Source organism: Paenibacillus dokdonensis, assembly GCF_004916975.1.
Lineage (GTDB): Bacteria > Bacillota > Bacilli > Paenibacillales > Paenibacillaceae > Paenibacillus_AQ > Paenibacillus_AQ dokdonensis.
Genome location: NZ_STGQ01000003.1, coordinates 452501 through 510171 on the forward strand (window position 1 = coordinate 452501; position 57671 = coordinate 510171).

At 49.3% G+C, this 57671-nt stretch carries 44 protein-coding genes (2 of these 44 running past the window's edge); 14 read left to right on the forward strand and 30 right to left on the reverse strand.

Going from position 1 to position 57671, the window contains the following annotated elements; all coding sequences use genetic code 11:
- On the forward strand, positions 1–372 hold the 3' portion of the coding sequence (locus E6W40_RS26475) for an Rrf2 family transcriptional regulator (protein ID WP_136608585.1). The gene continues 63 nt to the left of window position 1, outside the view; 372 of the gene's 435 nt are visible here — the last part of the coding sequence; its start codon lies off the left edge, out of view; its stop codon occupies positions 370–372.
- A gap of 61 nt (positions 373–433) precedes the next feature.
- Here E6W40_RS26475 and dhaS read toward each other — a convergent pair whose 3' ends face one another.
- Complete coding sequence (gene dhaS / locus E6W40_RS26480; RefSeq protein ID WP_136608586.1) at positions 434–1021, reverse strand: dihydroxyacetone kinase transcriptional activator DhaS; 588 nt, start codon at positions 1019–1021, stop codon at positions 434–436.
- Positions 1022–1217: 196 nt separating this feature from the next.
- Between dhaS and E6W40_RS26485 the strand changes: the two genes are divergently transcribed.
- Positions 1218–2813, forward strand: a complete 1596-nt coding sequence (locus E6W40_RS26485; protein ID WP_136608587.1) for an oleate hydratase — start codon at positions 1218–1220, stop codon at positions 2811–2813.
- Between the two features lie 158 nt (positions 2814–2971).
- Here the strand turns inward: E6W40_RS26485 and E6W40_RS26490 are convergent, their stop codons facing one another.
- Entirely contained in the window at positions 2972–3799 is an 828-nt protein-coding gene (locus E6W40_RS26490; protein ID WP_246073204.1) for an AraC family transcriptional regulator, read from the reverse strand.
- A gap of 160 nt (positions 3800–3959) precedes the next feature.
- Here E6W40_RS26490 and E6W40_RS26495 point away from each other — a divergent pair, with 160 nt between their 5' ends.
- The 4 genes from E6W40_RS26495 to E6W40_RS26510 are packed head-to-tail and all read left to right on the forward strand — an operon-like array spanning position 3960 to position 8150.
- Positions 3960–5123 (forward strand): Gfo/Idh/MocA family protein, encoded by a 1164-nt coding sequence (locus E6W40_RS26495; RefSeq protein WP_136608588.1) that lies wholly within the window; start codon positions 3960–3962, stop codon positions 5121–5123.
- A gap of 20 nt (positions 5124–5143) precedes the next feature.
- Positions 5144–6001, forward strand: a complete 858-nt coding sequence (locus tag E6W40_RS26500) for a sugar phosphate isomerase/epimerase family protein (RefSeq protein WP_136608589.1) — start codon at positions 5144–5146, stop codon at positions 5999–6001.
- Complete coding sequence (locus tag E6W40_RS26505) at positions 5998–7077, forward strand: Gfo/Idh/MocA family protein (RefSeq protein ID WP_136608590.1); 1080 nt, start codon at positions 5998–6000, stop codon at positions 7075–7077. The genes E6W40_RS26500 and E6W40_RS26505 overlap by 4 nt, the downstream gene beginning before the upstream one ends.
- Positions 7078–7127: 50 nt before the next feature.
- Positions 7128–8150, forward strand: coding sequence for a Gfo/Idh/MocA family protein (locus E6W40_RS26510; protein WP_136608591.1), 1023 nt, complete (start codon positions 7128–7130; stop codon positions 8148–8150).
- 146 nt (positions 8151–8296) lie between these two features.
- On the opposite strand, the gene E6W40_RS26515 is transcribed toward E6W40_RS26510, so the two are convergent.
- Complete coding sequence (locus E6W40_RS26515; protein ID WP_136608592.1) at positions 8297–8566, reverse strand: NifU N-terminal domain-containing protein; 270 nt, start codon at positions 8564–8566, stop codon at positions 8297–8299.
- Between the two features lie 390 nt (positions 8567–8956).
- Between E6W40_RS26515 and E6W40_RS26520 the strand changes: the two genes are divergently transcribed.
- Positions 8957–9724: an SGNH/GDSL hydrolase family protein gene (locus E6W40_RS26520; RefSeq protein ID WP_136608593.1), complete on the forward strand. Its 768-nt coding sequence runs from the start codon at positions 8957–8959 to the stop codon at positions 9722–9724.
- Between the two features lie 74 nt (positions 9725–9798).
- On the opposite strand, the gene E6W40_RS26525 is transcribed toward E6W40_RS26520, so the two are convergent.
- The 25 genes from E6W40_RS26525 to E6W40_RS26645 all read right to left on the reverse strand — a co-directional run bounded on the left by E6W40_RS26525 (position 9799) and on the right by E6W40_RS26645 (position 47032).
- Entirely contained in the window at positions 9799–12240 is a 2442-nt protein-coding gene (locus E6W40_RS26525; RefSeq protein WP_136608594.1) for a glycogen/starch/alpha-glucan phosphorylase, read from the reverse strand.
- Between the two features lie 26 nt (positions 12241–12266).
- Positions 12267–13370 (reverse strand): glucose-1-phosphate adenylyltransferase subunit GlgD, encoded by a 1104-nt coding sequence (gene glgD / locus E6W40_RS26530; RefSeq protein ID WP_136608595.1) that lies wholly within the window; start codon positions 13368–13370, stop codon positions 12267–12269.
- A gap of 21 nt (positions 13371–13391) precedes the next feature.
- The gene (locus tag E6W40_RS26535; RefSeq protein ID WP_136608596.1) at positions 13392–14567 is read right to left on the reverse strand and encodes a glucose-1-phosphate adenylyltransferase; all 1176 of its coding nucleotides are present in this window, start codon (positions 14565–14567) and stop codon (positions 13392–13394) included.
- 562 nt (positions 14568–15129) lie between these two features.
- Positions 15130–16707 (reverse strand): aminomethyl-transferring glycine dehydrogenase subunit GcvPB, encoded by a 1578-nt coding sequence (gene gcvPB / locus E6W40_RS26540; protein WP_136608597.1) that lies wholly within the window; start codon positions 16705–16707, stop codon positions 15130–15132.
- Positions 16708–16725: 18 nt separating this feature from the next.
- Complete coding sequence (gene gcvPA, locus E6W40_RS26545; protein ID WP_136608598.1) at positions 16726–18135, reverse strand: aminomethyl-transferring glycine dehydrogenase subunit GcvPA; 1410 nt, start codon at positions 18133–18135, stop codon at positions 16726–16728.
- A 47-nt stretch (positions 18136–18182) separates the two neighbouring features.
- Positions 18183–18965 carry an SDR family NAD(P)-dependent oxidoreductase gene (locus E6W40_RS26550; protein WP_136608599.1) on the reverse strand — a complete coding sequence of 261 codons (783 nt, stop codon included), beginning with the start codon at positions 18963–18965 and terminating at the stop codon, positions 18183–18185.
- Positions 18958–22083 carry a beta-galactosidase, LacZ type gene (gene lacZ / locus E6W40_RS26555; RefSeq protein ID WP_246073205.1) on the reverse strand — a complete coding sequence of 1042 codons (3126 nt, stop codon included), beginning with the start codon at positions 22081–22083 and terminating at the stop codon, positions 18958–18960. The genes E6W40_RS26550 and lacZ overlap by 8 nt, the downstream gene beginning before the upstream one ends.
- A gap of 23 nt (positions 22084–22106) precedes the next feature.
- Complete coding sequence (locus tag E6W40_RS26560; protein ID WP_136608600.1) at positions 22107–22919, reverse strand: carbohydrate ABC transporter permease; 813 nt, start codon at positions 22917–22919, stop codon at positions 22107–22109.
- Positions 22916–23905, reverse strand: a complete 990-nt coding sequence (locus tag E6W40_RS26565; protein ID WP_136608601.1) for a carbohydrate ABC transporter permease — start codon at positions 23903–23905, stop codon at positions 22916–22918. Before E6W40_RS26565 ends, E6W40_RS26560 begins: the two co-directional genes overlap by 4 nt.
- A 25-nt stretch (positions 23906–23930) precedes the next feature.
- On the reverse strand, positions 23931–25199 hold the full coding sequence (locus E6W40_RS26570) for an ABC transporter substrate-binding protein (protein WP_136608602.1): 1269 nt from the start codon (positions 25197–25199) through the stop codon (positions 23931–23933).
- Positions 25200–25329: 130 nt separating this feature from the next.
- Complete coding sequence (locus E6W40_RS26575; RefSeq protein ID WP_136608603.1) at positions 25330–26514, reverse strand: response regulator transcription factor; 1185 nt, start codon at positions 26512–26514, stop codon at positions 25330–25332.
- Positions 26492–28228 carry a sensor histidine kinase gene (locus E6W40_RS26580; RefSeq protein ID WP_136608604.1) on the reverse strand — a complete coding sequence of 579 codons (1737 nt, stop codon included), beginning with the start codon at positions 28226–28228 and terminating at the stop codon, positions 26492–26494. Before E6W40_RS26580 ends, E6W40_RS26575 begins: the two co-directional genes overlap by 23 nt.
- A 208-nt stretch (positions 28229–28436) precedes the next feature.
- The gene (locus E6W40_RS26585; RefSeq protein WP_136608605.1) at positions 28437–30143 is read right to left on the reverse strand and encodes an amylo-alpha-1,6-glucosidase; all 1707 of its coding nucleotides are present in this window, start codon (positions 30141–30143) and stop codon (positions 28437–28439) included.
- Between the two features lie 182 nt (positions 30144–30325).
- Positions 30326–31222 carry a phytanoyl-CoA dioxygenase family protein gene (locus tag E6W40_RS26590; protein WP_136608606.1) on the reverse strand — a complete coding sequence of 299 codons (897 nt, stop codon included), beginning with the start codon at positions 31220–31222 and terminating at the stop codon, positions 30326–30328.
- A 123-nt stretch (positions 31223–31345) separates the two neighbouring features.
- Entirely contained in the window at positions 31346–32128 is a 783-nt protein-coding gene (locus E6W40_RS26595) for an AraC family transcriptional regulator (protein ID WP_246073206.1), read from the reverse strand.
- A 191-nt stretch (positions 32129–32319) separates the two neighbouring features.
- On the reverse strand, positions 32320–33465 hold the full coding sequence (locus E6W40_RS26600; protein WP_168929064.1) for an SEC-C metal-binding domain-containing protein: 1146 nt from the start codon (positions 33463–33465) through the stop codon (positions 32320–32322).
- A 179-nt stretch (positions 33466–33644) separates the two neighbouring features.
- Positions 33645–35525 (reverse strand): molecular chaperone HtpG, encoded by a 1881-nt coding sequence (htpG, locus tag E6W40_RS26605; RefSeq protein WP_136608608.1) that lies wholly within the window; start codon positions 35523–35525, stop codon positions 33645–33647.
- Positions 35526–35850: 325 nt separating this feature from the next.
- Entirely contained in the window at positions 35851–37251 is a 1401-nt protein-coding gene (locus tag E6W40_RS26610) for a sulfatase family protein (RefSeq protein WP_136608609.1), read from the reverse strand.
- A 36-nt stretch (positions 37252–37287) separates the two neighbouring features.
- Entirely contained in the window at positions 37288–38802 is a 1515-nt protein-coding gene (locus E6W40_RS26615; RefSeq protein WP_136608610.1) for an extracellular solute-binding protein, read from the reverse strand.
- A gap of 41 nt (positions 38803–38843) precedes the next feature.
- The gene (locus tag E6W40_RS26620; RefSeq protein ID WP_211147090.1) at positions 38844–39710 is read right to left on the reverse strand and encodes a carbohydrate ABC transporter permease; all 867 of its coding nucleotides are present in this window, start codon (positions 39708–39710) and stop codon (positions 38844–38846) included.
- A 14-nt stretch (positions 39711–39724) separates the two neighbouring features.
- Positions 39725–40678 carry an ABC transporter permease gene (locus E6W40_RS26625; RefSeq protein ID WP_136608612.1) on the reverse strand — a complete coding sequence of 318 codons (954 nt, stop codon included), beginning with the start codon at positions 40676–40678 and terminating at the stop codon, positions 39725–39727.
- A gap of 118 nt (positions 40679–40796) precedes the next feature.
- A complete protein-coding gene (locus E6W40_RS26630) occupies positions 40797–43145 on the reverse strand; it encodes a helix-turn-helix domain-containing protein (RefSeq protein WP_168929065.1) in 2349 nt (782 codons plus the stop codon).
- A 322-nt stretch (positions 43146–43467) separates the two neighbouring features.
- Positions 43468–45099 carry an extracellular solute-binding protein gene (locus E6W40_RS26635; protein WP_246073237.1) on the reverse strand — a complete coding sequence of 544 codons (1632 nt, stop codon included), beginning with the start codon at positions 45097–45099 and terminating at the stop codon, positions 43468–43470.
- 66 nt (positions 45100–45165) lie between these two features.
- On the reverse strand, positions 45166–46062 hold the full coding sequence (locus E6W40_RS26640; RefSeq protein WP_211147091.1) for a carbohydrate ABC transporter permease: 897 nt from the start codon (positions 46060–46062) through the stop codon (positions 45166–45168).
- 22 nt (positions 46063–46084) lie between these two features.
- Positions 46085–47032, reverse strand: coding sequence for an ABC transporter permease (locus E6W40_RS26645; RefSeq protein WP_136608615.1), 948 nt, complete (start codon positions 47030–47032; stop codon positions 46085–46087).
- 379 nt (positions 47033–47411) lie between these two features.
- Between E6W40_RS26645 and E6W40_RS26650 the strand changes: the two genes are divergently transcribed.
- The 7 genes from E6W40_RS26650 (at position 47412) to E6W40_RS26680 (ending at position 55664) form a co-directional block, all read left to right on the forward strand.
- Positions 47412–48845, forward strand: coding sequence for a response regulator transcription factor (locus E6W40_RS26650; RefSeq protein ID WP_168929066.1), 1434 nt, complete (start codon positions 47412–47414; stop codon positions 48843–48845).
- Positions 48842–50671, forward strand: a complete 1830-nt coding sequence (locus E6W40_RS26655) for a cache domain-containing sensor histidine kinase (RefSeq protein ID WP_136608617.1) — start codon at positions 48842–48844, stop codon at positions 50669–50671. The genes E6W40_RS26650 and E6W40_RS26655 overlap by 4 nt, the downstream gene beginning before the upstream one ends.
- Positions 50672–50721: 50 nt before the next feature.
- Positions 50722–51426, forward strand: a complete 705-nt coding sequence (locus E6W40_RS26660) for a response regulator transcription factor (protein WP_136608618.1) — start codon at positions 50722–50724, stop codon at positions 51424–51426.
- Positions 51423–52439, forward strand: a complete 1017-nt coding sequence (locus E6W40_RS26665; RefSeq protein ID WP_136608619.1) for a sensor histidine kinase — start codon at positions 51423–51425, stop codon at positions 52437–52439. The genes E6W40_RS26660 and E6W40_RS26665 overlap by 4 nt, the downstream gene beginning before the upstream one ends.
- Before the next feature lie 258 nt (positions 52440–52697).
- Complete coding sequence (locus E6W40_RS26670) at positions 52698–53468, forward strand: ABC transporter ATP-binding protein (RefSeq protein ID WP_136608620.1); 771 nt, start codon at positions 52698–52700, stop codon at positions 53466–53468.
- Positions 53443–55374, forward strand: a complete 1932-nt coding sequence (locus E6W40_RS26675) for an FtsX-like permease family protein (RefSeq protein WP_136608621.1) — start codon at positions 53443–53445, stop codon at positions 55372–55374. The genes E6W40_RS26670 and E6W40_RS26675 overlap by 26 nt, the downstream gene beginning before the upstream one ends.
- Before the next feature lie 92 nt (positions 55375–55466).
- The gene (locus tag E6W40_RS26680) at positions 55467–55664 is read left to right on the forward strand and encodes a hypothetical protein (protein ID WP_136608622.1); all 198 of its coding nucleotides are present in this window, start codon (positions 55467–55469) and stop codon (positions 55662–55664) included.
- A 125-nt stretch (positions 55665–55789) separates the two neighbouring features.
- Here E6W40_RS26680 and E6W40_RS26685 read toward each other — a convergent pair whose 3' ends face one another.
- Together E6W40_RS26685 and E6W40_RS26690 are read right to left on the reverse strand one after the other, a co-directional pair.
- Positions 55790–57106: a D-arabinono-1,4-lactone oxidase gene (locus E6W40_RS26685; protein WP_136608623.1), complete on the reverse strand. Its 1317-nt coding sequence runs from the start codon at positions 57104–57106 to the stop codon at positions 55790–55792.
- Positions 57094–57671, reverse strand: the 3' portion of a protein-coding gene (locus E6W40_RS26690) for an amino acid deaminase/aldolase (protein ID WP_136608624.1). It continues 616 nt past the right edge of the window; only the last 578 of its 1194 coding nucleotides appear in the window; its start codon lies off the right edge, out of view; the stop codon is at positions 57094–57096. The genes E6W40_RS26685 and E6W40_RS26690 overlap by 13 nt, the downstream gene beginning before the upstream one ends.

The following is a 57671-nucleotide window of genomic DNA, read 5'->3' on the forward strand; positions in this document are numbered from 1 at the left end:
GATAAAGTAACCAACACCTCAGAATACCTTGCCGGCAGCGTCAATACTAATCCCGTCGTCATTCGTAAAGTCATGAGTATGTTAAAGGGTGCAGGACTCGTTCATGTACGTGCAGGAGTAGCCGGGGCCAAGCTTGCAAAGAAACTTTCGGAAATTACCCTGCTAGATGTATACAAAGCCGTAAACGTCGTCGCCGAGAACGATTTATTCAGCACTCATGAGCACCCCAATCCGGAATGCATGGTCGGCAGAAATATTCAGCAATCTTTGACCAAACAATTTTCCGCCGCGCAAAAGGCCATGGAACGCTCCCTCGAGATAGTTACTCTTGAAGACGTTGTTCAAGACATTCTCCAATCCGATAACGTTTAAAATTCTTCTATAGATATGATCAGTAAAAAGCCGACTGCAAATGCAGCCGGCTTTTTACCATTTAAATCCCCATATCCGTCGCTTGACTCGAGCCTTCATAACGCATCAAAGCAGGCTGCAGCGTTCCGGTAACGATATCACGAATCCGCTCCACGATCTCTTCCGGCCTCTCCTTCATGCTCCCCTTCACCCACTTCACGACAATCCCCACAAATGCGAAGGTGTAAAAATCGGCAATAAAGCTCTGGTCTGCCTGTGATATGTTCCGTTTGAAGGACACCTCATGAACGACACTCATAATCAAATTATGTGTGGCTTCGAACAAAAAACCGTCAAAGGCATTTTGTCCTGGTGTGTTCAGCGCAGTGATGTAAAAGATGCGGTTGTCACCCAAGTAGGATAATATCCTTCTGATGCCATCAGTCCAGCGCTCATAGTCGCGGCAGTCCGCAATGCTTTCCACTGCCTCCGTGTAATAGATCCAATTGACCAGGTCAAACTTGTCCTTAAAATGATAATAAAACGTCTGCCGGTTAAGACCGCAGTGGTCTACAATTTGTTTGACGGAGATTTTCGATAACGGATATATCGTGGTCAATTCTTTTAATGCAGCTGCAATCGCCCGCTTGGTAATCTGTGATTCCGACATGGCGGTCACCTCGAATCTAATTGGCTAGAATTAAAAACTATCAATACTATAAAATATTCTCTTTCGCCGGGAAAAGATGCAGACGATTTTCGCAACTTGCCTAATTTTTATACACTCTTCCCATATTGTCTAAAAGAAATCCGTTTCTCTATCTGCTCTTCGCCTTAAGTACAAATATATAAGGAGGAGATTAATCATGCTGAATCAAGAGAAATGTAATGCACACGAACGAAAAGCCTACTTTATTGGAGGAGGCATCGCTTCATTGGCCGGCGCCGCCTTCCTGATTCGTGATGGTGGAATGGAAGGAAGAAACATTCATATTCTCGAGGATCTAGGTATTAACGGTGGAGCACTCGACGGAATTGGCAGCGGTAATCAAGACTATGTCATCCGCGGCGGCCGGATGCTCAACGAGCCCACTTATGAATGCACCTGGAACCTGCTCGCTGACATTCCCTCTATCGATCGCCCGGGTAAGTCCGTTAAAGATGAGATCCATGATTTCACGGCACAATACCCAACCCATGCAAAAGCAAGACTGATAGATCGTACACGCCAAGTTGTCGATGTAAAGCATATGGGCTTCTCTTATGAGGATCGGATGGATATGAGCAGGCTTTTGATTAAATCAGAAGAAGATCTTGGGGCCAAGCGGATTAACGAGTGGTTCTCGGAGCATTTTTTCAGTACTAACTTTTGGTACATGTGGGCAACCATGTTCGCATTCCAGCCTTGGCACAGCGCCGTTGAATTTAGACGTTATATGATCCGTTTCATGCATGAATTTCACCGGATTGATACACTGGCAGGTGTTGCACGCACACCATATAACCAATACGACTCCATCGTGCTGCCAATTCAGAAATGGCTGGAGAAGCAAGGTGTACAGTACTCGTTGAATACGACAGTCACGGACATTGATTTTGCCGGAGAAGGATCAAAGCGAACTGCAGAACGCATTCATCTCCGCCAAGCGAATCACACCGGAGAAATCTTAGTAAGCCCAGAAGACCTGGTCTTTTTCACCAATGGCTCCATGACCGAGAATTCGGATCTTGGCGGCATGGACCGTGCACCCGTGCTCAAAGACAAAGGACCATCATTTGGCTTATGGGACAAGCTGTCCGCAAAACAGCCGGGCTTCGGCAATCCCGCAGCCTTTAGCAACAATATTACTCAGTCCAAGTGGGAGTCGTTTACCGTTACCTGTAGAAACCCGCTTTTCTTCCGGCGTATGGAAGAGTTCACAGGCAACAAGACCGGTACCGGTGCTTTGGTAACTTTTAAGGATTCCAACTGGCTTATGTCCGTCGTGCTGGCTCATCAACCACATTTCCGCAATCAGCCCGATGATATCCAGGTATTTTGGGGTTACAGCCTGGCTGGAGACCAGAAGGGCAACTATGTCGACAAAACGATGGCCGAATGCACGGGTGCGGAAATCCCGACAGAGCTGTGCGGTCATTTCCGCTTTACGGATGATTTGCCGCTTTTACTGGAAACCTCCGATGTTATCCCTTGCATGATGCCGTTTATTACGAGCCAGTTCATGCCTCGGGTCAAAGGTGATCGTCCTGATGTCGTGCCGGAAGGCAGTACCAATTTTGCACTCCTTGGGCAGTATACGGAGATTCCTGAGGATGTCGTTTTTACGGTTGAATACTCGGTACGCAGTGCCATGACGGCGGTATATAAGCTGCTCAATATCGAAAAAGATATTCCACAGCCATACAAAGGTCAGCATAGCCCCAAGGTGCTGTTCGAATCACTGGTCACCGCCTTGCGGTAAAATCCTAAGCAGGAAATGAAAAATAAAGCTTAACAAAAAATGAGGTGATCCTTCCGATTTTGAGGGAAGTCACCTCATTGCTGTATTTCGGGTAAGCTTTCATCCATATGAAGTTCTGTCTCAAGCTTTTGCATAAGAGCAAGGACAGCAGCTCTTTCTCACCGTGTGCAGGCCCGGTACGCCGAAGGTGGCAGCCCGGTATGTCCTTTAAACAGCCTGGAAAAGTAGGCGAGCTGCATGCCGAGTTGATCGGCAATATCCGAGATAGCGGCATCTGTGTAGGAAAGCAGCCGCTTGGCCTCCTCCATCCGTTTGCGCTGAACGTAGTGCATGGGCGTAACTCCCATAATCTTTTTGAAATAAGGAATAAAGTAATTCGGATGCAGATGGACGATTTCCGCCAGCAGCTCGATTTCCATCGATTCATGCAAATGCCTGTGGATATAATCCAGCACATCCCCAAGCTTGCTTGTCTCTGTCTGCTGTAAAAAATCCTTCCAAAAATCCGTATAGCCTCCATCCTCCAGACAGCAGGCAAGCATCGTCAGCAGACATGCCTGTGCACGCAGCACCGAAAAGGGGCCGCCTTGATGAAATAACTCCACCAATTCCGTAAAGATGCGTTCAATAAACTCGGGGTTCTTCGCATCACAAATATAGAGCTTGCTGTCAGCCGAAAACAGAGGCCACTCCCCCACCTGCGCATCAAAATGGCAAAAATAGCGCGTATACGGATCATCCTGTTCCGTTAACGCCCTTTGATTCGTGCCCGCAGGCATGATCATCATCTGATTGGGTTTTGGCTCATAGGAGACACCATTCAGAACAACCGAGCCACTGCCTTCCGCAATAAAATATAGCCGGTGAAATGACGGAGCTATCTCCGTCCGGTTCCACCCGTGAAACCCTTTTCTGTGTTGGGTATAGCTAATATTCACGGTCAGGCTTTCCGGCAGTCGTCCGGTCATATCCAGTGATTGTTCCAAGACGTTTCCCCTCCCTGTTTCATTAGCCTTATTGTAACATTAGGATTTATCCAAAACACCTTAATTTTGTGCAAAACCCTCTTAATTCAGGTCATTCTCATATGCTTCGATTCAAGCTAAGCTTATGGGGAATAGCAGATATGAGAGGTGGAATTCGGGCATGGATAACGTACGCTTTGGCATTATCGGAATAGGAAATATGGGCTCCACACACGCTCTGAGTCTCAGCGGGGATATTAAAGGCGCTGAACTGACAGCGATTTGCGACACGAATCCCGAACGACTGAATTGGGCGAAAAACAATTTGCCCGAATCCGTGCAGCTTTTTGATACGCCTGAAGCTTTCTGGGCTTCCAAGGCAATGGACACCGTACTGATTGCTGCACCTCATTACGACCATCCGGGGATGGCGATCCATGCATTTGAAAACGGTTACCATGTGCTGGTGGAAAAACCCGCTGGCGTATATACCAAAGCTGTTAAAGATATGAACGAGGCCGCCGCCAAATCCGGCAAGCAGTTCGGCATTATGTATAACCAGCGCACCAATCCGCTCTATGCCAAGCTCCGTGACCTGATCCAATCCGGCGAACTCGGAACCGTAAGAAGAACGAACTGGATCATCACCAACTGGTACCGCTCGCAGAGCTACTATAATTCGGGCGGCTGGCGCGCAACCTGGGCTGGAGAAGGCGGCGGCGTGCTGCTGAATCAGGATCCCCACCAGCTGGATCTTTGGCAATGGACGACAGGCATGATGCCTAAGCGGGTACGGGCGTTTTGCCAGTTTGGCAAATACCGAAACATTGAAGTTGAAGACGATGTTACAGCATATGTAGAATACGAGAACGGCGCCACGGGCGTGTTTGTGACGACGGTCGGTGAAAGCCCAGGAACCAACCGTTACGAAATCAGCGGTGATAACGGCAAAATCGTCATTGAAGACGGTAAGCTGACTTTCTGGCGTTTGCGCGTGCCGGAGCCTCAGTTCAACCGTGAATATACAGGCGGATTTGGACAGCCTGAGTGCTGGACATGCGATATCCCGGTACCTGATGGAAACGGACCACAGCATAAAGGGATTTTGCAGAACTTTACGAATGCCCTCCTTCATGGGGAAAAGCTGCTTGCTCCAGGCGAGGAAGGTATCCTTGGGCTGACGATATCCAATGCGATGCACTTGTCCGCCTGGACCGATAATTGGGTAGATCTGCCGCTGGATGAGGATCTTTTCCATGAAAAGCTTCAGGAAAGAATACGGAATTCCACCTTCCGTAAGGAGCAATCCGCTGAAACTGTTCTTAATGTCAAAGGAACGCATTAATCCCATAGGAGGCATGGATCATGAAACTTTCCGTATTTACTGTAGTCACTCCGGACCTCACTCCGGAAGAGCTAGTTAAAGCAGCCCGCGAGGCTGGGCTCGACGGCGTTGAATGGAGATTTAAGGAGGTGCCGAAGGACGTTAATGGTGAAAAACCCTCCTTCTGGGGGAATAACCTTTGCTCCATCGATCCATCCCTTTCTGAACCCGAGATGCTTAAGTATAAGGAAATCACGGAAGCTGGAGGGCTTGAAGTTGTCAGCGTGACGCCTTATTTAAATGAGATGAATCTCGACGCTACCGAGCATGTATTCCATACTGCGCGACTGCTGGGTGCCAAAATGATCCGTGTAGGTGCAGCATCTTATGATGGGACCGGGTCTTATCCTGAGCTCTATGAGACTACAGTCCGCTACCTGAAAGAAGCCGAACGGATGGCTAAACAATATGGCGTGAAGGGTATCGTGGAAACGCATCACAGGACGATTGCGCCAAGCGCAAGTCTGGCTCACCGGCTTGTCAGCCATTGTGATCCCGACCACATCGGTGTGCTGTTTGATCCCGGAAACATGGTACATGAAGGCTACGAGAACTTCCGCTTGGGGATGCAGCTGCTTGGCCCATACCTTGCCCATGTCCATGTAAAGAACGCCCGCTGGGTTCAAGATGGCCAACGCGAGGATGGAACAGCAAACTGGCGCTCCGAATGGGCGCCGATGCGGGAAGGCATCATCAACTTCGGGAGTTTGCTTCGGGACCTGAAAAGCGTTGGATATGACGGATACCTCGGCATAGAAGACTTCAGCGGACAATACGCCTCTGGAGAACTGCTGAAGCAGTTCGGAGAATTCATGCGCGAAAGGACTCAGGATCTATGACCACTTCAAAGCAGGACGGAATGAACTATGCGCCGCAGGGGAAGCCCAATCATGTCGTGAACCCGGGCGAATTCGTATTCGCGGCGGCTGCTCTTGACCATGGCCATATCCAGGGAATGACCAAAGGACTCATCGAAGCAGGCGCTGTCCTTAAGTGGGTGTTCGATCCGGATCACGCCAAGGCCGCTTCCTTCGCTGCCAAGTTTCCGGGAGCCGTCGCTGCAGACCGTCTGGAACAAATACTCGAGGATCCTGAAGTTCGTTTGGTCGCGGCGGCAGCTGTTCCCTCCGAACGCTGCGAGCTGGGACTGCGGGTAATGGATGCCGGCAAAGACTATTTTACAGACAAGACCCCCTTCACAACATTGGAACAGCTGGAGGCCGCTCGGGCCAAGGTTCGGGAAACCGGCCGGAAGTACATGGTGTACTACAGCGAACGGCTTCATGTGGAATCCGCCGTATATGCCGGACAGCTGATCCGGGAAGGTGCGATCGGACGCGTGCTCCAGGTCACCGGGTTTGGACCCCACCGCCTGAGTGCATCCACACGACCGGACTGGTTTTTCCAAAAGGAGAAATACGGCGGTATTTTATGCGACATCGGCAGTCACCAGATTGAGCAATTTCTGTACTATGCTGGTTGCAAGGATGCAACAGTGCTCCAAAGCAAAATAGCTAACTATAATCATCCGGATTACCCGGAGCTGGAGGATTACGGTGACGCTACGCTGGTTGGCGACAACGGAGCCTCCCAATACTTCCGCGTCGACTGGTTCACGCCCGATGGTCTGGGTACCTGGGGGGATGGACGGACGTTTATTCTCGGAACCGAAGGGTACATCGAGCTTCGCAAATATATCGATGTTGGAAGAGAGCCGGATGGTGATCATGTATATCTGGTCAATAAGGAGGGTGAGCGGCATTTTGCCGTTCACGGGCAGATCGGCTACCCGTTTTTTGGAGAGTTGATCCTCGACTGCCTGCATCGCACCGAGCATGCCATGACACAGGAGCATGCCTTTAAAGCCGCCGAGCTGTGCCTGAAAGCACAGGAAATGGCTCTCCGCATCACCTAAACCGTGAACTTGCAAAAAAACCATATATTCACATGACAGGATGGGATTCCATGAATAAGACAGGAGCAGCTATCATCGGCTGCGGAGCCATTTTCCCCCTTCATGCCGACACGATCATGGAGCTGGATCATGCGGAGCTGCGCATCGTGATTGATACAGATTTGGATAAGGCACGGGCGGCAGCAGAGCGTTACGGTGCCGAAGCAGCTGCTGATTACCGAATTCTGATTGAACGGGAAGATATTCAGATTGTTCATTTATGCACTCCTCATCATATGCATGCGGAGATGGCCGTGCAGCTGCTGGCAGCCGGAAAGCATGTCCTGACCGAGAAGCCTATGGCCGAAAATCTCGGCGCGGCACAAGCCATGCTGGAAGCGGCGCGGAATAGCTCAGGGCAGCTGGGGATCACGTTCCAGAACCGCTATAATGCGTCGTCGCAGATGATACATGAATATATTGCCTCCGGCGATCTCGGCAAGCTGATCTGCATGAAAGGTGTCGTTACTTGGCACCGTGACCATACTTACTACGGAAGTGCATCATGGAGAGGAAAATGGGCTACTGAGGGTGGCGGCGTATTGATTAATCAGACTCTCCATACTCTTGATCTGCTTCAGTGGTTTGGAGGTGCAGTCTCCTCGGTCAAAGGCAGTGTAACAACCGATGCGCTGGACGATATCATTGAGGTTGAAGATACCGCACACGCCTGCATTGACTTTGAGGGTGGTACGAGGGCATTGTTTTACGGTACGAACGCGTATGGTTCGGATTCGCCCGTCGAGCTCGAAATCGTGTTTGAACAGGGGACTTTATCGCAGCGGCGGGATATGCTGTATCTCTGGAAGGACGGTATTGAAACCCGGTTGTGTGAACCGCCTCAAACCAGCACGGGAGGCAAATCTTACTGGGGAACAAGCCATCGGAAGCTGATAGCTGATTTTTACCAGCATGTGCGTGATGATCAGCCTTTCTGGATCGACGCGGAAGAAGGCATCAAGGCGCTTAAGATTATAGACGATTTATACGGCTATACCCGCAGCCGCAAGGGCTTAAGGTTTCCACCTGAATAAAAAACTTCAATTTCAATAAAAAGCTCCCATACAGATGAGTGCTTGCCTGAAGAGGCGCTGCGCCAATCTGTACGAGAGCTTTTTTATTAGGAATATCCGGTCAGACGGTTTTCACAAAGGTTATGGAACAGGATTGCTCCCTATTTTTAGGCGTAAACCGAGTTAAATGCAGCCTCTACCTGTAGCAGAATGGTATCCCAATCGGCATCCGGTGTCTTGCTGATCGTAACGAAGTCCTTGATCCCGAAAATGTTGTCAATGCCTTCAATGCTGAGCAGGGCACTTGCGAGCGGGTGATCGGTTTGTTCGCCGCTCTTCAGGGATGTACTTTTGGGGCCCTCAAAAAGAGTTGTATTCGTATTAATCTTGATGGAATTCGGATTGGGTGTGGCTTGTACATTATATTGTACTGTCATGTCATCACTCCTTTTTTGGTGATTATAACATGCCCAGATCAGACTTACGAAATAAATCCGTTCTCTAACCGAATTTTCCTTAAGTCTTTGGTATGCGCATCTGGCGAATTCCGCAGATTCAGATACATTATTGCCTGCTGCCGTGCGGGGATAATGGAAAAATACATGTTTCCATGAAAATATCCGACAGACCCTTTGCCTTCCAACGGAGTACACTTGCTTTAGAGGAAGCGACTAAACTACAATAAGAAGAACAGATATCGACGAACATTCATAGAAAATAGACCGCATTTAACGGAAGTTTTTCTTGCAATCAGGTTGTGAGTTCCTCGGAGTTTATCCTTTCTGATATCTTGAAACAAGAGTAAAATACGGAAACGGGGTGAAGCTGTGGGCGGGTTTAAACAGGAATTCGAGAATGATGGTGCCAAGTATATCGTGTCTGGTGATTCCATCTCCAAAGGGGTCATTTATGACGAGGTTCGAAAAAAGTACGTGATTTTGGAGGATAATTATGTATCCCTTCTTCAGAACAAACTCAAAGGTGCGGTCCGCAATACGGCAAGGTTCGGGAACACGCTGCTTAAGGGAATCACCAACCTAAAAAAAGATGTGCTGAAGGATAAGCCTAACATTGTTCTCATTGAATACGGCGGTAATGATTGCGATTTTAACTGGAATGAAATAGCGATTGATCCCGATGCTGAGCATCATCCGAAGACCGATTTTAACATTTTCGAAAAAATGCTCACGGAAACCGTAAATGAGCTGAAGAGCCAGCAGATTATCCCGATTCTCATGAGCCTTCCCCCGTTGAATGCAGATAATTATTTCAAATGGGTCAGCCAAAACAATCCCGAAGCGGAGAGAAATATTCTGAAGTTTCTAGGCAGCGTCACTAAAATCTATTGGTGGCAGGAACGCTACAATTCGACCATTCTGAAGGTTTCTGAGCTGACGAAGACCAAATACATCGATGTGCGCGGTGCATTTCTGGAGCATCCTGACTATACGAAATTCCTTTGTTCCGATGGCATTCATCCGAACCGGGAAGGTCACCGGATCATCTGTGATAAAGTGGTGGAGTTCGTCAAATCGAATTACAAGCATTTGCTGCTGGATAGCGGCAGTTCTAACCATATGGCTTATGAGCCCTAATGGGCACACAAATAGCTGCCGGGATACATCCCCGGCAGCCATAACGGCAACCTGCCAAGGTTGCCTTTTTTGTGTTACACGTGCAGCGACGATTGCACCGGATGGATATGCCAGATGTCCGACGCATACCGGTTAATCGTACAGTCGCTGGAAAAGTGTCCGGCGTGGGCGATATTCACAATGGATTTTGATGCCCAGGCCTGTTGGTCCAAATAAGTCTGATCAATGATTGCCTGCGTATCCGCATAGCTGCCAAAATCCCGGAGGACAAAGAACTCGTCATTATGATCCAGAATGGACTGATAAATGAGCCCGAACTCACGTTCATGACAGCAAAACGGTCCGGGAGACACCAGCTGATCCATGACTTGTTTGATCCTTGGATCCTGGTTATACATATCTCTCGCCAAGTATCCGCCGTATCTGTAATAATTCAGTACCTCTTCTGATCGTAAACCGAACAGAAACATGTTTTCATCTTCGAGCATTTCATGCATTTCCACATTGGCGCCGTCCAGTGTACCAACTGTAAGCGCACCGTTCATCATAAACTTCATGTTGCCCGTACCGGATGCCTCTTTGCCGGCCGTGGAAATTTGCTCGCTCACATTGGCAGCGGGGATGATCTTCTCCGCCAATGATACCGAATAATTTTCAAGAAACAGCACCTTCAGCTTGTCATTTACCTGCGGATCTTTGTTTACAACCTCTGCGACCACATTAATCAGCTTGATAATACTTTTCGCCAGATAGTAACCCGGTGCTGCCTTGGCACCGAATATAAACGTCCGTGGCACACGGTCTGCCGATGGACGATCCTTAATCTCGTTATATAAGTGCATGACATGCAAAATGTTCATCAGCTGTCTTTTGTATGCGTGAAGCCGCTTCACCTGAACATCGAAGATGGAATCCGGATCAACCGTAATTCCCTGCTTCTGCTCAATGTACGCGGCAAGACGCAGCTTGTTGTTACGCTTGATACCCATGATTTTATCGCGGAATGAAGAATCATGTTTAAGCGGCTCCAGCTCAAGCAGCTGATACGGATGAGTGATCCAGCCCGTGCCAATGCTCTCGCTGATGAGATGACTGAGCTCCGGATTCGCATGCATCAGCCAGCGGCGGTGGGTAATCCCGTTCGTTTTGTTATTAAAGCGTTCCGGAAACAAATCATAAAACGGCTTCATGACGTTACTCTTCAACAGATCCGTATGCAGCTGAGCCACTCCGTTGACACTATAGCTGCCGACAATCGCCAAATGAGCCATTTTAACCTGGTCGCTCTCAATGATAGCCACCTCCGAAACCAGATCCTGTCTCGCCGGAAACCGTTCTAACATCATGCCGCAAAATCGTTTATTGATTTCTTCGATAATCATATACACTCGAGGCAGGAGTTCTCGCATCATATTAACGGGCCACTTCTCCAGCGCTTCACTAAGCAGCGTGTGATTCGTATAGGATACTGTACGGGTGGTTACGTCCCATGCCTCATCCCATCCGAACCCTTTCTCATCAATCAGAATTCGCATTAGCTCCGGAATGACCAATGTCGGATGCGTGTCGTTGATATGGACTGCAATCTTGTTAGGCAAATCGCTGTACGGCAGTCCCTGTTTATCAAATGTGCGCAGCACACTTTGAAGTCCGGCCGAGCATAAAAAATACTGCTGCTTCAGGCGAAGCAGCTTGCCCTCATAGCCGGAATCATCCGGATACAGGAATTCAGAAATGGATTCCACGGAGCGGTTATAGTCCAAAAACTTATAATAGCTGTTCTGGCCCTCCATCCGCATTTTAGCCGGTTCCATCGCCGATTCGGCACTCCACAGCCGGAGAGTGTTCACATGAAGGTCTCCGTAACCAATAACCGGAACATCGTACGGAACTGCCCAGACCTTCTCATAGTTGATTGTATTAAAAATGGTTCTGCCATCCTCTTCCCGAACCTCAACCTGTCCCCAAAAACGTACCTCAACCTTTTTATCCGCCCGGCGTTCTTCCCAAACATTGCTCTTCTGGAGCCAATCATCCGGAAGCTCGACCTGGTGGCCATCAATAATTTTTTGTTCGAACAGGCCGTACTTATACCGGATTCCGCAGCCGTGGCCCGCATATCCCAAGGATGCAAGGGAATCCAGGAAGCATGCAGCAAGACGTCCCAGTCCTCCGTTACCGAGACCTGCATCCGGCTCCTGTTCCTCGATTTCCTCCAAATTCCAGCCCAGATCAAGCAGTCCATCTCGAACGGTCTCTAGCATGCCGAGATTGAGCAGATTGTTCCCCATTAGACGGCCGATTAAAAACTCCATCGAGAAGTAATATACCTGCTTCTCCTGCCGGGTTTTATACATCTGATTGGTCTCTGCCCACTCCCTCCCGATATTTTCACGGATCAGCATGCCTAGAATTTTGTATATGTCATCTGCGGCTGCCTCTTCAATGCTTTTTCCTAAACGACTAACCAATTGTTCCTTGAATGCAGTTTTGAATAATTCCTTGTTGTTAAACAAAAGAAGTGTCCTCCTGACAATTAAGTTTAGATCGCAGTGTCTTTAGCAACAACAAAGGGCTTTCTCACATCGCCTTGAAGCTGGCGGCCCCTTGAAATAACGACGTCTTTGTCGAGAATAACGTTCTCAAGCACCGCATTCTCTTCAATGACGCATTTTTGCATAATAATCGAGTTATGGACCCGGGCGCCTTCCTTCACCTGCACCCCGCGGAACAATATGCTGTTCTCGACAGCCCCGCCGATCTGGCAGCCATTCGCCACCAGCGAATTGCTTACATCCGCTGTCTCGAGATATTTGGCCGGAACCTCATATTTGATCTTTGTGTGAACCGGCTGCTCCCGGAACAATGAATTGTATTTCTCAGGCTGAAGCAGGTCCAAACTGTTGCGATAATAGCTCTCCAGCGAGTTGATGACCGCATGATATCCCTTGTATTCGTAACCGGCAATATTCAGCTTGTTCCGGTTTTTCTGGATGGCATCTCTGAAAAAATGGCTTTCTCCATGGGCGATGCATTGTTTGACGAGCGTTAGGAACATTTCCTTCTCCATAATGAACATTTCCATATAAACGTTGGGGTGATCCCGCTCCCGGTGGATATCGGTCACCCGTCCGCTTCCGTCCACATCGAGGCGGGTGCAGGACTGATGCTCCGGTTGAAGCTGATCAACCTTGGTGTAAATAAGAGTGACATCCGCCCCCTGCTTCAGGTGATGTTCATAGGCATCGCAGAAATCAACATTGCTTAAATGCTGGCTCCCGGAATACACCACATATTTAGCCGAGCCGCGTTCGAAAAAGTCCTGGTTGTTATGAATATGCTGAAGTTCACCCGTGGAAACATCCGAAGGATCATTCCAATCGGGAGGCAAAATGAACAGTCCGCCTCGTTTGCGGTCCAAATCCCACGGGCGCCCCTCACCAAGATGATCCATCAGCGAGCGGTATTTGCGCCGGACAAACAGCGCGATATCCAGCACGCCGGCATGCATCATATTGGACATCACAAAGTCGATCAGCCGGTACCGTCCGGCAAAAGGCACCGCTGCCCCGCACCGGAAATAGGTCAGCTCATTTAATAGATCAAGCTCATGATCCAGATTAATGACTCCCATGAGTTGTTTCATGAAACACACCGTCCTTTTTTCTTAAATAGTAGGGGTTGGAAATGAGGCATTCGCACTCGGTGCCGTTTCATTATCATTCGTGATCAATAATATTTCGCTATTATCTTCACGGCCGGCACCTATGACGGCACCGTCTTCAATCACCATATTCTCAGTAATGATTGCGCGGTGAATGCGCACATTTCGGCCGATTTTCACCTGCGGCATGATAACGGAATCCGTCACCACGCTGCCCTCTCCCACTTCAACACCATAAAAAAGAACAGAGTGATTCACTTCTCCATAAACGGAGCATCCCTCATTGATCATGCAATTTCGCACCTTCGCCCCTGGCGCAATATACTCGGCAGGCTGATTCGGGTTCCGTGTGTATATCCGCCATTCCGGATCATTCAAATTAAGTTCCGAATACTCCGACAGCAGATCCATATTCGCTTCCCACAGGCTATCAATTGTACCGACATCCTTCCAATAACCCTGGAACGGATAAGCATATAACGTTTTTTCTTCAGCGAGCATCAACGGAATGATGTCTTTACCAAAGTCGTGGCTTGTATCCGGATGATCCACATTTTGCAGCAAATATTTTTTCAGAATATCCCATTTGAACAAATACACGCCCATGGATGCCAAAGTGCTCTTCGGCTTTGCCGGCTTCTCTTCAAACTCATAGATGCACAGGTCATCATCTGTATTTAAAATTCCGAAGCGCGTGGCTTCCGCCAAGGTGACATCAATGACCGAAATGGTGCAGTCGGCATTTTTCTCCTTGTGATAGTCCAGCATGCGTTCATAATCCATCTTGTATATGTGATCGCCGGATAAAATCAGTACATGCTCCGGATCGTATTGTTCAATAAACTTCAGGTTCCGGTAGATCGCATCTGCCGTCCCCCGGTACCAGCTTGTTCCATCCTCACGCTCGTAAGGCGGCAGCACATAAACGCCCCCGCTTCGCCGGTCCATGTCCCAGTCGCTGCCGACCCCAATATAAGAATGCAGCACGAGCGGCTCGTATTGGGTTAATACGCCTACGGTATCGATGCCTGAATTAGAGCAGTTGCTCAAAGGAAAATCAATGATCCGGTATGTACCTCCAAAATACACCGCAGGCTTTGCCAGTGTCTTGGTCAACCCTTTGAGACGTTTGCCCTGTCCACCTGCAAGCAGCATGGCCACTACTTCTTTTCTCTTCATGGCTGATTCTCCTTTATTCAAATTAAGGATTCGGTTAAAAATCCTGAAGACACGAATACGCAGCACAAAAATGACGGGCTGGTGTCATGGCTGCAATTCTCATAAGCGCCCGGCCATACGGACAGTGATCCCTATGCACTATTAAACGTGAAACTTGCTTGGTAATCCCAGTTGGTATACATTAGGTGAATTTCATGATTAAGAGAATGGACAGCATCATAGATGTGCCTGTTCATCGTCTTCGGCCGCTTCGCGGACGAGCAGATGTTCAACAGGAATAAAAAAGAGGAAGAGAATTTCATTCATAGATGAGTAAGAGGTCAGGGCCGCATTCAGCGGCAGTTTCTTGCGGTAAAAGGGAGTGGTACTCTTGAAGTGTTACTTTATTATATCTTATGAAAAACATCTATAGAAGTATCTTGCTGGAGTTTCCCCGCTTATATTGAAAGTATTTATTGTTATATAGAGATGCAGAGCTCTATGAAGTTCAAACGCGTCTAAATACAAGAGAAAGAGACCTGGTAAACAGGTCTCTTTCTCTTGTTAAATAACGGGATGAAGGTTATTTCTGCTCCTGCATCTCCGGCTGAGTTTTCTTTAAATACGCCCGCCAAGTGATACACCACTGCTTCGGATCATCCAGCGATGATTCATCATTGCGGTGAACGGTACTGCTGTGCGGCGCTGATTTTACGATATCCGGCTGCGTATAAGCTTCATTCGAGATATGGGCAAGCGTCTGGATGTATTCGTCCAGATCCTCCCTGGAGTACGATTCAGTAGGCTCCAGCGTAAACGGCTGCGGTACAATATACGGGTGATGGGAAGTCCAGTAATGCAGACCGAAATCACACATCCGCCGCGTAATATCCTCCGTCGTTACCCCGGTCTCGTCCGTGAGCTGCTTCCAGCTGTAACGAACTTGCTCCAGGCGGCGACCTTTAATATAAGGAGCGCTCGCACCGCGGATCTGAAGAATTTTGTGATAGAGATAGTTGTTATTCAGCACCGCAACTTGAGCGACATCCTTCAGCCCTTCCGGACCGAGGCTCATAATCCAGGCATAGGAGCGGAGCACAGTCTGGGCCACACCGTGGAAGCTGCGTACCTTGCCGATACTGTCGCCGGTTTGCTCCGTCAGAATATAACGTCCGTCTGCACTCTTGCCCACGAGTGGGCCTGGCAGGAACGGCTTCAGTGCTTCGGCAACACCCAGTGCTCCCGTCGCCGGTCCGCCGCACATATGTGGCGCTGCAAAGGTCTTGTGAAGGTTGAAGAAGCACATGTCAAAGCCTGCTTCCTTCGCCCGTGTAATCCCAAGCAGACCATTGGCATTCGCCTGATCGTAATAGCAAACACCGCCAGCAGCATGAACCACATCCGTGAATTCACGGATACGATGATTGTAAATCCCCGTGTCTTCCGGGTTCGCCACGACGAAGCCTGCGGTCCGTCCGGAGACGGCGTTTTTCAGCTTCTCAAGATCCGGGAATCCGTCCTCATCCGGATGCAGTGTAATAATCTTGTAGCCCTTCACTGCAGCCGTCGCGGCCTGGGAGGGATGCGAGAAGATTGTCGTGATGATCTCATCACGCTGATCTCCTTCTCCGCGTGAGTCATGGTAGGCACGGACAATGGAAGCCATGGCCAGCAGCGCCTGCGTTCCACTGCTTGGCTGGAACGAGAAGGCATCCATGCCGGAAATCTCACGCATCGCCAGATCGAGATTATGGAATATCTCCAGCATTCCCTGCACGGAATCGACATGCTGCAGCGGATGCAGCTCAGTCATGCGTGGATTGCGGATCAGCATCTCGTTAATCCGGGGAATATATTTCATCGTGCAGGTCCCCTGCCCGATTTCGACGTTCATATCTGATCCAAGCGTCTCCTGAGACAGTCTCAGATAGTGCCGGAGCACCTTGGCCTGACCGATTTCCGGCAGGGCAGGTGCTGTACTCCGTCGCATAGATGCCGGGATGCTGTCTTCCGCACAGCCAACCGCAGCTGTTAAGGCTTGTTCGGTTCCCGGCGGAATAACGCCCCGTTCTCCGGACCGGTGAAGCTCGAAAATAACAGGCTCATCCCATTTAGCTTGGTGGAACTGACGGACCTTATGGTCTCTGCGTATCCGTTTCATAGCGCTGCCTCCTCCTTTTTATGATCCGTATGATGTTGTGCTGACAATGGAGCCCATCGCTTCCACTAGACGGTCCAGATCTCCCTGCGTATGGATTTCCGTCACGCAGTACAGCGCGCACTGCCCCCACTCCGGATAAGCTGAAGACAAATCTTTTCCTCCGAAAATACCTTCCTCCATCAAACTCTGGTTAATCTCGGCGACTGAAAGACCTGTATCATTAAAATCAACGACGAATTCCTTGAAATAGGCCCCGCTGAAACGGAGAGATACACCCGGAACCTCGGCGAGCTGCTTCGCGGCATAATGCGATTTCTGAATAATAGTACCGCCGACCTCCTGCATTCCAACCGGTCCAAGCAGTGACAAATATACCCCTGCTGTAATTCCCCATAAAGCCGTTTGGGTGCCCACCGACTCCTTGCCCTTTTCCCGGAGTGCAAAGGATGTACGTTCATAAGCGACGTCCCCGAAGCCGTATTCCCCTTCTGCTTCAGTTGGCACGATTCCAAACAAACGGGAAGGATACTCCATCACATATTTCTCCTCATCACGCGTAGCGATGAAGCCTGCCTGCCCGCCGCCATAATTCATATGCATGCCCAGCGGCTGTAAATCTCCGCAAATGATATCAGTACCGTAACGTCCGGGCGGCTCCAGAACTCCGAGCGATATTGGATCAACACCTACAATAGAAACGGCATTCGCTCCATGGGCAAGCTCCGAAATCTCGGCTCCCTGATCCTCAATGATCCCGAGGTAGCCGGGATTCTCAAAATACACGGCTGCAATGTCATTGCTTAATTTACTGCGCAGGTCATCCAGATCGATCCGGCCTGTTATCGGATCGATCTCTACATACTGGATCTCCATGACCGGCGTGCAGTAATTCCGGATAATGGCCGCTTTATCCGGATCAACCGAACGCGGCAGCAGGGCAGTTTTGCGTCCCGTGATACGGCCTGCCATTCGGATGGCGGTAGAAGCAGCCTGTGCCCAGTCAAAAGTCGGAACGTTCACGACATCCATATCCACCAGCTCAGCCAGCAGGCTTTGATATTCAAACAAGGCCTGGAATCTTCCATGGTCTTCATATGGTTCTCCGGCATAAGCCGTCACAAATTCAGAACGCTGGTTTATTTCGTCACATACGGCCGGAATAAAATGCTGCCAGCACCCGGCGCCAAGAAAATTGAGATAGTCCGCACCATGCTTGTTCTTCGCCAGCAAGCCGTCAATATGACGGCGCAGCTCGTACTCATTCATCGCTGGAGGAAGGTTCATCTCCCGGTTCAGCTTTAAGCTCTCAGGAATCGCGTCGTGAAGCTGATCCATGGATGTAAGGCCAATTTCCTTCAGCATCGCGTCCCGGACCTCCGGAACGGTATTAGGAATATAAGGATGGGCATAAGTTCTGTTGTCAGCCAAAATTAACGCCTCCGTTCTATGTTGGAAAGAGAAATGATATATCCGTTCTAAGCGATGCCGCCTCCATCTACGACGAGCACACTACCGGTTACCCAGGAAGAAAGGTCGCTGGCAAGGAATAACACGGCATTGGCGATATCGCGTGGTGTGCCGAGGCGCTCCAGTGGGCGTCCGCCTGCCGAAGCGACCAGGAATGCGGCCTCATCCTGCTGCAGCTGCTTGGCCTCGGCACGCAGAAGCGGTGTATCCGTGTCTCCAGGCGATACGCAGTTAACGCGAATGTTCGAAGCGCCATGATCGATAGCCATCGCTTTCGTCAGATTGACGACACCAGCCTTAGCCGCGCAGTAAGCTGCGGCACGGTCTCCACCCTTCAAGCCCCAGCCGGAGCCGGTGTTGATAATGCTGCCGCCTCCGCTTTGCTCCATAATCGGAATCACATATTTAGAGAGGAGATAGACACCTTTGAGCGAGACGTCCAGCACAAGATCCCAATCCTTTTCATCCAGCTCGGTCACTGTTTTGCGGCGAATCACACCTGCGTTGTTGAAAAGGATATGAATGCCGCCAAGAGCTGATCCGATCTCCGAGGCAACACGCTCGCAATCCGCTGCCGAGGTAACATTACAGCGGTAAAAGCTCGCCTGCCCTCCCTGTTCACGAATCCCGGCAGCGGCTTTTTCTCCTGCAGTCTCATTAATATCGATTAAGACTGCATGCGCTCCAAAATCCGCCAAAAGCTCGGCAGCGGCCAAGCCAATACCTGAAGCCCCGCCTGTAACGACAGCTACCTTACCTGATAAATTTAATACATCCTGTGTGTTAATCATCGTTCTCCTCCTCCGATTCTTGTTGTTTGGCTTCTACTGCCATCCGGCGGCTCAGCCATTCTGGCGAGCCGTCCTCTGCGAGGTAAGGCTGAAGCAGAATACGGAACTGGAATGGCTCCGGCTTTACGGAATGTTCCGGTGATTGTGCCGGTCCGCAGCTGTTGCTGCCCAGACCATTTTGCCGGTAATCCAAATTCAGAGTAATGAAGTCACGGGGCTTTAGATCGCTCATATGCTGTGCCTCTTCCAGATCACCATCCGTATAACGTCTTGCACTGAACTCCAGCACTGGTGCGCCTGCTGCAAGGAGTCCGATCCCCGCTTCATCCACGATGGATACCCATCTGACATCGGTACGATTGCCATTCTCCTGCGGGTAGATATATGGCGTGAACAATCCGTCCACAGTGCTCTGGTATACCCCGACGCGTCCTGCCTCCTTACTGTCCGAATAGCTCTCACCCGGACCACGACCGTACCATTTCACATGTTCCATATCTCCAGGGATCTGAAGTTGCAGCCCAATCTTCGGCAGCATAACTGGCGGTGTACCCTCCGGAGTACCCTTCATGTCCATCATCATGAGTCCACTTGCTGTGACCGTATAAGATACCTCGCAGCGGAAACCCCAATCGTGAACAGGAGGTGCGATGCGTGAGGTCCAGATAACCTTTACCGCTGCTTCACCCAGCTGCTCCCACCGGAAGCCGTCGATCCGCTCTGTCAACCTGTCGAGATGTGCCTTGCGCCAATCCGGGAGCACATACATGTCATTATCAATCGGCGCGCGCCAGAAATTCAGGTGCGGGCCCCGCTGAATCAATTCCTTCCCATTGATACAAAGCGATGCAATTCCCGCCTGCAGCCGGTCGAAGGAAACGCGGAAGACATCATTGGAGAGGATCAGTCTGCGCCCCTCTTCGTTAACGGTTAATTTTTGTAATACAAGCGGCGCAGATCTCCGAGCTTCGTACAGGGACTGAGCCGGCAGTGCAAACTGTGCCCAGGCTACCTCATGTCCAGCTCTCGCCCAGCTGCAGTCAGCTCCCAGTGTAAATCCGACATTCAGCCACGCTTCCGTACCTGGCTCTATGCTTTTCAGCGGCTGACCCGCTTGGAGCGGAATCTCCAGCTCCGCATTTTCGCCTGGACCGATATGCGGAAGCGTGAGCATGCCGCTGCGTATGATGCATCCATCTGCCGTCACACTGTAATGGGCCTGCAGATGATGAAGTGTCGCAAAGTCGTACCGGTTCGTAATACGGATTTTGCCTGCATCTATCATTTCGACCCTGACGGGTTCGATAATCTTCTTATATTCAATAAGTCCTGGTGAAGGCGTACGGTCCGGACGAACCAGCCCATCGATAACAAAGTTACTGTTATTCGGCACATCCCCATAATCTCCGCCGTAGGCATAATCATCCTTGCCGTCTGCCGTTTTCCGGCTCAAACCATGGTCAATCCACTCCCAAACGAAGCCGCCCTGCAGTCGGGGGTATGCATCGAAGGTATCGAAATAAGGTCGTAATCCCCCGGGTCCATTGCCCATCGCATGAGCGAATTCACACAGGATATGCGGCTTCGGATGATCCGTCATCTGGCCGAAGCCTACCATTTTCTCCACGGAAGAATACATTGTGCTTACTACATCGCATACTTCCGCTTCACGGTCTTCCTCATAATGAACCAAGCGAGTCGGATCATTCTCTTTGCACCATTCGGACATCGCACGGAAATTACAGCCGAAGCCGGATTCGTTGCCAAGTGACCAGAATATGACGGACGGGTGGTTCTTGTCGCGTTCCACCATGCGCCGGATCCGGTCTACGTAAGCATCCTTCCATGCCGGGTCGTCACTTAGACGTGATATATTGCCCAGCGGCTCGAAGCCATGTGTCTCCAGATCCGTCTCTTCCATGACATACAGCCCGTATTCATCACAGAGATCATAGAACCGCGGGTCATTCGGATAATGCGCCGTGCGTACGGCGTTAATATTATGCTGCTTCATCAGCTGGATATCTTGAAGCATGGTCGACAGCGTCACCGTACGCCCTGTATCCGGATGATGATCATGCCGGTTTACGCCTTTGAGAAGGATGGCCTTGCCGTTCACCAGGAACTGGCCATCCTTCACTTCCACTCGCCTGAAGCCCACTCGCTGGGCGGTGATTTCCGTGACTTGATCATTCGCGTCCTGCACAGTAATAATCAGATGATATAAGTAAGGTGACTCAGCATTCCACAAGACGGGCTTTGCAACAGGCAGATTAAAATCGGCATGAGACAGGTTGGACACTACTACTTTGTCAGCAGAGAGAACCAGTTCCCCTGCTTGGTCAATCAGTTGAAGCTGTATCTTCCCCTGGATGTTACTGCCCGCCAGATCCAGACGGACCGACAGTACCGCGTTAGCAAGTTCCGCATCCAGCTCCGTCACAACCCGATAGTCGGTGACTCGGACGGCAGAGGGCTCCGCAATCAGGTACACATCCCGGAAAATACCGCTCATCCACCACATATCCTGATCTTCAAGATAGCTGCCGTCGGACCATTGATATACCCGGACAGCCAAGCGGTTCACTCCCGGCTGCAAGAAAGATGTCAGGTCAAACTCCGTGGTCAAGCGGCTGCCCTGGCTATAGCCGACAAACGAGCCATTGAGCCATACATGAAAGGCGCTGTCCACGCCATCAAACTTGATCGATACGGTCCTCTCATCCCAGTGGGGAGGCAGTTCAAACTCCCGCACATAACTCCCCGTCGGGTTGTCATTCGGTACATGGGGCGGATCCACAGGGAACGGATAAAGGAGATCTGTATAATGCGGATGTCCGTAGCCCTGCAGCTGCCAGTGTCCGGGTACACGGATGTCATCCCAACCTGTGGTATCGCAAGTATTCTTATCAAAATCCTGTGGAGCCAGTTCAGGCATCCCGGCAAAATTGAATTTCCAAATTCCGTTCAGTGATTTGAACCACGGAGAACTTCCTCTGTCATAGCTCAAGGCACTATCACGGTCTGAGTATGGTATAAAATAAGCTCTGCTCTTCGAGCGGTTTCTCTCCAGCACGCCAAGACTATCCCAATCGCGGTTGGTCATGATGTCATTCATGGTTCTCTTCCCTTCCTTTCTCTCTATCCTTTAATACCTGTAGTAGCAATCCCGCCTACGATGTAGCGTTGGGCGAAGAAGAATATAGCCAGCGGCGGAATGGAGATCAGACAGGTAATAGCCATAATCGACTGCATATCGACGCCGTACATTCCTTTGAACTGCGAAAGACCGAGCGTCAGTGTATATTTCGTCTGATCATTCAGGAAAATGAGCGGTCCGAGGTAATCATTCCAGCAGCTCATGATCTGAAATACGGCCACCAGGATCAACGAAGGCCCCATCAGCGGCACAATGATACGTAATAAAACAGTCACTTTGCTTGCACCGTCAATCGTTGCTGCCTCATCCAGCTCCCTTGGCAGCGTCAGAATAAACTGCCGCAGCAAAAAGATATAATAAGCGGATCCGAACCAGGATGGTACGATAAGCGGCTTAAGCGTGTTGATCCACCCCAGATAATTGAACTCCATGTACTGCGGAATCATAGTGACTTCCCAGGGTATCATCATGGTTGCCAATACCACAAGGAACAGGAAATCGCGCCCCTTAAAATGGAATCTCGCGAAGCCATAAGCCACAAGGGTGCAGGATATCAGCTGCCCTAGTGTAGAGAAGGCAGTGACAAGCACCGTATTTTTCAAAAACATGTTGAAGGGCTGGATATTCCAGGCCTCCGCAAAGTTACTGAATTTCCATACGGATGGAATCCATTTGGGCGGGAACAGATACAACTCCTGTTGAGATTTCAGGGCCGTAGTCACCGCCCAGAACAGAGGAGCAATGAAGAGCAGCGAACATAAAATGAGCAGCGTGTACGTGATCAGCTTTTTCATGGGGTCTGCCCTCCCTTTCTCGCCTTAAGCTTCTTCTGCGGATTCTTTTTCATTTCACCTTCGTAGAACACCCAGGCTTCCGATGACTTGAATACGAGGAATGTCAGCGTAAGCACGATCAGGAACATAAACCAGGCATTTGCGGCGGAATATCCCATTTTGAAATATTTGAATGCGTTCTCATACATATACATGGCATAGAAATAGGTAGATTTCAGCGGCCCGCCTCCCGTAAGCAAGAGCGCAAGCGTGAGCTGCTGGAATGCCGCAATAATGGATGTTATCAGATTGAATAAGATGGTTGGTGTAATCATCGGGATCGTCACGCTAAAGAATTGACGGATTTTACCCGCCCCATCGATCGAAGCAGATTCGTACAGATCCCGGGGAATGCCTTTTAGTCCTGCCAAGAAAATTAGCATCATGGACCCTTGGCCCCAAAGACTTGCGACTACCATCGCTACCAGCGACCATTTCGTATCGTTCAGCCAATCGGGTCCCTGGATGCCAAAGATCGAGAGGAAGTAATTCAGTATCCCGTAATCTCCGCTATACACCCAGGACCAAATCATGGCCAGCGCCACGCCCGAAATGACAGACGGCAGATAGAATGCCGTACGAAAAATTGCACTTCCTCGAACCTTTTGGTTCAGAAGCATGGCAAGTCCGAGTGCAACCACGATATTGAGCGGAACGAAGAGAACCGCAAACTTCAGTGTCACAAACAGGGATTTCCAGAACATCGGATCATCGGTAAACATCTCCACGTAATTATCCAGACCGATAAAGGTTACCTTGCCGACAATCGGCCAATCAAAAAACGAAATAATCAAGGAGAATAACAGCGGGCCTAAGGTAAAAACAATAAATCCGAAGACCCAAGGGAAGATAAAGAGGTAGAGGGCAGCCCCACCCCATCTGCGTTTTTTCAAGGCCTTAAGGGCGGCTGTCTGTTCCCGTGTATTCTGCAGGTAGGTCTGAGCCATCTCCTAACCTTCTTTCTAAAATGGATTATTTCAAATACCGTTCACTGTCCTTGACAGCCTGGTTCAGCACTTCTTGTGCATTACCGCCATGCATTACCGCTTCTACCGCAGCGGACAGCTGACGATTCACTTCATTCCATTTTGGATTCAGCAGAAATGCGGGTGTATTGTCTGAACGTTCAAGCATCGTATAGTAAGGCTTGTAAAGCGGATCCTGATCCTTCTTCAGCTCGTTAACAACACTTTGCCGCACAGGCAGGTCAGCAACGCGCATTTTGATCGATTCATTGGATACATAGTACTTAACGAACTCCCATGCGAGATCCTTTTGCTTGGAGTCTTTGGCAATAGACAGCGCGGATTCGGCCAGCACACCCTTAACCGGTTTGCCTGTGAAAGCCGGTATTTCGACAGTGCCTACATCGATACCCGCTTGTTTGAACGATTCCAGCGGCCAGATTCCGCTTTCCCACATGGCGATTTTGCCGGCTTTAAAAATATCATCGCCGCTCTGCTGGCCTTTACCGCCAGTCAGCACCGCGGAGCCGTTTTTCACCATATCGCCGAACATTTGGATGGATTCAGCCGTTTCCTTGCTATTCATGTAACCCTCAATGGTTTTGCCGTCCGGTGAGATGAATGAGCTGCCATTACTCCAAACAAAGCCCTGCAGATCATAGGTGTCATTCTCGGCGCGTGCCCCGAAGCCGTACTGCTTCTTGGATTTGTCGGTCAGCTTTTGGGAAATTTCCTGAAACTCGCTCCAAGTCCATCCGTCTTTTGGATAGGGGATTCCCGCCGCATCAAACAGCTTCTTGTTGTAATAGACGACACGGGTGGTAAATCCGGCAGGAATGCCGTACAGTTTGCCATCGATTTTACCGTAGTTGAACAATCCTTTGTAGAAATCATCTATGTTCAGGTCTTTATCCTTGTCTGCGAAGCTGTCCAGCGGTTCCAGTGATTGATGATAGGTCGGAAAATCCCACATATACATCACATCGGGCGGGTTAGCCGCTCCAAAGCCTGCGGCCAGCTTCTGATCGAAACCGTCTGCATAGGCCTCTACCTGTACCTTTGTGCCCGGATGATCCGATTCGAATTTTTTGGCGATATCCTGCTCAATTTTGAGCGCGTCCCCTGTATCCCAGGTCGCAAAGCGGAGCGTCTTTTGATTCGTGCCTCCGCTCTCCTGGCTGGCTGTTCCGGTGCTTCCGTCTTTACCGCCGCATGCAGACAGTACGGATACCATCATCGTTGTTGCAAGGACAATGAGTGAAATTCTTTTTTTCATATTGTCAGCTCCCCTGTCAATGAGGTGTATAATAATTGAACCGCTTTCATCGTAACTCTAATGAAAGCGGTTCAAAACGTGCATCTATTCGAATGTTGTTGTGATTTTGTTCGAATTATCCGGGCAGGTGTCATTCTGTTCGGGGCGCCTCTCCTTTTTGTTGGTTACGGTAATGGCTTGGCGTCTGACCCGTACAACGTTTGAACCATTTACTGAAATATTTGCTGTCTCCAAGTCCTGTGCGTTCGGCAATCTCCTGCATCGTCAGTGTCGTATCCCGCAGCAGACCAGATGCCAGGCGCAGCTTCCGCTTATATTGGAAGGCAATAAAGCTGTCCCCGACTGCCTTCTTGAACAAAATGGAGAAGTGGCTGCGGCTGAGACCGACCTCCTCTGCAAGCTCGCTCGCCGACCAGTCGGCAGAAGGATTCGAATGCAGCAGATTTACAGCCTTCCAGATCGGCTCCGGCCAATCTTCGCCTGATACTCCATAGATTCGCTCCAGCTCCGCCTCTTTATGCAGAGACTGAAAGGCCTCCTTCAGATCGTCACTGTGCAGCAAAGAACCTCTGCGGCTCCACTGCAGCTTGCCGCATCTGCTCTTGCTCTCAACCAGAAGGCTGTCCGCAGCTCCCCGAAGGGAATCAGGGACGACCCAGTAGCAGTATTCCTCCCCGTAAGGAATCAGCATTCCTTCACACATGCTGCGGTCGTCATGACCTGCATCCTGCAGTAGTCCGTTCCAAGAAGACCCGCATTCCGCCGTTCGGATCAAATAAATATACAGCGGCTGTCCATCAAAATGCCACTGGCCTTCATGCAGCGTGGCCAGCTCGGCCGGGAATTTATCACTGTGTCCGTTCAGCCAGGCAAAGAGCAGCGTCTTCAGGCGTTCGCCATCCTGTGGAGCCCTGGAGGATGGTGCCGATAGGTCCTGCTGGAACTGTCTCAGCATCCCCTCCAGCTCTTCATCCTCAAAAGCCGTCTTCAGAAGGTAGCCCGACGCCCCCAGGCGGATCCCCTGCTGCGCATATTCAAAATCCCGATGGCAGCTGAGCAAAATGATCTTCGTATTCTGCGCCGCCTCCTTCACTTTACGGGACAGTTCAATACCATCCATCTCCGGCATCACAATATCCGTTATGACCACTTCAGGCCGGTACTCCAAAAAAGCCTCCCAGGCTTTCAACCCGTTGGGAGCATCCGCCACGACTTCCATCCCAAACTGCTCCCAAGGTACGGTTGAGCGCAGCCCTTTACGTACGATGCTCTCATCATCAGCGATCAGCACCTTAATCTTCTTTGCTGTATCCATCGGAACGCTCCTCCCTTTTGGGCCAACGAATGATTATAGTCGTGCCCTCACCCTTCGTCGAATGTACCGTAAGCCCAAACTCCGGGCCGAAATGAAGCTTAAACTTCTGGTCTGCGTTCTGCACGCCCAGTCCCCCGCGCCCGCGGCGCTTTGGTCCCGGAATGAATAAACGCTCCAGCTTTTCTGCCGATATCCCAGCACCGTTGTCCTTCAAAGTAAGCAGAAGCTCTTCCTTCTCCTCTCTGACACCAAGTTCAATGAGACCAATCCCATCGGTAAAGCCATGAAAAAATATATTTTCGAACAGCGGCTGCAACGTCATCCGTGGAATCAGATACCGCTTCAGTGCTTCCTCACAATGGAGTTCATAGCGGAAGACATCACCATACCTGATCTCCTGAATTTTCAGGAAATGCTCGATCATGCGCAGCTCTCTGCCAAGTGTGATCAGCTCCTGCGATATATCGAGATTCCCTTCCAGTACCATCGTCAGGTGGTACAGCATCTGGCGGATATCCTCCGCCCCTTCGAGCCGGGCTTTCCATTGAATCGAATTCAGCGTATTGAAAAGCAAATGCGGATTAATCTGATAATGAAAAGCCTTCAGCTCGGCTTCCTTCTTCAGCCGCTCGCTTTGTTCCACTTCTTGTACCAGCGTCTGCACTCCGCTGACCATCCGGTTGAAGCTCATATCGAGGCTTCCCAGCTCATCCCGCCCTTCGATAGGCATCCGGGTATCCAGTTTGCCAAAGCTGACCTTTTGCATGGAATCCTTCAGGGAGCGGATCCGGTCCGTAAACCGGGAGGAGAATATATAGGCAAGTCCAAAGGCCAGCAAACACGAAATAACTGCTACCACAATGGTGTTGGAACGAATAATTCCCGACGATAAATAAAATGCTTTGGCAGGCAGCCTTGCTTCAAGAGTCCATTGACTCACAGCCAATGTCCGGTCCCAGATCATATCGCTGTCTTTCGGAGTGAATGCCGATGCACTTTGGTATACGATTCTTCCGTCCGCCGCCTTAATCGTCAGATGGGCCTTAGTATCCTTCTCAAACAGCCTGAACATATGAAGCAGCTCCTGTGCATTTTCCTCGATCAGAATCGTGCTGCCGTCCTGCGCACCGTTTGAGTTATGGATGGGTACCGCGAGCCCCAGCACAGGCAGATTGGGATCACCTGCACTGGTCATCGCATGGTTTTGCATATAAAAGCCAAGCCAGTAGATTCCTTGATATGAGGACGGCTTCTCCTTCCATGCAGGGATGCTTCCTAGCTTGGTGACATCCAGATTGTTTTCACCATAATAATAACCTGACGGAGTGATAATATATATTCCGGCCGTCTTGTCGGTCCGAAGTGATTTGAGAAGAGCTTCAAAGTCATTTTTCTCAATAATTTCGTTATAGCTTACAGGAGCCCGGTTCCCGAGATCCGTGCGAGCCGGATCCAGCAAATAGGAATAGATCGTCTCACTCAACTGCTTCATCCGGCTTAAGGATGAACTGGTCTGCTGCTCTAACTGCGCTACGGCATTCTCACCGTATTTCCCAAACTGCGAATTGATAATTCTGGCAGACTGGTAATACGATACCGCACCTAGTGAGAGCAGAGGAATGAGGGTTACGATGAGAAAACAAAATAACAGCTTGGTTCGGATGCTTCGATAGGATCCGGACCAGATGCGGCGGTATAGCCAGTGGATATTCATACACAGTTTCTCCCCTCACCAGCAGTACGTATATCTGCATTCTAGCATGGACAGACATCCAATAGATAAAACCCTCCATCTTATGATACCGCTTTCAATTCATTCGCTGCGAATAACCTTTATCTATCGTTATCGGATCATCGATCAAACGGGAAAAGCACCTCCCCTAAAAGCTGTTAAAAACAGCCGGGGAAGTGCGGATTAATGCTTAGCTTGTATACTCATGACCCAAAATCAGAAATACGCTTGAGGTCCACGTAAATGCCCTGTCACGCAAACCTTCGCCAGTTACAGCATCAAAATTCTCCGCCATACCGCTGCGGTTCAGCATGCTGCAAAAGCGCTTTGATACCTCCTGTGCCAGCTCCACATCGCCGGCTGCGGCAGCTCCCTCTACGAGCAGCATGGTTGACGGCGCCCAAATCGGACCACGCCAGTATCCATCCGGTAAATAGTATGGACTGCTCACGCTTTCAGTCGCCCAGCCGTTTTCCGTCAGGAAACGGTTGTCTTCACGCAGTCCTTTAAGGAGAGCCATGCGGATATGTTCAGGAAGACGCTTGCCTAGCAAAATCGGCACAAACAGCAGCAGGCTATCTCCTTCTGATGGCTCATGCGTGCCCGAGCGGCAGGAAATGAATTTTTCATCCTTCCAGAAATGGCTGATCATCTTATCCAGCGTATCTTCCGCGAGGCGTCTCCATGCCGAGGATTCCTCCGCAAGCCCCAGCAGACCGGCAATTTCAGCGAGAAGCTCAGTCTGAATGACGAGAAAAGCGGCCAAATCAGGGCTTTCTACTGGAATCCCGTTATTAAACGCCGTGCTGTTATCCCAGCCGGAATCGTTACCATGATTATATTGGGGGATACCGTCGCCGTCCCCGTCGCGGTACCGGAACCACCAGCGTGTCCACTTGGACAGCGGGCCGTATATTTCACGCAGCTGGGCCTCCCGGATATAATCGGTCCGCTGCATCATCCAGGCCAGCGTCCACCCGTGAATTGGCGGTTTGTTGCAGTTCCACAGTTCATATTTATCATTCACGAAGTCTGGTATCAAGCCGCTCTCGTCCTGGCGGTCAAAAAGGATCATGAACTGGTCCCAGGCCAGCTTGGGATCATGGCGCACCAGGGCCATCGCATTGAAGCAGTGATCCCAGCTCCATATATTCGTCATCCAGTTCTTCGACATATACATAGCTGGACGGGTCAGACAGCCTTCCGCAGGAACCAGGCAGGACCAGGTGATGTAAGCAGCCAATTCCCGCCCCTCCTGCCAACGCTCTGGTATGGAGAGGCTGCGATCCAGCCACTGGGTAAAATCGGCTCTCGTTGTCTTCACGGCATCATCAAAGGGCTCCCATGCATCTCTTGGCTCCCAAACCGTGCGAAATTCCTCAACCGCAAATTCCGCCATATTCGTATCTGTCTCTGCTGTAAACTCAGCCACCACGCGCGAGCTCTTAATTTTGTCCCAAGGGACTTCCATCTTCATACCACCGACGAGGCGGGTTAGCATGAACCTGCATTCATGGGTGAAGCTGTTCATTTCCCAGCTATCGCTGTTCACTTCATATGCATAATCATATGCTGCCGGCATAAAGGTAAGCCGGATACCGCAGCCCTTCGCACGGAAGCGGACGGTACGGCTGTCCGAAATGCAGATTTCCGCGTAGATTGCTGAAGCAGGCGAATTCAACCTAACAGCTTCCGGAGATGCATCCGGTGTGAATGGAAGCGGCCGGCCCAGCTGATCCAGCAGTTCAATACGGAATGCTTCGCCAAACTTGTCATCCCCTCCCCGCACAGTTCGCAGATAGAGGCCTTGCTGTCTATTCTTCCCTTCAGGCAGCAGCGATACCGCGAGGAACGACTCCCTGCGGCTGAAGGGTACAATGCTCAGATCAAATTTCATGGCTGTTCTCCTTCACCAAGAGGAATAATACGCTTTCATTTTACCTCTTTCGTTTAGAGATCAGGAACGGTCAGATGTTTTCGAAGCAGAGGGAAATTTGTTGGGAATGCATGCCCAGCTAAGACGATGGTGTAATTTTGTTAGCGAAAAGGGGGTGTGAATGTTAGATAATGTACTTTGTTTCATACGCCCCATTCCTTCCTTGCATCCGCAACCGACTTTTGCGGAGTTTTCCCCCATGCATAATGTCCTTTCGGCTTGCGCCCGATCCATCTTTCGTCGACCGGCTCCGAAGCGAGCTGATAACGGGTATCCGAGCTTATTCTATATCGATGGGTCGTATTATTTAGAGAGGCATGCATCATGTACATTCCAAAAATAATTACATCTCCGGCTTCAAAAGATGTTGTCGCCCATCTTCCCCCGAAGGTCTCAACGATTTCGACCGGGTCTTCGGAAAACCAGCCTGTCGCCACATTGTCCCGATCGACATCCATTTCCCCGTACGTCTGCTTAATTCTGTTATAATGCTGCGATCCGAGACATATGGCCAGCGTCCCTAATTCCAGCGGTATATCTCCAAACGGAGTCCACATCGTATAGACATCCTTCGTTCCCCTCCCCATGTAGACGACATCATAATGGGCACCTGTATTTCCGCCATGAGCAACGGCCCGCGGCCATTTGTAATCATAAGTCATTGATTCACCGCCGAGTAAACGATCAAAGAAGCTCATCACGGAAGGATTGTTGACGACCTCTAAAAAGTCTGGAAAGTCATCTTGCAGCTCTTCTGCGCTTCCGCCCCACATCGCACCTTTATTTTCTTCAGCCAGAACCCCATCTTCTAAGGGAGCTTCTTGATCAAGAAGGCCCATGGCATGCAGCTTATGCAAAAATTCCATTCTCGCAGACAGCACCCTTTCACGGTTATGAAATCCCCGAATGAACAGATAGCCATCTTCTTTTAGGCGAACTCGAAGTGCCTCCGTGTCCTCCAAAATATCATTGCTGCTCCTGAGCTCCGTCAAATATTTGCCTCCCATCTCAAGTGCTCTTTCTTCGATGGTCACCTTCATGCTGATTTCTCCCTTCTTTACGTCCGGCTACCTGCCAGCCGTATATTGGATTCCTTATCAGCATAGGGGATTTCAATGATGAAATCGTTAGCCAAAACCGGATCATATTTACGCAAAACCCGCTTAGCTATGATAAAGCCGCTGCCGGGTTCTCCATTCGGTAGGAGGATACCCCTCCATTTTTTTGAACCAGAGCGAGAAAGAATGAAGACCGGAAAAACCAATCATTTGAGCAATGGATTGCATATCCCGATCTGTAGAGCTTAACTGCCATTTAGCTTCAGCGAGCCGGCACATTTGCTGATAATGCTTGGGTGTCATCCCGTAAACTTTATTGAAACTTTTGCGGAAGCCCTCCTCCGAAAGACCACATATTTCGGCCAATGCTGTGATTTGAATAGAATTCTGCATATGTTCGCGGATATAGTCACCAGCGTGGGTAATGGAGAGTGCCTGCTGTTCAGCATGGGAGTGTTCATTTAGAAACAGCAATAATATCTCAATCCATGCCAAGTAATTTCTTTCCGGTTCTTTTAGCATGGAGGAACGGATTCGAAGCCATTCGCGGAACAGACGTTCATAATGATCCTGATCCAGGCGCGATAATGCGATGATCCGGGGAAGACCATTCATAACCAGTCTATTGAATAATTCCCGAGTTTTAAGAGGGAGACCATTGATTAGCAGTACGCCAAACCGAATAGGTGTAATCGCATGAAATGAATGCGGAAGATCTGGAGGAATCAGAACGACATGCCCCGCTTCCACCATTCTTTCTTTATCTGCTCCTCGGAAACGGCCGCTTCCTTCCAAAACTACGGAGATTTCCATATCCTGATGGCTCCAAAGACGTTCATCTTCCCAATCCTTGTCGTGGGTGCCTATAAAGCTCCTGATTTCAAGCAAGATTCATCTCACCTCACACACTTCGTATAATGAATTTCACTATACAATCGATAAATACTTCGATCAAGCCCACAATGAAAAGATGGAAGCCATCCACCGTATAATAAAAAAACACCCCGTAGAAAGTATCAGATAACCACGAGGGCTGATCCAATATCTACAGGGTGTGTGCGATCCACGGAAGGGGATTCTTATTTGCCGTGACATTTCTTATATTTCAAGCCGCTTCCGCATGGGCAAGGTTCGTTTCTTCCGACCTTTGCAATAACGTTTTCGTTATCTTCCACGAGTCTCACAAGACCTTTTTTCGGATCCTTTCCTTCTTCCATGGCGTTCATCTCAACCAGCGTGTGTCCACCATTGGACCACATTCTTGTGTTGTTGTACACCTCTGCAAGCAAGGAAATGACGCGCTGTGCATGTACCGGGGTTTTGAAGGAAATCTTGCGGTTTTCAAATTCATTGATCAAATCCTGCATCGAGGATTTATTCGTGCAGGCCAACTGCACATCATCGATCAGATACTCAACAAGTTCCTTATCCTTGCACATGTTATTAATCACAAAAGCCTGCAGCTCGGCAAGCTGCGGTGTCATTTCGAAGTAGCTTTGATCCGCATAACGGAGAAGCTCCTCTTTTTCCGGAACGTAAAATGCTTTGCTGTCCAGGTCTTCCGTCAGCTCTGCCAGCTTGCTTTCGTCCGCGCCGTTCGCTACCAAACCGTTGTAAAGAATACCATCTTGAAGAAGGATATCCTGACCGCGCTCGATCATTTCACCTGCATATTTCGCAAGCTCTTCTTCCGTCATAACTTCGCTATGCTGCGAATTCAATATGTGAACAAGCTTGTCCAGCTTGATGACCCCGTATAAATGAGCGGCAGCGGCGATATATTCATAGGCCTCCTGCTTGGAGCCATGCTCCTGTTTCAGCTCAGACAGATCGATTTGAGATGCAGCCGATTTTATTTCTTCCGGCATCAGGACGTACAGCTTGCCCTCGTTAAAAAAGCTGAATACCAGTCCGCGTTCCATAAAATAAGAATATTGTCCAAACGGCAGTGCATTCTCCTGGATGGATGGCTCTTTAATAAGCGTTTCCAGAAGAGCCCATTCGTCCGCATCCGTTACAAGAACAATGGATTGCAACTGTTCGGGGTCGGTCAAATATGCTGAAAGAGCATCCGCAAGCTCTTCCTTCTTCATCTTGGAGCGTCCGGAAATTTGATTGACGGAGGCAAGCGAAGAAAGTCTTGATTTGGTCAAGCTTTGCAGAATTTCCGGCAAACGGGTCATCACGTCTCCAATGATGGCGTGCTGTATATTACGTTCTTCCATTTGTAACCTAGGGTCTTCCAACATTTACACCTCTTCCAGATTGATAAGCATGCGCAGCGCACGAAAATGGCCGCACCTTTATCCATTATACACTATTAGGGCAAATTCATCTCTTGCTTAAGTAGAATAAGACCCGGCCTCCGGAAGGCCGGGTTCATCATGCTTCAAATATAAACAGATTACACCATGATTTTACAAATGTCATTCGTAAAATCAACAGGGTCCTGAATGGGAAGCCCTTCGATCAGCAGCGCCTGGTTGTACAGCAGATTGATATAGAGCGCCAGCTTCTCCTGATCTTTTTCAAAAGCGGCCTTCAGTGACTGGAACACCTCATGATGCACGTTAATCTCCAGAACTTTGTCCGCCTGAATGCCCTCGCTGTTCGGCATCGCATTGAGCACTTTTTCCATCTCGATTGACAAATCGCCTTCCGCAGTCAGGCATACCGGATGAGACTTAAGACGCTTCGAGGCCTTAACCCCCTTAACCTTGCCGGAGAGAATGGTTGACATCGCTTCGAACAGATCTTTGTTCTCTGTAGCTTCCGCTTCGGATGAAGTCTCGTCCGCGTCTGCTTCAATCCCAAGATCACCGCTCGATACCGATTTGAATTCCTTCTCTTTGTACGTCATCAGCATTTTGATCGCAAATTCATCAATGTCATCTGTCAGATACAGAATTTCATAACCCTTGTCAGCGACAAGCTCCGTTTGTGGAAGCTTTTCAATACGCTCGACGGAAGTACCTGAGGCGTAGTAAATATATTTCTGGTCCTCCGGCATTCTGGATACATACTCATCAAGAGTCACCAGCTTCTTCTCGTTCGAGGATGTAAACAGCAGCAGGTCTGACAGCGTGTCCTTATTCGCGCCATAATCATTATATACGCCAAACTTCAGCTGTCTGCCAAATGCCTTGAAGAAGGTTTCGTATTTGTCACGGTCATCCTTCAGCAGGGATTGCAGCTGGCTCTTGATCTTGCTCTTAATGTTTTTGGCGATCAGCGTCAGCTGGCGGTCATGCTGCAGCATTTCCCGGGAGATGTTCAGGGACAAGTCCTCGGAATCCACCATCCCTTTCACGAAGCTGAAATAATCCGGCAGAAGGTCTGCGCATTTGTCCATGATCAGTACGCCGTTGGAATACAGCTCCAGCCCTTTTTCGTATTCCTTGGAATAGTAGTCGAACGGTGTGTTCTCCGGAACGAACAGAATCGCATTATATACAACAGCGCCGTCCGCTTTCACATGCACATGGGTAAGAGGCTTGTCGAACCCGTAGCGTTTTTCGGCATAGAAGTTCTCATAGTCCTCCTGCGTGAGCTCGCTCTTGTTCTTGCGCCAAATCGGTACCATGCTGTTTACCGTCTGCTCTTCCTTATACTCCTCAAATTCACCGTCGCTGCCTTCTTTCGGACGGTGTCCGGTTACCTCCATTTTGATCGGGTAGCGGATGAAATCCGAATATTTCTTAATGATGCTTCTCAGGCGGTAATCCTCGAGATAATCATCGTATGAGTCATCCTCCGTATTATCTTTGATTTTGAGGGTGATCTCCGTCCCAACCGAATCCTTCTCGCAAGGTTCAATCGTGTAGCCATCCGTTCCTTCGGATTCCCAGCGGTAAGCCTGGTCGCTGCCCAGCGCTTTACTGATGACCGTAACCTGATCGGCAACCATGAATGCGGAATAGAAGCCTACCCCGAACTGGCCGATGATGTTGTGGCCTTCCTTCGCTTCGTTCTCGCTCTTGAAAGCCAAAGATCCACTCTTGGCGATAATACCGAGGTTATTTTCCAGATCCTCCTGCGTCATGCCAATGCCGGTATCTGTGATCGTCAGCGTACGTTTGTCCTTGTCAGCAGTAATATGAATGTAATAATCATCCTTATTAAATACGAGCTGATCATCCGTCAGCGCCTTATAGTAAATTTTATCGATCGCATCACTAGCATTAGAGATCAATTCTCTCAGAAAAATCTCTTTCTGTGTGTAAATCGAATTAATCATCATCTCCAGCAAGCGTTTTGATTCGGCTTTAAACTCTTTTTTCATCATGAGCCTTGCTCCTTTCGATTCAAACGATATTTTTAGCACTCTTTCATCCTGAGTGCTAATTTCTTACTTTTATATATCACACCTTGATTTTCAAAGTCAATATGTAACATGTTACGCGAAAGATTTGTTCATGAATCTGCGTAGATGTTTACAGATAGTAAATAGCCCTCCCCCGAGCTACCGGGGCAGGGCTGTTGCCGATTCGATTCCCTTGAATGAATCCGGAATTAATTCCAGCACTGCTCTATTCACCACTCAAGCTTTTTCCGCTCCGCCTTTGTACCGTATGCTGCATTTTCAATGGATATGTCACCTATAACCACGATTAGCCCTCATTGTATGCCACTCTTCCTTCTCCTGCGGGACCAGCCAGCTCCAGCTGTCCCAAGCCGGTTACCGCCTCCCGCGAGCCGTCCCGCTCAGGATCGGCGTACCGGACGAACCACCGCTCCAACTGCGCCTTCATTACAGCTCGCTGCTCCTGCACCGACGGTTCATCGACCAAATTCGTCAGTTCACCCGGATCTTTAACGAGATCATATAACTCGTTTGGCCCGTATGGGTATCGTTGAACGTACTTCCAGTCGCGAGTTCGGATCATCCGCACGGGGCCGTATTCATCGAAAATCACGATATCTTCGCGGTCGCTTCCCTCTTCACCGAGCAGCGCCGGCAAAAAGCTACTGCCAGGCAGCTGCTGGTTTGTGTCCGGATTGTCGATACCTGAGTAGTCGAGCAACGTCGGCATAAAATCATAGCCGCTGGCGAGCTGGTCACAGACGCGATCTTGTGGGATGCGGCCAGGCTGACTGAATATAGCCGGTATCTTGACAGATGTATCGAACATATTTTGAGGAAAGGTACCGTTTCCTTTACCCCAGATACCGTGATGTCCACAATTAAATCCGTTATCGCTTAAGAAACAGACGAGTGTTTGCCCGCGTATGCCAGTATCGTCGAGCTTGTCAAGAATTCGTCCTATGTTCTGGTCCATGGCGGTTACCGCCGCAAAGTAACCTTTTAAATTTCCCCGTTGATCGACCAACCAAGGAGCGGTTTCAATCGCCCATGGATGCCGCGGCTCTTGGGGACACGTCTCAAATGCGCAGTTATCGTACATTTTCACGAATTCTTCGGGATGATTATCGACCCAGGGACTGTGCGGAGCCGTATAATGCACACTCAAATAAAAGGGCCGGCTACCGTCATGGCTGTCCAGAAAGTGGAGCGCATTGTCGGTAATCGCATCTGTCAAATATCCGGGTTCGTTGATCGGTTTGCCATCTCGAATCATCGGAGCATCGTAGTAATTGCTGCCACCCGTTTGGTGTACATACCAATGACTAAAGCCATGCTGTGGCAACAGGCTGTCACCCAGGTGCCATTTACCGCTCAGCCCGCACACATATCCATTGTTCGCCAAAATATCGGTATAGGTGGTCTGGCCCTCTAAATACCGGATTGACCTCTCTCCGACGTTGCCGCCGGAAATCCAGTCGTGGACGCCATGCTGCGAAGGAATTCGCCCGGTGAATAGAGAGGCCCTTGCCGGCGAGCAAACCGGTGAGGTGCAAAAAAAGTTCGAAAATCGCATGCCCTCCGCAGCCAGGCGATCCAAATGAGGGGTATGGATTTCGTGGTTGCCCGCACATCCTAGCGCCCAGGATCCCTGATCGTCACTTAAAATCATTACGATGTTCGGCCGGTCTGCAATCGGTTGAGCCATCCATGAACACTCCTTGTATTTCAAATTATTGCAAAGCTACGATTTATTTTGCGCTTGGTAAGCTTTGTTTACGGCATCCAGCACTTTGCTGCCGCCTTGACTCCGCCATTTTTTGGACAATTCGGCGATGCCGGCATCGATATCGCGTTTGCCTGTCATCATTTCGGTGAAATATTGATTATACAGTTCGCTAAGGACGCCTCCCAACTCAACCTCCTCGGCTGTCGTCGTATTCAGCAGGTTCGGAACCATATACTTGGTTGCGATATCGACGGACTCCTTGGCGCGTTCGGCTTGAGGCTCCGTTTGAGGCAAATAGTTTTCAGTGAGCGGCCAGACGACGCTGCCCCATGCGAGGGGATGTGCCCAACCATTGGAGGCAAATCCGTCCTTAGCCCGTTCAGCCTCATTGTAGACAATCTGATCTCCCTCCTTGGTGTAATGTATGCCTTCAATACCAAGCTCCAGCAAGTCGCGGCCTTCCTTGGACAGCATAAATTCGATCAGCTTGGCGGCCTTCTCCGGATTTTTCGCGTTTTTCGTTATCGCCGTGAATAAGCCTCCCTTCGGTGCGCTGTTCATCCCACGCGCTCCGTCTGGACCCGCAGGAGGCCCCTCGTAACCTAGCTTTCCGTCCGGGTTCACTTTTTGCAGACTCGTTTCAAGCCGGTTGACGTGGCGGAAAAGTGCGGTTTGCATAAAACCGACCTTCCCTTGATAAAATTTTTCCTCGCGCTTTTGCGTATCGTTCAGCAAAAACTCCGGATCGATCAGCTTTTCGTCCCACAACTTGCGCAAATATTGCATCCCTTGTTTGAATGCCGGATGCTCGAATACCGGTATGACATTGCCGGCGCTATCCAGAACCCAGTCTCCATGCGGAAGCCCGTAGGCAAAAAATACAAAGTTGAACTGGCCACCACCTTTTTGCGCGGTTAAGCCGTAGGTGTCATTTTTTCCATTTTTATCAGGATCCCTTGTTGTAATGGCCTTCAACGCCTCATAAAATTCGTCCAAGGTTTGCGGCGGCTTGATCCCAAGTGTATCCAGCCAATCCGCCCGGTAAGCGAGCGCCGTGTTGGCCCGTTCCTCTATGAAAGGGTAGCCGTAATATTTTCCGTCGACCGCGGTCCATTGTGAATTTTTCTCGATTTTCTCTTTTACGGTCGGCATTTCCGACAAATAGTCGTTCAGTGGAATGAGCAGACCTTCGTCTATCCACTGACTGAGAGACGGTGAAGGGTAATTAATCGTGACAATATCCGGCAGGTCCCCGGTTGCCATCGCGACATTGATTTTTTCAAACCCGTTCTCAGGCACAAATTTTGCTTCCAAGTCAATGTCCAGCCGTTTGTTGATTTCGGCCAAAACTCGATCACCCGGCAGAAGCCCCTTCGCCGCATTGTCACCCGGCGTCAAAAAAACAATTTTGGTGGGGCTGCCGCCCCCATCTTCAGCATTGCCGTTCTCCGATCCGCCTCCACACGCGGTTGCCGTAATCACCATGGCGGCGATGAGCGTAAACAGCATCCAAGTTCTAAATCTCTTCATTTCTCCTTTTCCCCCTCTTCATTTAAGTGAAGTTCCGCATGTCATTCCTTGACGGCACCGAGCGTAATGCCTTGTACGAAATAACGCTGAAAGAACGGATAGATCATCATAACTGGAATAGCCGAAACCATGATCGTAGCCATCTTGATGGATTGACCAAGAAGAAACGGGCTGTCTCCGCCCGACTGGAAAGCCGCCTCATTTTCAAGCAACATGGACCGGAGAAACAACTGCAGCGGCCACAAATCTTTGTCGGTAATATACATCACGGCAGTGAAAAACTCATTCCATTTCGACACTGCGTAAAAGAGCGAAACTGTGGCAATGGCCGGCATGGATAACGGAACCACAATACGGAAAAGGAGGCCGAAATCATTACACCCGTCAATTTTCGCGGATTCTTCCAAGCTTTCCGGGATGGAGACAAAAAAGCTGCGCATCAAAATCAGGTTGTACGTTTGAATGGCCGTCGGAATCATCATCGCCCAGACCGTGTTAAGCATCCCAAGCTGCTTGACGACGAGAAAATTCGGAATGATGCCCCCGCCGAACATCATCGTAAACACAATCGCGAACATCACTACGCGACCGCCAGGCAGTTCCTTTTTGGAAAGCGCATAGGCGGCCAACGTCGTAGCCGTCATACTGATGATTGTTCCCGCAACAGTGACGAAAATGCTCACCATGTATGAGCTCCATAACTGATCCAGATTAAGCAAATATCGGTAAGCCTCAAGCGTGATGCTCCGCGGAAATAGATGCACGTTGGTCGATAGATTTTCGTTCAAGGGGGTCATCGAGATGATCAACGAGTCCCAGAACGGATACAAGGTCAGCACCGCAATCACCGCCAGAAGCACGTAATTCAGGACATCGAACAGCTTGCCGCCGAAACCGGAATACGACATATCCATCCTCCCTTTTAGTAAATTCCTTGCTCGCCCATCATCCGGGACAAGCGGTTGGCGGCGATTAGTAGGATGAAGTTGATGGCCGACTTGAATAATCCGACCGCCGCGGCAAGGCTAAAGCGTCCTTCCGTGAGTCCGATCCGATAGACGTAGGTGTCGATGATGTCCGCTACGTTATAGACGCCTTCATGATACAGGACAAAGATTTGTTCGAAACCGGCTTCCATCAAGCCGCCGATGCGTAGAATCAAAAGAATGATGATCGTGCCGCGGATGGAAGGCAGAGTAATATGCCAAATCCGCCGCGCGCGGTTCGCTCCGTCCATATAGGCGGCTTCATATAGCTGCGGGTTGACGCCGGCAAGCGCGGCCATATAAATGATCGTGTTCCAGCCAAACTCCTTCCAGATCATCGACCAGACGAGCGTACCCCGGAAATAGCGGTCATCGGTCAAAAAGCCGATCGGCTCGCCACCTAACGATCGGACGATGTTATTGACGACGCCGCCGTCCGTTGATAGCAGATTCATGAGCAGGCCGCCCATGATGACCCAGGAAATGAAATGAGGAAGATATACGATCGTTTGCACAGTCCTTTTGAATAGCAGCTTCCTAGCTTCATTTAAAAGGATCGCCATGATGAGCGGCAGCGGAAATCCAAACACGAGCCGGTACAAGCTGATGATGATCGTATTCCAGAAAACGTGCCAGAATTTATCCAGGGTGAACAAATACTCAAAATGCTTGAAGCCTGCCCACGGGCTGCCAAGGATGCCTTTGGTAATGCTGAACTCCTTAAACGCAATCAATGCCCCGTACATCGGATAGTAATGAAACAAGACATAGTAAGCGGCCGCTGGCAGGAGCATGATGTACAAATACCGGTTGGCGACCATTCGTTTCCACAACCTTCGCTTCCGGAGCGGCGCGCGGACATAGCCGACATCCCTTGTCGGCAAGACCATAAACATTCCCCCTTCTCTATCGTATTTTTTTGAAAGCACTTTCATCTTAGAAAAAGGAAAGGAAGCGCTCAAGATTCAATGGATATGAACGGTTTCTTTTTTGGGGATCCGCCTGGTATCAGTTGATCGGATTGGAGTCATTTTTTCCGTTTTCGTCGGTTAAACGCCCGAGCAAATGACGATTCCGATACTCCGAAGGGGTGAGACCGGTATATTTTTTAAAAGTCCTAATCACGTTCTGCTTTTGCCCGAAACCGGTGAGTTCGGCAATTTCAATCACGCTTTTGTTTGTTTGGGCAAGTAAGCGGCATGCCTCTTCCAACCGGATTTCCGTCAAACATTCGGTAAACGTTTGGCCCGTTACTTCCTTAAAGACTTTGGACAAATAATGGCTGTTCATAAATACGAGGTCAGCGATCGTTGTCAAGCCGATCGACTCCCGGAAATGCTCCCGAATGTAGGCGACCAGCTTTTCGATCACTTCCACGTTTTTGTTTATCCGTTTGTCGTGCAACTCTTCAGACAACTGTTCCAGAACGCTCCCCAACCAACAGCGGATTCCCTCCATATTTTGCAGTTTGGGGAAATCGGCATACCAATGGCGCTCCTCCTGATCCGGTTCGTCATCCTTTCGCACAAGCTCGACCCTTACGGCCACCAGCCCATTCAGAAGATACGCCAGAATCATATGCTTATATGAAAAACCGACATCGGCGTCATTCTCAAGCTGCCCGATAATGTGATCCTTCGTCTTCAGAGCCTTTTCAAGGTTACCCGTCTTCAACTCGCCGATCATTTTGTCCACCAGGCCGCGGTATGCGATAAAACGGTTACGATTGGACTGGTTGACCTGCATGTCGTGGAGGGATAAAACACTGCCTTTCCCGGCGATTTGCTCGTAAAAAAGAGCTTCCACCGCTTCGTTATAGGCAAGGAAAATCTCGGATAATTTTCGATACTTGCCACCGATACCGAAAGTGAGCAGCACATCCTTCAGCTGTCCGGTCACCGCCGTCTTCAGCTGCAGCGCGAGCTCCTTCGTTTTATCAAAAGCAAGGTCATTGCCGATCCATTGCCCAGCATTCAGGATGATGACATCGTGCCGATGAAATTGGCTAACGTATACACCTTTCGTGTACCTGGCCATCGTTTCTTCGCAAATGGTACGGATTCGGAAATGGATGAGATTCCGCATCTGCTCTTCGGTCTCGGTCTCAGGCATCCAGGCGTCGGTAAGATGAATGCGGATCACCATCACGATAAAATGTTCCGGATCCAAATTCAGTCCGTAATATTCCAGCTGACGCAGCATGTCCTCACCGTCATCAGCTTTGCCGGACAGTAGATTCACCAGCATATGGTCTTGCAAGATCAACTCCTGCTCGTGGAACGTTGCCTTAAATTCCTCATTTTCATTAACGAGTTGCGTAAAAGACTCACGGATAAAGCCGAATTCATCCCGATATTTGATGTCATTCAAAGGTTTCTCCAGGTTGGATACAATGTGCTGAACCATTCTTTTGATGGGCTTATAATAGGTTCGCGAAACGAGCATCATCAGCAAAATACCAAGCAAAAGCCCAATCAGCGAAATGATAAAAGTAAAGCGGACGACTTCCTTGGATTGTTTGAACACTTCATCGTATGGGTTCAAAGTAACATATATCCATCCATTCAAGGTGGAAGTCTTAAAAGAGACCATATTCCGGACTCCACCGATCTCTTTCACGAAGTAGCCTTCCTTCTGGTCCCTTATCCGTTGAATATCACTAGCATCAAAACGCGTTAGTAGCGACTTTTTATCCCTATAAGACAGCACCTGGCCCTCAGGACTTAAAATCGCCACATTTCCGAGCTTTCGCTGATTTGTGTTCACGACTGCGTTGTATAATACATCCTCCTTCAAATTGATGAGTAGAACGCCCTTTTTCTGAGCATTTCGGATGGGCACACTGAAATAGAATGAGATCACGTCCCCGGATCCGGCCGTGGACGGTTGGCTCTCTGCCTCCCAGGACGAGGAGGATTGGATTTCGAGAAATCGCTGCAAGCCGCCGGTGTATGGGAAATCAGCTTTATCGTAGATCCCCGAACTAGATATCAATTTCTGATTGGTCGAGCTGTACAAATAAATCGAATGAATGTAATTGGAGGAATTGATGCGAGCGGAGAACAGATTGCTTGTGTTGACCAAAAAACGATAATCATCTTCCAAATTCCAGGCGAGCCATACCGCTTTCTGAACATCGGCGTCCAGCGCTAGAGAACTGGCCATCTGCTGCACTTCGCCCAGCGCCTGCTCGACGATCTTTTTAGTCTGAGCGAGCAGTTCGATATTGGAACCTAGTACCTCCTCCTTGAGTACTCGACTCGTGTAACGATACATCAGTGTTCCGACCAACAACGTGATCAAGACGACCGTGATCGTTAAATGAACGAGCAAGCGCATGAAAACAGTCCCCTTCATAACATCCCCCCTTAAATACATTGAAAAGACAACATAGCAATTCATTTGACGCGCCCAATACGTTTCTTTTAGAAATGTTGGGCTTCCCTGAATGGCTGAATTCTGTTGTTCTCAGGCAGTCTATTTTTTATTTTACAATGTTAAGGAAGAGATTCAAGTAAACCTTCGACACATTTTTGTAATCATTATGATGACTATATACGGAAGTAAAAAGCCCCCCTTGGCTATCTTGGAATATCGTTCGAGTGTGAACATTCCAATTTGTCCAAATAGGGGGGGGCTTTTTACTTCATCCTAGTGTCTTTTCTTATGCTTATAAATGTTATTCAATGCCCTGCTCTTTCGCTTTCGCGTTTACTTCGTCGATCATTTTATCCAGACCCTTGGCCTTGTAATTGTTCAGTGTATTTTCCCATGCTTTGTCGACAGGGTCTTTGCTCAGCATGATGTTGAGCAGATCGTCATGATCCAGAACACTGAATTTATCCTTGGTTGGCGTGGACATGTATGTCAGGCGAATATCATAATCTGGCACCTTGGAGTTTTTCTTGCTCCAGTCCACGAAGTTTACAGCCTCCTGGCGGATTTCCTTATTGGCGATGGTCGGGTTATTCATGTCATAAGCATTCGAAGTATTGTAAGTGACCAGGTTCATCAGGAAGCCTTTTGCCGGATATTTCTCATTCAAGGAAGTGTCTCCGATCGCAACCTTCTTGTCGCCTTCCACCTTGTAGTCCACATCCTTCACACCATAGGTCAGCAGATCATTGCCTTCCGGGGACAGGATATAGTCATACAGGCGCAAAATGCGGTCGAGCTTCTTATCGTCAATTTTGGCATTGAAATAGCTCTCAGACCAATACGTCTTAAATACAGGATGATAGCGTTCGCCATCCGGTCCAACAAGCGGCTTCAGCACCTTCACGTTTTGGGTAAAATCTTCGTTTGGATATGCTGTTTTCCAGCGTTTCTCATAAATGTTCTGGTCCATGCCCAGGAATCCGCCGCCAGCCAGAAGCGCTGCGGACTTGCCTGAAACGAATTTGTCATACGCCGTGTCCGGCTTCGTTAATGCGATATCCGGATCCACGAGCTTGTGGTCGAACATTTCTCTCATGTTTTGCAGCGCAGGCAGTGCCTTTTTGGAGAATACGGCCGGAACGAACTTGCCGTCTTCCTTGATCCATTTGAAATCACTGCCGCTGCCGTCACTGGTCGCCGCAGGGTTGCCGTACAGCCAGAAGAAGCCCCCGATCATTTTGGTCGTAGAAGAGGTCAGACCCGTAATATGCTTGCCTTCCGGATCCTTGTCCACGACAGCCTGAAGCAATGCTTTGAACTCATCCCAGGTCTCGGGCTCTTTCGTGATACCGGCCTTCTGAGCCAGATCCCAGCGGTACATCACGACACGGTCGAGGACACTCCAGTCCACCGTCGGGAACATCCGTCTTGGGACGCTGTAGTACTTGCCATTTTCGCTAAGACCCTTAATATCCGGCGTTTCAAAATACTCGGCCAGACTCGGGTATTTGCTCATATCCTCAGGCAGTGCTTTCACAATCCCCTGATTCACCCAGTTGCGGTAATACTGCGTACCAATCGCGTCCGTTGCAAAGATATCCGGAAGCTGACCGGAAGCCGCCCACATCTGGAACTTCTGCACATAGTCATCCCACGTGACATTCACGGGCTTGATGGTAATGTTGAATTTCTTCATCAAATCCTGGTAAATCGGGTCCTTGTCGAACTTCTCGGCAATCTGGTCAATATCCCAGAATGCCACCGAAATATCCAGATGCTCCTTGAAAGGATCATCATCGCTTGCCGCCGTGCTCTTGCTGTCTGGCGGAGTACTGCTGCTTCCTTCATTATTTGCGCTGTCTTTGCTGCCACAGCCCGAGAAGATACTCGCAACCATAACCACCATCAGAAGAAGAATGCTGTATCTGCGCATTTTTTTCAAATCAAAACCCTCCCTATTTGTATGTTCGATGAAACGGTGTCTGTATGTGTTAGTGCTTTATTCTTTAATGGAGCCTACAAGAATGCCCTTTGCGAAATGCTTTTGCAGGAACGGGTACACCAGCATGATCGGAATACAGGATACGATGATGGTCGCCATCTGCAGGCTTGGCGTATAGACCTTGGTGGTCGCCTTTTGTTCCGCCAGGGTCATGGCCATACTGTTCAGCGATGAGTTGGATGTAATAAGCACCTCACGCAAATAGATCTGAAGCGGCGCCTTGGCGGAGTCACTGATGAAGATCAGCGCATGCCACCATTCGTTCCATCTCTCCACAGCGTAAAACAAAGCGAAGGTCGCCATGAACGGCGCGGATATCGGAATAATAATCCTCAGCAGGATCATAAAATCATTCGCCCCATCGAGCTTAGCCGATTCCTCCAGCCCTTCGGGTATCGTATTAAAGTAGTTCTTCATGATGATCAGATACAGCGTGTTGATGCCCGCCGGAACGATCATGACGAGGATGTTATTGACCAGTCCCAGGTTCTTCACGATCAGATAAAAGGGAATCAGTCCCCCGTTAAAAAACATCGTAATTAGGATCATCGTCAGCAGCAGATTACGGCCAGGCATCCCTTTCTTGGAAAGGGCATACGCTCCGGCCACGGAGATAATCATACTGAAAGCCACACCAACGACCGTCACGAGCACCGATACGGTGAATGCATTCCAAAACTTGCCGTCCCCGAAAATAAGCTTATAGGCCGAAAAATCAAAGGACTTCGGAAGCCAGTACAAATTCGACTTGCTGATGACATCGAATCGTGCAAAGGAAATGATGAGAACATTATAAAAAGGATAGAAGGTAATGATGGCCATAATACCGAGGATGATATAGACAACCACATCGTAGGTATTGATTTTCTTTTTCCGGGTCAAGGTTTGCTCCACCTTTCATCGCCCCCCTTTGCATTTAATATAATCCCTGCTCGCCCATTTTCTTCACGGTCATGTTCGCCAGAACCAGCAGCACAAGACTAATCGCGGACTTGATTAACCCGACTGCCGTCATATAGCCGAAGTCTGCGCCGACCGTAAAGGTTGTGCGGTAGACATAGGTGTCGATGGTATCCGCTACGGAATACACAGGGGAACTATACAGGTTGAAAATTTGCTCGAAGCTGGAGCCCAGACTTAGCAGATTGCCGATCGTCAAAATAAAGAGAATAGCCACCGTGCTCTTGATGCCCGGCCAGGCAATATACCGCAGGCGGTGCAGCCGGCTAGCCCCGTCCATTTCCGCTGCTTCGTAAAGTTCGGGATTGATCCCGGCAAGCGCTGCCATATAAATAATGGAATCCCAGCCGATTTCCTTCCATACATGGCTGAGGTAGATCATAGGCCGAAAGCCGTTCACACTCACTAAAGGAGATGAAGCATCGAAGCCGAGCATCGTCATCAGTTGGATGTAAATCCCGTCATTACTGAAAATATTAGTCAGGATGCCCGCGAGAACAACCCAAGAGATGAAATGCGGAAAAGTAAACAGTGTCTGAAAAAATTTCCTTGCCTTGGTACGTGAGAACTCGTTAATCACCATCGCCAGAATGATTGGAAGCGGAAAGTGAATGACCAGCTTGGACAAGCTGATGATGACCGTATTTCTAAATGCGCTCCAGAACTCCGGATCATGGGAAATCTCACGGAAATGTTGGAATCCAACCCAAGGGCTCCCCAGGATCCCCTTACTGAAATCAAATGTCTTGAAGGAAAGCGTGATACCATACATCGGTAGATAACAGAAAAGAATATACCAGACGATGACCGGTAGGACCATCATATAGTGATACTTGTATTGGAGCATCGTGTTCCATAGTCCGCTTTTCGAAGAACGGCCTCCTGCTTTGCTTTCCCGTTGCATCCCTATTCGCCGCCTTTCGTTATTCATAGATTGAGCCTTTTGCCGGAGGGAGGATCATCGACTCTATATGTATGCGTTTGCATCCTGTTCATCTCAGCCTTGCTCCCCCTGCCGCTTGCTGTATGTCCATTATATTCAAACGCAGAATCTCCGCATATAGACATAATTCCGCAAACATGTGGACTCCGCTTACGAGATAAGGGAATCTCCGGTGTTCAATCTGAGTTTTGTATATAATTATCGTAAAAATATCTATATCGTCTGTCTTATCCTTCTGTTTACCAAATACTGAAAGTCATGTATTCTGTCGATAGAACAATGAATACGCTTTCCTTTTTGACGCAACATGTCAGGTATTCTTAATTCAAGGGGGAAGATCATGTATAAAGCTGTAATTGTAGATGATGAAAAATGGATCGTTGAAGGCATTAAATCCGGTGTTCACTGGAATAGCTGGGGATTTGAAGTCATTGGTGACGCGGAAAACGGGCAAGAGGCGCTAGAGCTTGTGAAAGCCCTTCGTCCGGATGTCGTGCTGACGGATATCAAAATGCCGGTCCTGAACGGACTGGAACTGATTAAGAGGGGAAAAGAAGCCTCTCCGGATACTCTCTTCGTGGTGCTCAGTGCGCATGCGGAATTTGCATATGCCCAGAAAGCGTTGAATTATGGAACGTTCGGCTACTGCCTCAAACCGTTTGAAATCGAAGAGATCGACAGTATGCTCAGCCGGCTGGCCGAGGTACTCAATGCCCGAAAAAAAGAAAACCGTCATTCGCATATTCCCGATCTCTATGAAGCGATCTGCTCCGGGGATATGGATGTCGTGAAACGGGTGCTGCAGCAATCCGGTATGAGTGCGGACAGCGCTCATCCAATCCTGCCTATCGTTGTACAGAGCAGTAAAGCGGCCAAGCTGCAGCAAAATATTAAGCATCTGAGCTTCCAGATGAGCCCGCGCCGCTTCGGTTATCTCGTTCATGAAACGGCTGCGGAAGCTCTATTGCAGGATATCAGCCGGGCGCATCAGGGCTCCATGTACAGCATCGGAACGGGATTCCCGCTATCCGATCTGACGGAACTGAACACTTCCCTGGAAACGGCTTCCCTGGCGTCTTACGGCGCGTTCACAACAGGCAAGCCGGGGATCTTCAGCCCGCCGCCGCAGACCAATCCTTTAATAGAAGAAATACTGAAAAATATCTCCGATGCGCTGAGCCGGAAGGACCGGGTGCAGTTTATGTCCTGTATGAATACGGCGAAGAATGATTTCAATGAAGGTAAATTCAGCATGAAGGATGCCTACCTGATGTTCACGGCGTTAATCTATCATTTTTTCAGAACCGGGGTATCCGGCAGCGGGAGAATGTTCGAAGGCTATGAGGAACTCTCCTATCACTTTGGACATGCCGATGCCATGATCGATTATCTCGTTGAGCACACGCTAGATTACCTTGAGAATCAATCTAATACCATTCGCTCAGACATCTCCCATAAAACGATCCGGGAAATTCTGAAATATATCCATGACCATTTTACGGACGATCTGTCGATCCAGGGCCTGTCGGAAAAGTTCTTCCTAAGCCCCAATTACCTATGCCATCTATTTAAAAAGGAAGTGGGGGAAAACTTCATCGAGTATGTATCCAATCAACGGATCCAATACGCCTGCAAGCTGCTTGAGGAAACGAGCAATCCCATCAAACAAATCGGCGATAAATGCGGCTTCAATGATTACTTCTATTTCACGCGGATATTCAAACGGGTTACCAATATGACACCCACCCAATATCGGGAGAAGCAAACCCAATGAACTTTTTCAGAAAGCTCTCCATCCGCTATCAATTCATCGTCATCGGACTGATTATTACCGCTATCATTCCTGTCGTTATTTTGGGCGTATACAAGCAGTCCAGCCGGTTTATTATCGAACAGAACACCCAGTATAACGAAGAACTGATCTCCATGATGAAGCAGCGGATTTCATCGAACTACTCCAATATATCCGAGCTGATGATTAATCTCGGTTATGATGCCACGGTACAGAATCTGCTAGCCGAAAATGACAACCTGAGAATTTACGAGCTGTCCAAAAAGGTGCAAAGCCTGATGAACGTCATCAAGAGCACCTATCCCGACATTATTGATATCGCCATTGTCAGCAATGATCACAAGCTTGTCTCGATGAAGGGTGTGATCAATCAGGCCGAATATGTCGGGGACGGGCTCGTAGATGACGGAACCGTCCACTACGCCGGTTTTGTGCCAGGCAATCAGATTAACGAAAGGGATCATTTCCTGTTCAGGATGAATATTTTCTCTTCCGGCAGCCGGATCGCTTATGGAGAAAAGGCCGGAACTATGGTGCTGGCACTGGATGTGCAAGATATTAATAAGGAATTTCAGAAGTTTCCGCGCCTTGCCGGTACCAGCTTCTATCTGTTCGATTCCGAACATCTCGTATACTCTAACAGTGAACCTGGCGAAGACCTGCTGGGTGAAATCAGAAGCTCTGTGCTGAGCAGCGGACAAGCCTCCGAATCTCCCGAGACATGGAAAAGCAGCAAGTACATCATCCAAGCAAATGCGCTGCCGGAAATTCAGGGGAAGATTGTGACAGCCACACCGATCAGCATTCTGATGAAAGGTCTCGACAGATTAAAAAAGACAAGCTACACCTTATCCGGCTTTACGCTGCTGTTTATTTTTTTCCTATACAGCATTATGAAAATGAATGTGCTGAAGCCGTTGTCCCGGCTGATGTCCTTTATGAAACAACTGAAGACACAACATTTGGAAGTTCTCCATTCCCACGTTCATCTGGAAGGCTATGCGGAAATAGAGGTCATATCTAACGAGTTCAATATGATGCTGGAGCGGATTCACGGACTGACCCATCAGCTGATCCAGACCAACTCGGAACTGTATGAATCAGAGCTGGAGAAGCAGCGCATTGAATTCGCCTATCTGCAAAGTCAGATCAATCCGCATTTTCTCAGCAACACGCTGGATACGATTAAGGGTATCGCGATCGTGGAGGGCAGCAAGGCAACCTACGATATGGCCGGAGCTCTCAGCCGAATGCTTCGGTACAGCATTAAGGGCGGAGACGAGGTGGCGCTTGGGGAAGAACTGCAGATCGTGAGCAGCTATATGAAAATCCATCAGCTCCGCTTCTCCGGCAGAATAAGCTACGAGCAGAGCTGCCCGGAAGATCTCCTGCAGCTGGCCGTACCTAAAATGATTTTGCAGCCGATTGTGGAAAATGCCATTAACCATGGGCTAGAGTTCATGGGAAGAGGCGGCATCATTCATGTCGAGGCCTTACAAAGCCAATCCGGAGATCTTATCATGACCATCACGGACAACGGAACCGGAATCAAGCCCGAACGCCTCGCCGAGCTGAACCAGATCCTTGAGTCGGATGATGCTTTGCTGAGTGAGCATATCGGCATCCGCAATGTCCACAACCGAATCCGTCTGAAATACGGGAAACATTACGGCATCTCGCTTGCAAGCGAGCCAGGCAAAGGCACGGAAATCCGGATTTCCCTGCCGGCCATCCCATCCAATCTGCAAGATGCTTTGCTGCGTACGGCCGCGGCTGTGGAGCAGGATTTCAATCTTCTTGATTCATGATAAAATGGGCACAGTACGTAAATTAGGAAAATAAAGTATAGGTGAATCTCTTGAATAAACAAACCATCCTGATCATTAAAGACGACCGGAAGCTGTCCAGTCTGCTGAGTGATTATTTAAGGAAATATGATTTTCATACGGTCGCAGTGGACGATTTCAGCCGCGTTATGGAGACATTCGTGGCATGCGCCCCTGATCTGGTGCTGCTGGATGTGAACCTTCCCAAGTTTGACGGTTTTTACTGGTGCAGGCAAATCCGCAGCCGCTCTCTCTGCCCCATCCTCTTTATCTTTGCAAGGGAGAACGAGATGGATCAGGTGATAGCTCTTGAAAATGGAGCAGATGACTATATCACCAAACCCTTTCATTACGAGGTCGTGTTAGCTAAAATCCGCAGTAATCTCCGCAGGGCTTCCGGTTCTTATGCCCAGCCGCAGGAGGAACGAAAATTCGACGCAGGCAAGCTCCGGCTTTATCCGGAACGCTACGTCATCCAATATGAAGGACAAACCTCAGAGCTGTCGCAAAAAGAATCGGTGCTGCTGGAAGCGCTAATGGACCGTGAAGGACGCGTCGTCAGTAGAGAGCAGCTGCTGGATCTGATGTGGAGCGACGAGCATTACATTGATGACAATACGCTGAATGTGTATATTACACGTGTAAGGAAGAAGCTCAAGGATATAGGTGCGGACGGTATGGTGGAAACGGTACGGGGAGCGGGTTACCGACTGAGTGCCGGAGCAGAAAAAGTATGAAGCTGTTTTGGAAAGATCAGACGCCCCTTCTCATCTGCTATATAGCGCAAATGCTGCTCATCCCGGTGCTGTACTGGCTTTCCGGTGAAAACAGACCGCTGCGCATTATCGGCTATGGTGTCATGCTGAGCAGTGCTATTCTGCTGATTTATCTGGTCATCCGGTATATTCAGTTCCGAAAGCTGTATCAGCGCTTAAACGCCATGGAGTTTATTCCTTCGAACAGGGAGCTGCCACGTGAGCCGCTTGGAGATGCGCCGCTACCTGAAGCCGTGCAGGATATGCTTCGCGTCTATGACCGTTATTATCAGGACAAGCTCAGCGAACATGCGAAACGGATCGACCAGCATATCGTATTCATTAACCGGTGGGTGCATCAGATGAAGACCCCGTTGTCCGTCATACAGCTAACGCTGCGTGATATTGATCAAACCTCTGCGGCAGACAGTATTCAGGAGGAGCTCGAGCGCTTGCGAAAAGGGTTCGAGATGGTCCTCTACACGTCACGTCTGGATCAATTCGAGGAGGACTTCCGGGTAGAACAAATCCGGCTGCTGCAAGCGGTCAAAGAAGCCGTGACGGAGAATCGCAGACTCTTCATCCGGAAAGGGCTTCAGCCGGATATCCGCATCGATGAAGATTGGATCGTATATTCAGATGCCAAGTGGTTGCGATTTATGCTCAATCAAATTCTGATTAACGCCGTCAACTATTCCGCAGGCAAAGGGCAAAGCATCCTCATCACCGCCAGAAAGTCCAGTGAACAGATCATGCTCGATATTCAAGATCAGGGTATCGGTATTTCCAGGGAAGATCTAAAGCGGGTGTTCAAGCCTTATTTCACCGGCGAACAGGGACGCCAGTATCAGGAATCAACCGGTATGGGGCTTTATCTCGTGCGTGAGATTTGTTCCCGGCTTGGACATCAGGTGGCGATAGAATCGGAGCCTGGTGACGGGACAACGGTGCGATTTACTTTTCACCATACGCCTAACAACCATGAAACTTATTAAGCAGATGATCTAGAAGCGCCGGTACCCAGAATATATCTTGTCCTTTGTTTGGGATAAGCCTTATATCTGTACAGCGCTTCTTTCGTCTCGTTATAGGTGCCATCCATACAGAATCATGCGAACATAACCTTAAGCCAGCTGTAAGGAAACGTTAATTCAAATCGATAGCGGGGTCTTTTCCAGTTTTGGTAGATTGGTATCAAGGGCCCGTCAGGACATCATGGGCAGCTGCCAAACCATGTGAAAGGAATGAAGTTTATGGATATATTGCAGGTCAAAGCGCTAAGCAAGGTCTATCCCGGAAAAGTGACCACTCACGCCTTAACCGATATCAATTTCAGCATTGAGAAGGGGGAATTCGTTGGCATCATGGGACCTTCAGGCAGTGGCAAAACGACGCTGCTCAATGTGGTATCTACCATTGATGAACCGAGTTCGGGTGAAGTATTAATCAACGGAATGAGCCCGCATCAGATGAATAAAGGCGAGCTGGCACGTTTTCGCCGCAGACAGCTTGGTTTTGTCTTCCAGGACTTCAATCTGCTGGAGACGCTCTCGGTCGCTGAGAATATCGTGCTGCCGCTTACGCTGGATAACCGGAAGCTGAGCGAAATGGATTCCCTACTGCAGCAAGTGGCCGACAGACTTGGCATCACCGATATTCTGAAAAAACGGACCTATGAGATTTCCGGAGGCCAGCGCCAACGGACTGCGATCGCCAGGGCAATGATCACTTCGCCTGCCATCGTCATGGCCGATGAACCAACCGGTGCACTGGACTCCAATGCATCAAGGAACGTGATGGAGTCGCTTGAGCGGATCAACCAGCAGGATGGGACAACGCTGATGCTGGTCACGCATGACCCGCTGGCAGCGAGCTACTGCAGCCGGATTATTTTCATTAAGGACGGAAAGCTGGCAGCCGAGATTGACCGGGGAGAGAGCCGCCAAGCCTTTTTCCAAAATATTATCGATACGCTGTCGTTCTGGGGAGGTAACAGCCATGAGCTTTCCGGAGTTCGCGTTTAACAATGTCAGGCGCAATCTGCGTGCTTATATTTCCTATTTCCTGAGCAGCGCCGTGATGGTCATGATCTTCTTTGCCTATTCCGTGTTCATTTACCATCCGGATATTTTCCATTCGGATTTTGGCAAATATATCGCGACCAGCATGCGGATTGCGTCTTACGTGATCTATCTCTTTTCCTTTTTCTTCGTTCTTTATTCCATCAGTGCTTTTCTGAAAGCACGAAATCAGGAGTTCGGCATTCTGGTGATTCTGGGAGCACAAACAAGACAGATCAATTGGCTTATTTTCCTTGAAAATATGCTGATTGGTGTCAGTGCCATCGTAACCGGTGTCGCGGGCGGCCTGCTGATCTCCAAGCTTTTCCTTATGGTCAGCACCAAAATAATTGGAGAAGTTGAGTTGTCCTTTTATTGGCCTGTCAAAGCACTGATCGTGACCTCTTCTGCATTTATGCTGTTGTTTGTGATAGTTTCACTATTCACGCTTCTATTCATCCGCAAAAAGAAAGTATTTGAGCTGCTCAAAGGCAGCAGCATGCCAAAAAAAGAGCCTCAGGTATCCTGGCTCCTGTCGATATTTGGTGCGGCTTTGCTGGTTACCGGTTTTGTGTCCGTCTGCGGTGAGTATTCGAAAAACACATTGATGACTGCTGCCCTGACGGGGATTGCCGGCACCTATTTCTTTTATACGCAGCTCTCCGTGATCATCGTCCGGCTGTTGAAAAAGAACCGCCTATTCATGTGGAGAAGTACCAATCTGATCCGGATCTCCGAGATGAGCTACAAGCTGAAGGATAATGCGCGCATGCTGTTCATGGTAACGGTGGTTACTGCTATCGCCTGCATGGTTTCCAGCGTTCTCTTGTTTATGAGTCAGTCTAACAGAGAGCTCTATAACCATTCTCCTTATTCATTGGTTTATACCGTTTATGATTCCAATAACGACAAACCGGACCTCATGCCTATCACAGACGAGATTAAGGCTCATGGGGCTGATTATACGGAGCTGAAGATCGAGCTTCTCCATCAGCTTTTCACTCTAAACGCCGATACTAAAGGAATCGATCTGCTGCCCGTGTCGAAGTTTCGTCTGTTGTCCGAGCAAGCGGGGCTTCCCGGCATTCAGGATGTATCCGAAGCGGATGCGGTACTCATCTTGTGTCAGACGACCAATGTCCAAAACTATAAAGATTTCGCGAATGCGAGCCTCCAGGCCAAATCCAATCTAAAGCTTACTGTGAAGCAAACCGTGAACACGGATATTCTGCCATTCGGGCAATTTTCTTCTCCATTTCTGGTGGTCAACGATACCGTGTACAAAAAGCTTCAACAAGATCCGGATATTTCTAAAGTCACCCGGTACCTGTATAAAGTTCCTGCTTGGGATGGATCTCCTCCCTCACTGTCCGATCCGGAAGTCATCGCGGGAACAAAGCTGTTCGAATGGAATCAAAAGAAAAGTAAGGAGCACAACTGGAATTACGGATTATTTTCCCGCGGTGAAAACTATCAATCTTCGAAGCAGACAACATCCATGATGAGTTTTGTCGGCGTGTTTATTGCCCTGATTTTTTCTATATCATCGGCCAGCTTCCTTTATTTCAAGCTGCATACAGAGCTTAATAAAGATCAGCGAATGTACCAGGCCATGTCCAAAATCGGACTCAGCCCCGAGGAAATGTCGCGGGCTGCGACTACGCAAATAGCGCTGTTATTTTATATCCCGGTATTCGTGGCCATCATCGAGACCCTGGCTGTAGTCGTACCGATTTTGCATGGGTTGAATCAAACGCATATCATGTCTCCGATCCTCATGACAGCAGCGGCCTTCACGGCGGTGCAAACCGTTTATTTTCTGATCATCCGGTCGAGATATGTCCGCAGTTTGCGCAAGATCATGGTGTAGGATAGGGACAGATATACTTGGAATAGGATAGAAAAACACTCGGATTTGAAAATGATTCTTTAATGATCTGGAGTGAATGAGGTGTAATTCATATGAAGCTCATGAAAAACTTCTCTCTGGTTGTTCTTAACCTGGTCGGGGAATTTTGGACCGGTTTTTATTACCGCAGCTCTGACTTCTATGATAGGCATACTGTAACCAAAACAAAGACCGGTTATATTGTATTCGTATCTCTCGCCGCGCTGGTAACCCTCGGAATAGCCGCATGGCTGTTTAGGAGAATATATTAGAATATTCTAAAGGCAGCCAATGTAAGAATACGACTATCGCCTCCTCCGCTGCGACGCGGTTTTTTCATAATCGCAGGGAGGAGGAATCCGCATCAAGAAGAGCCCGCGTCCCCGCGGGCTCTTTCTTATTTCACTGCAAACAGCTTCCTCAAATAATCATTCAGGAATATGCCCCCCGGGTCCAACTGCTCGCGCATCTCCCGGAATGCCGTCCACTGCGGATACAGACCGGGCAGCTCCTCCGCTGTCCTCGTGTGCATTTTGCCCCAGTGGGGCCTGCCCTGATGGCGGCGGAAAATCTCCTCGATATCCCGAAAATACACCTGATGCTCCATGCCCTTGTACATATGGACAGCGATATAGGCTGAATCGCGCCCGTATGCCGGGCTAAGCCAAATATCATCTCCTTTGACATAACGGCATTCCACCGGAAAATGAACGGCATGGCTCTGCGCAGCAACGCTGGCCCGGATTTCGCTGACAACCTCCTCCATTTTCTCAGCAGGCACGCTGTATTCCATTTCATTAAAACGAACAAGCCGCTGCGTGGTAAACAGCTGATGGCTGTAGGCTATATCCTTTCCTGTAGGGACAAAGCGCGCTGACAGGCGGCTCACTGGCTTGCACAGCCCCGGAAAAGCGCGGCATCCTTCAGACAACATCCCGAAAAATGCATTTTCCATTACTAGCTGGTTCACATGATTCCAGAAGCGTCCTCCGGACGGCTGTTGATCCGTTTCGTCCAGGCACTTCACCTGTACGACATCCGTATGAGGAAACCAGAAAAACTCAAAGTGATCATGCGTATCCCTGAATTCCGCCAATCGCTTGAAGCATTCGTCAATGGACAGACGCTCGCTTTTATAATGAAGCACGGTCAGAGGAACAACACGGATTTTGACTTTTACGATAATACCCAGCATCCCGAGGGAAACCTGGAGCGCCTTGAAGATGTCACGGTTCTGCTGTTCACTACAGGTCAGCAGTTCACCCGATGCAGTCACCACCTGAACCTCAAGCAGCTGTGTCGACAGCGACCCAAATCGGATGCCTGTTCCATGCGTTCCCGTTCCGACGGCTCCTCCAATGGATTGGGTATCGATATCGCCTAAATTTTCCTGCGCCCATCCCTGCATGTATAAGGCCTCGCTCAAATCTCTCAGTCTCGTTCCCGCCCATACCCACACGCTGTACGAATCCGCATCCACAGGCTCAACACCTGCCAAATGATCCAGTGACAACAGCACATCTCGGGTTTGTACCAGCGGCGTAAATGAGTGTCCCGCCCCGATCACCCGGATACCCTTGCCCGACCCGGCGCAGGATTGCACCAGCGACACGACTTCATCGACGGCCTTGGGATATGCGATATGCTTTGGCTTGCTGCGAACGACTCCCGACCAATTTTTCCATACCTTCTGATTTTTATTTAGAGAAAGCATTGCCCATCCCCCCGATACGTTGAGATTTGTTCTCTGATTTTGCCTTTAGACACACCATAAAGTTGGTTAAATCGTTCGCATAATTCCCCTGCCTTTGCATGCCGGAAGAAGATCGGATCTCCCAGCTCCAGATGTTCATCCCCTTTGTAGAATACCGGGGTCTGCACTTCCCCGGCCCCTTCCAAAGACGTTAGAGCTGCGCCCTCCGGCAAATACGGCTTTGGCAGTTTGTCTTTGCCGGCAGCTCCTGAACCTGTATACCCGCCTCCCAGGCAGGTATACAGGTTCTCTCCCGGCTTCCTCACGATTTCTACGGCATAACCCGCTGCAGGCTGGTAGCGGAAATTTTTGTAGTTATCGAACAGTCCCGGCGAAAAGAATCCGGATCCGACCGTAACTTCAGTCACCGCATGCTCAAGCGTTGTTGTATGTAAGCTGCCCGTACCGCCGCCATTCACAAAGCGGAGCGGCATGCCTGCTGCTTCCTCTATCATGGCGACAAGCGCCTGTCTCTTCTCGGCAATCTGCTTGACTGAGCGCTGTTTGAGCTTTCGTACCAATACAT

What these genes read in the sequence shown, in the direction of transcription:
- E6W40_RS26680 (WP_136608622.1), top strand. Translation starts at nt 55,467, where the DNA reads ATGAAGCTCATGAAAAACTTCTCTCTGGTTGTTCTTAACCTGGTCGGG.
- gcvPB (WP_136608597.1), bottom strand. Translation starts at nt 16,707, where the DNA reads ATGAAACGGATACGCAGAGACCATAAGGTCCGTCAGTTCCACCAAGCT.
- E6W40_RS26655 (WP_136608617.1), top strand. Translation starts at nt 48,842, where the DNA reads ATGAACTTTTTCAGAAAGCTCTCCATCCGCTATCAATTCATCGTCATC.
- E6W40_RS26685 (WP_136608623.1), bottom strand. Translation starts at nt 57,106, where the DNA reads ATGCTTTCTCTAAATAAAAATCAGAAGGTATGGAAAAATTGGTCGGGA.
- lacZ (WP_246073205.1), bottom strand. Translation starts at nt 22,083, where the DNA reads ATGAATGACATCATGACCAACCGCGATTGGGATAGTCTTGGCGTGCTG.
- E6W40_RS26505 (WP_136608590.1), top strand. Translation starts at nt 5,998, where the DNA reads ATGACCACTTCAAAGCAGGACGGAATGAACTATGCGCCGCAGGGGAAG.
- E6W40_RS26650 (WP_168929066.1), top strand. Translation starts at nt 47,412, where the DNA reads ATGTATAAAGCTGTAATTGTAGATGATGAAAAATGGATCGTTGAAGGC.
- E6W40_RS26575 (WP_136608603.1), bottom strand. Translation starts at nt 26,514, where the DNA reads ATGGATACAGCAAAGAAGATTAAGGTGCTGATCGCTGATGATGAGAGC.
- E6W40_RS26665 (WP_136608619.1), top strand. Translation starts at nt 51,423, where the DNA reads ATGAAGCTGTTTTGGAAAGATCAGACGCCCCTTCTCATCTGCTATATA.
- htpG (WP_136608608.1), bottom strand. Translation starts at nt 35,525, where the DNA reads ATGATGAAAAAAGAGTTTAAAGCCGAATCAAAACGCTTGCTGGAGATG.
- E6W40_RS26570 (WP_136608602.1), bottom strand. Translation starts at nt 25,199, where the DNA reads ATGAAAAAAAGAATTTCACTCATTGTCCTTGCAACAACGATGATGGTA.
- E6W40_RS26500 (WP_136608589.1), top strand. Translation starts at nt 5,144, where the DNA reads ATGAAACTTTCCGTATTTACTGTAGTCACTCCGGACCTCACTCCGGAA.
- E6W40_RS26610 (WP_136608609.1), bottom strand. Translation starts at nt 37,251, where the DNA reads ATGGCTCAACCGATTGCAGACCGGCCGAACATCGTAATGATTTTAAGT.
- E6W40_RS26625 (WP_136608612.1), bottom strand. Translation starts at nt 40,678, where the DNA reads ATGGTCTTGCCGACAAGGGATGTCGGCTATGTCCGCGCGCCGCTCCGG.
- E6W40_RS26585 (WP_136608605.1), bottom strand. Translation starts at nt 30,143, where the DNA reads ATGAAATTTGATCTGAGCATTGTACCCTTCAGCCGCAGGGAGTCGTTC.
- E6W40_RS26485 (WP_136608587.1), top strand. Translation starts at nt 1,218, where the DNA reads ATGCTGAATCAAGAGAAATGTAATGCACACGAACGAAAAGCCTACTTT.
- glgD (WP_136608595.1), bottom strand. Translation starts at nt 13,370, where the DNA reads ATGAAACAACTCATGGGAGTCATTAATCTGGATCATGAGCTTGATCTA.
- E6W40_RS26645 (WP_136608615.1), bottom strand. Translation starts at nt 47,032, where the DNA reads ATGCAACGGGAAAGCAAAGCAGGAGGCCGTTCTTCGAAAAGCGGACTA.
- E6W40_RS26590 (WP_136608606.1), bottom strand. Translation starts at nt 31,222, where the DNA reads ATGAAGGTGACCATCGAAGAAAGAGCACTTGAGATGGGAGGCAAATAT.
- E6W40_RS26675 (WP_136608621.1), top strand. Translation starts at nt 53,443, where the DNA reads ATGAGCTTTCCGGAGTTCGCGTTTAACAATGTCAGGCGCAATCTGCGT.
- E6W40_RS26495 (WP_136608588.1), top strand. Translation starts at nt 3,960, where the DNA reads ATGGATAACGTACGCTTTGGCATTATCGGAATAGGAAATATGGGCTCC.
- E6W40_RS26670 (WP_136608620.1), top strand. Translation starts at nt 52,698, where the DNA reads ATGGATATATTGCAGGTCAAAGCGCTAAGCAAGGTCTATCCCGGAAAA.
- E6W40_RS26635 (WP_246073237.1), bottom strand. Translation starts at nt 45,099, where the DNA reads ATGCGCAGATACAGCATTCTTCTTCTGATGGTGGTTATGGTTGCGAGT.
- E6W40_RS26580 (WP_136608604.1), bottom strand. Translation starts at nt 28,228, where the DNA reads ATGAATATCCACTGGCTATACCGCCGCATCTGGTCCGGATCCTATCGA.
- E6W40_RS26510 (WP_136608591.1), top strand. Translation starts at nt 7,128, where the DNA reads ATGAATAAGACAGGAGCAGCTATCATCGGCTGCGGAGCCATTTTCCCC.
- E6W40_RS26615 (WP_136608610.1), bottom strand. Translation starts at nt 38,802, where the DNA reads ATGAAGAGATTTAGAACTTGGATGCTGTTTACGCTCATCGCCGCCATG.
- E6W40_RS26560 (WP_136608600.1), bottom strand. Translation starts at nt 22,919, where the DNA reads ATGAAAAAGCTGATCACGTACACGCTGCTCATTTTATGTTCGCTGCTC.
- E6W40_RS26620 (WP_211147090.1), bottom strand. Translation starts at nt 39,710, where the DNA reads ATGTCGTATTCCGGTTTCGGCGGCAAGCTGTTCGATGTCCTGAATTAC.
- E6W40_RS26515 (WP_136608592.1), bottom strand. Translation starts at nt 8,566, where the DNA reads ATGACAGTACAATATAATGTACAAGCCACACCCAATCCGAATTCCATC.
- E6W40_RS26565 (WP_136608601.1), bottom strand. Translation starts at nt 23,905, where the DNA reads ATGGCTCAGACCTACCTGCAGAATACACGGGAACAGACAGCCGCCCTT.
- E6W40_RS26535 (WP_136608596.1), bottom strand. Translation starts at nt 14,567, where the DNA reads ATGAAGAGAAAAGAAGTAGTGGCCATGCTGCTTGCAGGTGGACAGGGC.
- E6W40_RS26600 (WP_168929064.1), bottom strand. Translation starts at nt 33,465, where the DNA reads ATGGAAGAACGTAATATACAGCACGCCATCATTGGAGACGTGATGACC.
- E6W40_RS26630 (WP_168929065.1), bottom strand. Translation starts at nt 43,145, where the DNA reads ATGAAGGGGACTGTTTTCATGCGCTTGCTCGTTCATTTAACGATCACG.
- dhaS (WP_136608586.1), bottom strand. Translation starts at nt 1,021, where the DNA reads ATGTCGGAATCACAGATTACCAAGCGGGCGATTGCAGCTGCATTAAAA.
- E6W40_RS26550 (WP_136608599.1), bottom strand. Translation starts at nt 18,965, where the DNA reads ATGATTAACACACAGGATGTATTAAATTTATCAGGTAAGGTAGCTGTC.